A 56561-nucleotide genomic window follows, 5' to 3' on the forward strand; every position below is an offset into this window, starting at 1 on the left:
ACCAGATGTCGCGGTTGCTGGCATGTAGCACATTCATCGCCCTAGCGATCCCAGCAACCGCCGAGACGCTGGCGATGCACTGCGTGTTGCCGTTGCGGCCGGAGTTGGCGGCCTCGCCTGCGCTCCTGAACGAGTATGGCGACGACATCAGAGCCGAGTTCAACACCTACTTCAATGAGGCACAAACCTATCTGAATTGCCTCGCCGCAGCATCAGCGTCTGCGCAGGCCGAAGTCCGTCTTGTGCTTGACGCTTACCAGGAGATGTTCCAATGAAACGACGCGCAAAATATGTCAGTAATTATGATACAATTAACATAAGTCTTATTATACGCCAACGGGTTAGCGGTGGCGCTCTGTCATGAGGCGGCTTGTGTCAACTGCCGTGATCATCGCGATCGGGCTTACACCGCTTGCTGCCAAACCTGCCGCCGCACAGGGCTACCAGATCGATTGTGCGATCCTCCTGTGCCTCGCAGGCGGTTGGCCTCCTTCGGTCCCATGTGCCCGCGCGCGCGCGGAGTTTATCCGCCGGATCACGCCCTGGCCGGTCGAACCACCGCTGCAGATTTGGCGTTGTCCAATGCGTGCTGAGTTCGAAGCGCCGAACCCGGTTGAGCGCCTCTACAGGTTGGCGGGGTTCAATCCGGGTCCAGCAGTCTCCCTGCCCCGAGAGCGAGAAACGCTCCGGCTCGCCCAAGCTGTCGGGCGTGCCGCCGATATCGATGTGACGAACCCCGCTTTTGATTTCATCCGCTCCATAGATGTCTTCCAGGTTACGGCACGTCAGGACGAGGGCCGTGAGAATTGCAACAGACATGCTTCTGTGCGGCGTGGCACGTACGATCAAGGCGGCCAATTTCGGTGGCAAAACAGCTCGGTAAGCGCGCTTCCTCCGGCATTCCGAGGAGCCGAGCGATACGGTCAGAACTGCCCCGATATCTGGGTCCGTGCTGTGTTCGTCGATTGGGAGGATTTCGAGGGCACCTATGGCTTCGAACAGGTCAACTACTGATCTCAAACAATCACAGGGTAACGATAGAAAAGAAGAAACCCCCGCAAGGCGGCAACCAAGCGAGGGGCTCAAAGAACATCGGAATTGGCGTTCCGACAGGTCAAATCAAACTGTGATCTCGTTCTAGCAGTCCCGACAGTCAAGGCAACGAAAAAACGTGTCTCTCGCTGGGACACGGATGCCCTGTTGCAGCCTTGTCCCAATTCACAAGGACAAGACAATGAACGTGATCCAAACCCATCCCACCCTGCCGGAAGGCTGGACCAAAGGGGCTGTCATGGCGCTAATCTCAGAGGTTGCCCCGCATATAGGCCTGCGCCCGGCGCGCCTCGCAGTTCTGAACTACATCATCGGGCGCACCCGCGCATCCGACTGGACCTCTCCCCATCGTGAACCGGTGTTTTTTGGCGCGCAGGATCTCGCAGCGGTCGAACTTGGCAAGACGTCGCGCCAGTTGCGAACGGATGAGGCCGCGCTGTGCAAGCTTGGGCTGATCGTGAAACGTGTCGCGGCGAATGGTGCCCGCTATGGGCGTGCTGGCTTAGGCTTGATACTGACTCCGCTGATCGCGCGACTGGAAGAATTCATAGCCCTTCGCGATCGGCTCCGTGCGGAACGGAGGCATTTGCGCGCTTTGAAGGATCTTCGGTCCCTTCGTTTGCGTCACATGAGGCGGTGCATCGCCGCCCTGCCCTCCTTGGCTATCAAAGATCCTGAGATCGCCAGGATTCTGGCCAGTTTTGCGGAATGGCCACGCAGCGATGCGTTAGGCCGTCTTGGTCTGGAGCGGCTTACCGCCCATTTGAAGGCCAGTTCCGATCTGTGCAACAGCCTTGAAGATTGGCTTGAAAACCATGGGCTTTCTTCCGACCAGCCAGTGGAAAACTTCCGGCCCTTTACACAAAACACCAGAGAAGAAACTCAAACTGTAGAGACGCCGCCCGCTGTGGATAACTCTGAAAGACACGCGGAAATCGCACAGAGTGAACCGCCATCATCAATTCCCTGCCCCGCGCCACCCGCTCTGACGCCAGAGAATCTATATCGCATTGCCGGCGATGGCTTACGCATGATGCTTGACGCGAGCCGAGATCAGAACCGACCTCTCAAAGAGCGCGACATCATCGAGGCTGCCTGGGCGTTGCTGCCGATGCTCGATATCCATGCTTCAGTTTGGCACGAGGGCCAGAGCACCTTGGGCGACCACGGGTTGGCTTTCTGCCTACTATTGGTTGATGCGCAGCGAGATCACCCGAGCTACCCTGTTCGCAATCCTGGCGGTTTGATGCGCGAACTGATCCGTCGAGCCAAGGCAGGAAGGCTGGACTTCGATGCAAGCGTTGCGGCTCTGCAAAAACGGCGCAATGGGGTGAGGTAGAGTTTCCAACCCGCAACTGAACTTGCCCAAAAACGCGCTGAAAATCTCGTAATGAAGTTTATGTAAAATACGACTGTAATTTATATTAAGTGCTCGAATAATCGCCATCGACCACGCGACAAGATGTAGAAGCCGAGCAATCAATCTGTGTCAGAAGAAACTCCTTGAAGCTCTAGTTGGTAGAGGTTCTATGGTACATCAAACGCCGTTTCTCGTGTCACGGCATTCGCCAGACAAAGCTGGAAGAGTATAGTATGCTGACTAGACGACATTTCGTGATGACCACCGCCGCCCTCTTTTCTGCTCCGGTTGCCAGCCCGGTGCTGGCAAATACCTGGCCGACCGAATCGCAGAAGGTTGCCTGGGACGCACAGGTGACGCCGCCCGGCTTTGACCCGGCAACCTCGAACCCCTGGGGCTTACATCCGCGGTTTCTCCCGACCCGGGTGGCCGCGAAAGACCGGCTGACACCGGGCGACATTCATGTCGATGCGGTTGCGCGCTACCTTTATCAGATCGAGGAGGGCGGGACTGCCATGCGCTATGGCGTCGCCATTGCTCGTGGTGATCTGTACGAACCAGGTACATACACGATCAAGCGTAAAGTCAGATGGCCGCATTGGCAGCCGACGCAGAACATGATCGACCGCGACCCAGAACTCTACGCTGATATCGCCGACGGTATGGAGCCCGGACCTAAGAATGCGCTTGGGTCGCGAGCTCTCTATCTCTTTCTCGGCGACCGGGACACTTATCTCCGCATTCACGGTACGCCACAGCCGAGAAGCATTGGCGGTCGTGCAAGTTCCGGCTGCGTCAGAATGGTCATGGCGCACATAAACGAGCTTTATCCCAACGTCGATATTGGTTCGACGGCTTTCCTCTACTCGGCCGAGGACAGTGTCACTGCGGGAAGCTGAGGCCGTGTACCAAAGCACCATCGGTCAGGGAAAGTGACGGGAGTTTATCCTAGCCGGGGAGCACTTCGGATTACTGAACCCCGCTAGGCCGCCGGCGCGGTACAAATCGGATTTCCGCGAGGGGTTCGGAGCGGCACCAGGGTAACTTCCACGGGACCGTTGTGCAGATACCAGTAGCAGCCGTCTTCCGGCAAAAGGCGCGCGGACTGAAGATCCTGACCCGTTGCGGCCATAGCGACGACTGCATCCGGCAGTGGTCTGTTTTGTGCAGTGTCGGGCCCGCCAGGAATAGAAGCGGAACACGCTCCCAACAAAAACGCTGCTGGGAGAAGTAAGCCAAGATGAATTCGCATATTTAAAATTTCCGCCCTTAGAACAACTTAACCTGAGTACCAACCTCGGCTAATCCAAACAACTCTTCGATATGTTCGTTGTAGAGGCCGATGCAGCCGTTCGACGATTGTCGACCGATCTTGCGCGTGTCACCTGTGCCGTGAACGCGGTAGTACTGCCATGACAGATAAAGGGCGTGTGTTCCAAGGGGATTGTCGGGGCCAGGGCCAACGAAATCCGGCCATTCGGGATTGCGCTCCTTCATCGACGGCGTAGGTCGCCAGCTCGGGCCATCCACCTTGCGAACGATTTCGGTGTAACCGCGCCGCGTCAACTCCTCCGTAAGAGGGACGCTGGAGGGGTAAAGCTTGTAGACGTTTTCGTCTTCCGACCAGAACTGCACCGCGCGGGAGTCAATGTCGCAGAGAATCGCGCCATTCCGCAGGTTGTCAAAATGATCTTGCCAGGACGCAACCCTAAACCCGGAAATATTGCTTCGCACCGCCGGTGTCGCCAGACCCTCGTTTGTCTGTGCCACTCCCCTGCCGGTTCCGAGAACCAAGCCGCTTGCGGCGGCCCCCAGGAGCGCAGCCCTGCGCGTGACTGACATGTCGTTCGCTCGTTTCATCATGAAAACCTCAAATTTTATCTGTTTGGACTATTCTCGGACCTCCACCCACTAGAGCTTCAACAGGCTGCCACTCACAAAGCCGTGAGATCAGCTGTCCTTATGCTGTCAGAGAAACCTGCGGGTTGTGCGGAGGTAGCCTCGGTAAGCTTCCCCGTAGCGATCAATCAACCAGCGCTCTTCAGCGAAGGGCGCGAGTGCCAATGCAGTAGCGCCGGTGATAATCACTGGCCACGCGAGGATCGAGGCGGAGAGCAGTCCGATCCCGATGAGGATCGCCATGTCAGCCACATACTGAGGATTGCGGGAGAACCGGTAAAGGCCACGGGTCCGCAGAACGCCTTCATCACCACTCGTCGCCGCCATCCCAAGTTGCATCACACCGGACCAGACAACGGCATTGCCCAGAACGATCAGACAAAGCCCTAGACCCCAACGTATGATCCATGGGAAGTCGAGCTCACCCCATTCTAGCAGGGCCAAAACGATGGCAGATCCGAAGCCGACGCACGTAAGTCCCCAGACGACAATCTTGTGGGCTCCTGTAGAGTGAATCGGCGGCCAGACTCGTCGCTCCGGTTGGAACATGGACCAGAGTATACCCGCGACCAGCAACAGATTGGCCGCACAACCCAGCACGAGAACCACGGTTTTGAGGTCACCCATGACCATACCTGTGTGCGTCCCGATGTTTGGTCGCTGAGCGTTCAAACTCCAGCGTTGAGTGGTCGATCCCGAATTCCTCGTCGAGGCGGGTCTTGATTGCCGTCTTGATGTTTTCGAGGTCATCCCAGCGGTCCTCGGCGATTACGACGTGGGTATCGAGCGCCGCACGATGCTCCTGCATCTGCCAGAAATGTGCGTGATGAACTTCCTCGACTCCGTCCACGTCCTCCACGGCCGCGATAACCTTGTCCGTGTCGATATCGGGCGGGCTTCCCAACATCAGGGTGCGGATCGGGCCACCGATCTCGCTGAAGGCGAGCCAGAGGATATAGGCGGCAATCCCGATGGTGATCGCCGGATCAACTCAGCGGACATCGTAGAGAAGGATGAGAACGCCACCGACGATCACGGCCACAGACGCCAGCGCATCGCTGAGGTTGTGGAGGAACAGCGCCCGGATGTTCACGCTGCCTTTCTGCATCGAATAGGTCAGCCACGCGGTGAGGGTATCGATGAACAGCGCCACACTGCCCAGGATGACCACGGTCCAACCCGCGACTTCGGGCGGATCAACAAACCGCATCGCGCCCTCATAGACCAGATAAAGGCCGATGATGATCAGCGAGGTATAATTGATAAGCGCGGCGACGATCTCGACCCTGCCATATCCGAAGGTCATTTTCGCATCGGCCGGGCGGCGCGCGATCTTGCGCGCGCCGAATGCGATGACGAGCGACGCCATGTCGGAGAAGTTGTGGATGGCATCCGCGATCAGCGCGAGGCTGCCGGATAGTATCCCGCCGACAATCTGCGCGACCGTCAGGAGGCCGTTTGCCCAGATGGCAATGGCAACCCGCCGGTCGCCTTCTTTAGGCTCCATATGGGCATGATCATGCGGCACGAGAAGCCTCCTCATGGCCGTGGTTTGGCCGGCTGAGCCCTGGAACGCTTGGCAAACGACCAGCGCGGATCGCCCTGACGCGGGCATTCATCCAATGGCGAATGAGGTGCCGATAGATCCAGTCGCGCAGGGGGCCAAACGCCTGACGATGGTGCTCATAAAACATGTCAGGATTATCGAATGTTCCAAAATCGCGGGCGATGCCGGTCTTCTGGATATATGTACTCTCCCCCGTCCATCCGACTGGCGGTGCGCTCAAGCAGTCGGTCCCGGCACCGTAGCCGCATAGGGACCGTGTCTCGGGAAACGACCGCTGCAGGGCCAACAGGAAGGGTGTGTCGAGGATGAAGCCCTCAAGATCGACCCATCCTGCCTCGGTCTCGACCTCGATCCATGAGTGGAGGATTTCTGCGGGTGCGATCGGATAGATCAGTTCAGGCACGACGCCCCGTTGCAACGCTTTGTGGATTGTGAAGCCGTGCAAGCGGCATCTTACGCCGACAGCGCGTAGAAGCGCCATCAGCAGCGTTCCCTTCGTGTTGCATTGTCCATACCTGTCGTCGAGTACTTCAGAGGCAGGAATGTCGTCGGCGCGGTTATAGCCAAAGTCGATCTCGTTTCGCACGAAGTCGTAGATTGCACCAATTCGATCATGCAACGGCAAGGTTCCCCACCCCCGGTCGGCGATCAGAGCGGCAAGTGAAGGATGCCTGAAATCCAAGAGTGGCGTCGACGAAAGCAGCGGGTCAACAGGGGTCATGAGCGTTTCCTAGAATCAACTATACAGAGATGATAGTTTCTACAGTCACTGTAGCTTCAACCTTTATCTTGTCGCGACGCGAGAGACTATTCTGGTTGGTGATTGTGAACTGCCTTGTGATGCTCGTCATGCGCGTCCCGCAGGATGCCTATGCCGCCCCACGCCGCGATGCCAGCCACCGCGACCCCGACAACGAGGTCGGGCCAGTTGCTGCCCAACCACCAAACGAGACCGCCCGCGATCAGGATGCCGCCGTTCGATGCGAAATCGTTGAGGCTGAAGGTGTTGGCGGCCCGGATGTTCACGTCCGGTTCCTTCAGTCGCCCGAGCAGCCAGATGCAGGCGAGGTTGACGACCGCAGCGATCAGCGACATTGCGATCATCAGAGTTCCGAGCGGTTCGGAACCGCCGACATAGCGCCGCCAAGCGTCAATCAGAATGCCAACCGCAAAGATCAGAAGCAATCCGCCGGATACGTTCGCGGCACCCCGCTTCCACTTCGACGACCGGGACAAGGCCAGTAGGCTGATGCCATAGACGAGGCTGTCGGATGTGTTGTCGAGACCATTGGCGATCAGGGCGCTGGAATCGCCGATAGCTCCCGTGGCGAAGAACCCCGCAACGATTGCGAGATTGAGACCGAGAACAATCCAGAGCGTCTGGCGCTCTTTTTCATTCTTCCCGCTGAATTCGCTTTCGACCATCGAACTGGCAAACCTTCCGATTTCTAAGAAAGGGGGCAGAAACGCCCTCTTCGGATGCCGCTATCAAAAAGATATATAGAACCTCTAGCGACTGTAGATCCAAGAGAATTTATCTACGTCTCTCTCGGCACCGAAAGAATAATCGCGGCACCGATCAAACAGATAGACGTCCCTATGAAGTCCCATCTGTCAGGTCGCTGGCCCTCGACGAACCACATCCAGAGCATGGAGGCCCCGATGTAGATGCCGCCGTAGGCTGCGAAAGCGCAGCCCGCTGCGCTGGTTTCGACCTGCGCCAGCAACCAGCCGAAAAGCGCGAGCGCGAATATGCCGGGTGCGAGCCAGAGCGGTGATGCCCCAAGACGCCACCACGCCCAGATAGCGAAACACCCGCTGATCTCTGCGACAGCAGCTAGCGGATAGGCAATTGCGACGTTCAAGCCCCAATCTCGTCGTGCTCGGTCAGACATTCCGCATGGTCTCGAAGGACCTCCAGAACCTTGCACTCCGCAACGCTGTCACCGTCGCATTCGGCGACCATGCGTTTCAATTCCTTCTTAAGCGCTTGCAGACGCTTGATCCGCTGTTCGACTTGGTGGAGTTGCCGACGCGCGATCGAATCCGCCTCCGCGCAGGATTGGGACGGGTTGTCCGAGAGGTCCAGCAGCTCCCGGATGGAGTCGAGCGAAAATCCGAGCTGGCGTGAGTGCCGGATGAAAGCCAGCCGGTCGAGGTCCTTTTCAAAGTAACGGCGCTGGCCGCCTGCGGTCCTTCCGGCCTCGTTCATCAAACCGATTTCTTCGTAGTAGCGGATCGTCTGAACCTTGGTTCCGGTTCTCCGCGAGAGTGTTCCAATTGCCAGCATGTGCGATCCTTCAATCTACAAAGACTGTAGCTTACTGAAGAGACAACTCCATTGAAAAGACAAAGGTTTCACTTTGGCGTGACTTCGGACAACAAAAAGTAACTTTTCGCTTGAACCTCTATCTGCTGTAGCTTGTATCCCGCGCACAGACAAACTGAACAGGTGGGTAGCGCAAGCAATGAAGAAGGTCCGGATAGTTCTCTGGTCGGCAGTGGTTGTCGCTGCGGCGGTGTCAGCCACGCTTTGGATGACTGAACGCAATCAGGGACCGGTCGCCGCGCGTGTTGATCCTGAGGCCGAGAGTTTCACTGCGGATTTTGAGCTGACGGACCATACCGGTATGGTGCAGACCGACGAGGATTTCCGAGGGCGCTGGATGCTCGTCTTTTTCGGATTTGCGAACTGCCCCGACGTGTGTCCCATGGGGCTCGCAACCATCGCGCAGGTCATGGACGAGCTCGGCACCCAAAATTCCGCCGTCCAGCCCCTGTTCATCACGGTTGACCCGGAAAGGGATACGCCAAGTGCTCTGGCCAACTACGTTCCCCAGTTTGGTCAGGGGATCCTTGGGTTGAGCGGACCGCCGGACCAAATCGAACGCACTGCCGAGACCTTCAAGATCTACTACCAGAAGATCGAGGAAGCCTCGGCGCCCGACGGCTATACGATGGGGCATACGTCGTCCTTCCTTCTCTTCGATCCGGAAAGCGAATTTGTCCGCATCTACGAATACGACGAGGAACCCGGACTGATCGTTACTGATCTTCGCGAAAGGATCGGCGCGTGACAGCTAGCCCAGACGCAACGCCAAGCGCCGCGAGCCCGGTGGCTTTCCTCTTCGCGGCATGGTTCGTCGCCTTGTCCGCGTCGCTTGCCGTGCTCTTCATCGGAGAGGTTCTGGGGCAGACCCCCTGCAATCTGTGCTGGTTCCAGCGTGCCTTCATGTTTCCGCTCGCGATCATCCTCGGGGTGGCGGCGTGGCGCGCCGACCTCTCGATCTGGCGCTATGCCGCGCCGCTCGCGGTTCTGGGTGGTGCCGTCGCCCTTTACCATTCCCTGCTTTACGCAGGGATCGTGCCGGCGCCGATCGTCCCCTGCACGGCGTCCGGGCCATCCTGCACCGATGACGCGATGCTGATCCTTGGCCTGCCAATCCCTCTGCTCTCCCTGCTGACGTTCGGGGCAATCCTTGTCCTTCTCATTCAACTTCGACGGATATCAATATGAACCGAAAGACACTTCTGCTCGCGACACTCACTCTGGTACTGGCCGTTTTCGTGGCTGGTGTCTGGTTCGTATCGCGCCCCGATCCGACCCCGGTGGCGACAGCCGCTCCGCTGGAACAACAGGATCGTCTTGTTCGGTCCTATTCTCCCATACTCGGGCGTGAGGATGCGCCAGTGACCATCGTGGAGTTCTTCGACCCGGCCTGCGAGGCCTGCCGCGCCTTCCATCCCATCGTGAAGCAGATACTGACGCAATACCCCGACGATGTGCGCGTCGTCATGCGCTACACTCCGTTCCACGGCGAGGGGTCCGAGCTGGCAATCAAGGTGCTGGAAGCGGCCCGGTTGCAGGACGTTTTTGTTCCCGTGCTGGAAGCGCTGCTTGAAAATCAGCCCGCCTGGGCCTCTCACGGCGCTCCGGCAGCGGAGCGCATCATGGAGATCGCCGGAGCGGCGGGCTTGGACACAGAAGCCGCCGCAAATCAGATCATGTCACCCAGCATCGTCGGCGTCCTCAATCAGGACCGGGCCGACGTCGAAGCTGTCGGAATTCAGGGCACACCGACGTTCTTCGTCAACGGTAAGCCTTTGCCAGAGTTCAGTGCGGAGCAGCTCTTGTCGCTCGTCCAAGCCGAAGTCGAGGCTGCGGCAACAAACTAGAACGAACAGGAGACCCAACGTGTTCAAAACCTTCGCAAAGGCAATCCAGAGCCTGTCTGTCGCCCTTCTGATGGGCTTGCCAATGGCATCCTCAGCGCAGCAGTTGTCAGAGAACGCATCGATTGTGGTCGAGAGCCCCTGGGCGCGCGCGAGCCTTGGAATGTCGCGGCCCGGCGGGGCCTATCTGACCGTTCGGAACGAGGGCAGCGATCCGATCTCCCTTATCGGTCTTCGCGCGGAGATCTCCGGCATGGCTTCGATCCACGAAACCAGAACCAATTCTGACGGCGTCAGCAGCATGGCTCCGGCGGACGATATCGTGATCCCGCCCGGGGGTATGTTCGCCCTTGAACCCGGCGGATATCACGCCATGCTCATGCAACTGCAATCTCCGCTCGTCGAGGGGGAGACCTTTCCGCTGACCCTGCTCTTTTCCGATGGAACAGAGCTTGAAATCACCGTCCCGGTCCTTGGCATCGGCGCACGCGGCCCCGAAGGCTGATCCGGCTGATGATGAGGGTGGCCAAAATCGCAGCGATCGGGGCGGCGGCGGTCTTTGCCGCCCTGTTTGTCGGCTGGTGGCAGGTGGATGGGCCTGGCGCTGACGCCGCGCCGGGCAAGCGGTCTCTACCGCTGACTGCTATGGAATTCAGCCTGACGGATCAGGATGGTCGGGATGTCGGCCCGGAAACCCTCATCGGCGAGCCGAGTCTGGTCTTCTTCGGATTCACCTATTGCCCCGACGTTTGCCCGACGACCCTCTCGGACATTTCCGGATGGCTCGACGAGATTGGGCCGGACGCCGAAGACCTGAATACCGTTTTCATCACCGTAGATCCGGACCGCGACACGGTCGAGACCATGGCCGAGTATGTCTCGTATTTCCATCCGCAGATTCAGGGATGGACGGGCCCGCCCAACCAGATCGCCGCCATCGCCGACTGTTTCCGTGTCACCTATGAGAAGGTTGAGGGGGAAAACGGCGAATATACGATGAACCACACGGCGGGTGTTTTCTTGTTCGATGCAACAGGTCGCTTCGTCACCACCATCGACTATCACGAACCACGCGAATTCGCCGTGCCGAAGATAAGGCGCGCGATGCAGAACAGAACCGAGAGGGCAGAATCTTGAAACTGAGACATATCGTTCTGGGAACGACAATGGCCGCGGCAGCGGTCAGCACGATAGCGAGCCGGGCTTTGATCCTGGAGGCGCCGCCCGAGTACATCTTTTCCGAGGCTCCGGAAGCCTTGGACAGTCCACCCGAACCTCTCGATGGACCAGGCGTCAACGCATCTGGCGAGACGATGCCGAATATGCTTCCGGCCGCTTTTCAGCCGCCTGAGTTTCCCGCACTGGAACGGGCCGAGCCAGATAATCTGATGGCGCTTGTTCAGGCCCTCGCCACGCCGCCTTGGGAGGCGACGGTCGAGGCGGGTGACACATTGGACGTGCTTCTCTCTCTCGCGGACATGGATGCGCAAACACGGACCGAAGTCGCACTGGCACTGACGGTTGAATACGACCTGCGCCGCCTTCGACCGGGCCATCGTCCGAGCGTCGACTTTCGCCCGGACGGCACGCCATCCGTTGTGACGTTGGCTGTCGTTGACGGTGTGCGGATCGAAGTCACCCTGGACGACACCATTGCGAGTCGGACGGTAACGCCGAGCGCGTTGACAGTCGAGCGTGCGAGCCAGCTGCTGGTAAACGGGTCGATCTACGCTTCGCTGGATCGAGCAGGCGTCCCGGCCCGTTTTGCCGTCGATCTCGCACAAATCCTCGGGGAAACGGTCGACTTTCGCAGGGATCTTCAAGGCGGAGAGACCCTGAATATTCTTTGGGGTCAGACCGTCCTTCGCGATGGTTCAGAGGTCGGTCAACCGTCAATCTCCTATGCGGCCCTCGATCTGGCCGACGACCGCTTCGAAATCCTCTGGTCAGCCGAAGACAGCGGGCGGGCAACGGTCTATTTGAATGATGAAATCCTGCGGACGGTCGCGCCGCCGGTGGAAGGCGCACGACTGTCGTCGGTCTTCGGGCAGCGCAAGCATCCGATCTACGGCAATCTGCGGATGCACACAGGTGTCGATTATGCCGCCGCTGCGGGGACACCGATTGCAGCGACCGCACCCGGACGGGTCTCCTTCATCGGATGGCGGAGCGGGTATGGCCGGGTGGTCGAGATCGCGCACGGGTCAGACACAATGACCCGCTATGCGCACCTCAGCGCTGTGCCGGAGGGTCTGGCCGTCGGAAACCGCGTGGTCGCGGGCGAAACGATTGGCCAGGTCGGTGAGACAGGCACGGCGACAGCTCCGAACCTTCACTACGAAGTGCGCGTGGACGGCCGACCTATCGATCCGCTCGGGGAGGAATTGCTCGCCTCTGTCGAAAATTTCGACACTGCGGACGCCACTGAAATCCTTGAAGCGACGCGCACACGGTTCGTGACCGTTCTTCGCGAAGACACATGACTAATTTGACAGGAATTACGATGAAAAACAGGTTTCAAACCTTGGCGGCTGCGACCCTCATGATTGTTGCCGCGACGGCCGTGACCGCCCAGACCGCTATCCACGTCGGAAAGACGCGCGGCTGCGGTTGTTGCCTTGCCTGGATGGAAAAGCTGTCCGAGGCCGATTTTGCCCCTGAAGGTGAGAATATGGGCGGGGCGTTGATCCGTCTGAAGATGGATCGCGGTATTCCCGTCGATATGTTCTCCTGTCACACGGCGACCGTCGAAGGCTACACCATCGAGGGTCACGTTCCGCCAGCCGATATTACTCGACTGCTTGAAGAACGTCCCGATGCCATAGGCCTGGCCGTGCCCGGCATGCCCATCGGCTCGCCCGGCATGGATTTCGGCGACGCTGCCGAAGCCTACGATGTCTTTCTGGTGAAATCCGACGGCTCCACTGAGATCTTTTCGTCCTATCCGGCGAGTTAAAGTGGAGCAAATCACAACACTCTCACCAGTCGCACTGGGCTTTCTAGGCAGCCTGGCCGCCGGTCTCATGACCGCCGTCGGGGCGACGCCCGTGCTTCTCGGCAAGACCCCTTCACGCAAATGGCGCGATATTTCGCTCGGCTTTGCCGCCGGGGTCATGCTTGCCGCGTCTTTCTTTTCTCTCATTATACCGGCACTCGACGCAGCGGAGGGCCGATACGGGGATGGCGCGATACCGGCGCTGATCGTCTGTGCTGCGATCCTGATGGGCATGGGCGCGGTCGCCATGATGAACGAAATGATCCCGCATGAGCATTTCAGCAGCGGGCGCGAAGGCCCGGAGGCGGTCTCGCTGCGCCGTGTCTGGCTCTTCATCATCGCCATCACGATCCACAATGCGCCGGAGGGTTTGGCCGTCGGCGTTGCGTTCGGAGCTGATGGTTTTACAGGCGGATTTCCCGTCGCTCTCGGGATCGGATTGCAGAATGCGCCTGAAGGGCTGGCTGTTGCAGTCGCCCTACTGGGCGAGCGATACTCGGCGGGCCGCGCCTTTGGCATTGCGGCACTGACCGGTCTGGTCGAACCCGTCACAGGTTTTCTCGGTGCCGCGGTGATCGTCGTGGCGCAGCCTCTCCTGCCCTGGGGTCTGGCTTTTGCGGCGGGTGCGATGCTTTACGTCATCAGTCACGAGATCATCCCGGAAACCCATCGCAGCGGCCACCAGAAGCAGGCGACGACCGGGCTCGCGATCGGGCTCGTCGTCATGCTGTTCCTCGATGTCTGGTTGGGGTGATCCATGGCAACTCGTTCCATCGGCATTTGTACAGCTGTCGCGGCGCTCGCCGCCGATCAGGCATCGAAGGCGTTCGTGCTTGCGAACGCAGAAGCGCTCGCCACCGGCGTCGCTGTATTCCCCGGCTTTAACCTGATCTTCCACCGCAACTACGGCGTGACCTTTGGGTTCTTTCAAAATGTGCCGTGGTGGGTCCTTGCATTGGTCGCCACCGCCGTCGTTCTGTTCCTCGTCGTTTCACTGATCCGGGCAACGCAGGCAGCCGAGGCGGTTGCCTACGGCATGGTGATCGGCGGCGCTCTTGGGAATATCGTGGACCGTCTTCGCTTTGGAGGGGTGACCGATTTTCTGGATTTCTATCTCGGAACGGCGCATTGGCCAGCGTTCAACCTTGCGGATGTCTTCGTGGTCTGCGGCGTCGGGATTTTGCTGATCTTCTCGGGGCGCGAAAAGGTCGCTGCGTCCGAAACCTCAAGATAGATCTCGGTGATTTCAATCGGCATCACTGTTCTCCGCATTTCCGGAATGTCAGGTATCATCCTCACATTCTGTGCATTCGGCCTCGGCGCTTTGGCGGTTCTCGCTCTGCCACCATTCTCGATGCCGGTGCTTTTGCCCGTCGCGTTTGGCGCGCTGTATCTCCTCACGGTCGGAGAGAGCCGCATGCGGGCCGGACTTGCCGGATGGGCGTTCGGCGTTGGCTACTTCCTGTTCGGATTGTCCTGGATCGCGGAGAGCTTTTTCGTCGACCCGGAGCGGCTCGCCTGGATGGCCGTTCCTGCGGTGGCTGGACTGGCCGCCGGCCTTGCGCTGTTCCCAGCGGCGGCAATGGCAGCGTTCGCATGGAGCAGGACGAAAGGTGTCTCCGGCGCATTGATCTTCGCGGTCTGCTGGTCGGTTTCGGAATGGCTGCGCGGCACCATGCTGACAGGCTTCCCCTGGAACCTTATTGCCTACACGTGGGCCGACTACGATATTCCACGCCAAATGGCCGCATGGGTTGGCAGCTACGGACTTGGCCTCCTCACAGTTCTGCTGTCGGTCCTGCCCGTAACGCTCCTCATGCGGAATCGTCGGCAAAATGCGTTCGCCGCATTTGTTTTCATGTCGGTGGTGGGGGGTGCCGGAACCCTCGGTACGGTTCGCCTTATGGCCACCACACCGCCAACAGACACAACCGTCAGGACCGTTCAGGGAAACATTCTTCAGACGGAGAAATGGGACCCCGCGTTCCGCGACCGGAACATATCCCGCTATCTGGACCTGTCCGCGCAGTCTGGCAGCTTCGACGTCCTTCTCTGGCCTGAAAGTGCATTTCCCGGTTATCTTGATGAGAATCCTGAAATGTTGGATCAAATTGCCGAACGTCTGCCTGAGGGCCGTGTTCTTCTGACCGGTGCGCAGACGCGCGAGTCGGCCGGCACTGGCACACGCTATAGAAATTCGATCCTCGCGGTCGATCAGACCGGACGGATCGTCACGAGATACGCCAAGCATCATCTCGTGCCGTTCGGGGAATACGTTCCCCTGCGGGGTTTTCTTCCGCTCCAGCGACTGACAATTGGGCTTGGGGACTTCACTCCCGGTCCCGGCCCTCAGACCGTTGAGCTACCCGGTTTATCTCCGGTCGGCCTTTCGATCTGCTACGAGGCGATTTTTCCGGGACGTGTCGTAGACGCCGCTTCGCGTCCGGACTGGATATTCAACGCCACCAATGACGCTTGGTTCGGTGCGTCTCTCGGTCCCCGGCAACATCTGGCCTCTGCCAGGATGCGCGCGGTCGAAGAGGGGCTGCCGATGGTTCGCGCGGCCAACACGGGCATTTCAGCAGTTATCGATGGGTACGGCCGCATCGTCGCCCGCCTTGGGCTGGATGAGACCGGCTTCTTGGACGCCCGCTTGCCAGCTGCGCTCCCGGCCACGTCATTCGCGAAATACGGGCAGATGATGTTCCTGCTCGTTTTGGCAGCGTGCATCGCGGGTGCCATTGGGTTGACTATTGGAAAGGAAAAGGCACCGTGATCGTGATCTTCGGAGCATTGGCCGGCGCCGCATGGGGCGGATATCTCGCCAAGAAGCGTGGCGGCAACAGGCTGGACATCGCCCAGTACGCGGCAAGTTCCGCGATCGCATTCGGACTCCTGGCGTTGTTCGCCTCGATCGTTCTTGCACGGGTTCTATGAACCGCCGTCCAAGGCCGGATAGGCGCTAGGCGAATATGTCGATTGGCGTCCCGTCCCGCACCATCGCGTAGATATCCTCAATTTCGCGGTCCGACACCGCGATGCAACCCGCCGTCCAGTCTGGCTTGATCGCGTCGATCCCGGGTCGTGGCCCGCCATGGATGAAAATGTCGCCGCCTGGCTCACGTCCCTGTGCAGCGGCGAAGGCGATATCGGCCTCGTTCGGATAAGAGATTCCGATGGAGAGATGGAACAGACTGTCGGGATTGCGTCGGTCGACGGTATAAGCCCCTTCGGGCGTTTTCCCGTCACCCTCGAACCGCTTGGGCCCCTCGGGCGCGAAACCGAGGTCTATCCTGTAGGCTTTCAGGACCGAGGTATTGTCGAACAGGAACAGGTTCCGGTCACCTTTGAACATCTGCAACCGGGTGACCTCGGGCCCCTCGTAGGTTCGGAATTTGCTGGCGCACCCTGCAAGGCCAAGTGCAAGTCCGCCCAAGAGTGCCGTTCGTCGTGTCGTTTTCATCATGTCGTCCGCTCGATCTTTTTACCTGTCCACTCATATCGGTATCGGTATGCCTGATCAATCAATGGCCGTGGGCTAGGGCTCCCTGCGCCATCTTCTCTCCCACTTGCTCTCCCCCGGACCCGTCCGGCCGGTCCTTCTTGGCCCGGAGCAGCCTGAGCGCGTTGGCGACTACCAGTAGCGAAACGCCGACATCCGCAGCGATGGCACCCCACATTGTTGCCATGCCGAACGCTGTCAGCCCGACGAACAGCGCCTTCGTCGCAAGCGCAATTGCGATGTTCTGATGGATGACGTTCATGGTGCGGCGCGAATGCCCGATCAGCCATGGCACCTTGGCGATGTCGTCCGTCATCAGCGCGATATCGGCGGTCTCAATGGCGGCATCCGATCCGACCGCACCCATGGCGATGGCGAAATGCGCCCGCGCCATGGCAGGTGCATCGTTCACACCGTCGCCAATCATTGCCACGACATCATAGTTGGCAACGAGTTCCTCGATTGCCGTCACTTTGTCTTCGGGCAGCAGTTCCGCGCGCACCTCGTCAATGCCGACTTCCGCCGCCACGGCGCGCGCCGTGCGTTCATTGTCGCCGGTCAGCATGATGATCTTTTTTACGCCCTGGGCATGCAGGCGTGCCACGACCACCTTCGCATCCGGGCGGATGCGGTCGCGCAGTTCGATCAGGCCCAGCAGGCGGTCCGCGGAGCCTACGGCAACGAGTGTGCTGCCAGCCCCTTCGATCCGTTCCAGCAGGTCGCGGGGGATCGCTTCGCCAAGCCCCTTCTCGGTCGCAAATCGATCCGAGCCGAGCCAGACGGGCTGACCCTCCCAGGTTCCCTCGACACCGCGGCCCGGCACCGTTTTGGTGTCGGTAGCCGCCGACTGCTTCAACCCGTCGCGTTCGCCGCGCGCCAGGATGGCCCGCGCCAGAGGATGCGAAGAGCGGGCTTCCAACGCGACAGCGGCGCTCAGAAGGTCGCGTTCGACCGTGCCGCCTAAAGGATGCAGGCCCGCGACCTCCGGTTCTCCCATGGTGATCGTCCCGGTCTTGTCCATTGCCAGAGCTGTCAGGCGTGACGGAGCCTCCACATAGGCACCGCCCTTGATCAGCACGCCATTGCGTGCCGAGGCCGCGAGCGAAGCGACGATGGAGACCGGCGTAGAAATCACGAGCGCACAGGGGCAAGCGATTACCAGAAGAACCAGCGCATTGTAGAACCAGTAATTCCATGCCCCCGCGAACAGCAGCGGCGGAACGACGGCGATTAGAATCGCCAGCGCCATCACGATGGGCGTGTAGATGCGGGCGAATTTCGTGACCCATTGCTCCACCTCGGCCCGGCGCGAATGCGCATCGCCTACCATGCGGATGATTTTCGATAGCACGGTATCGCCTGCGGCCTTGGTGGCCCTGACCGTCAGCGTGCCATCACCGTTGATCGTCCCTGCATAGACTTCGTCGCCAGTTTCCTTGGCGACCAGTGCGCTTTCCCCTGTAATCGGAGCCTGATCGACATCGCCGCGACCCTCGGTCACCTCTCCGTCGAGCGGGATGCGGTCTCCGCCGCGCACTACGAAGCGGTCACCGATCGCAACCTGAGCCGCAGGAACATCGGTCTCCGATCCGTCGGCGCGAATGACGCGCGCCGTGGGTGGTGCCAGGTCCAACAGGGCCGAGACCGCGTTGCGCGCACGCCCCACGCTCCAGGATTCGAGAGCGAGGGACAGAGCAAAGAAGAATGCGACCGTCGCCGCCTCGAAAAACTCGCCCAGCCCGATCGCACCGGCTACGGCAACGATCATCAGGAGGTTCATGTCAGGCGACAATCTACGCGCGGCGGACCATGCTTTGGGGGCGACCAGCCAGGCTCCGAACACCACCGCCAGCATGAACAGCCCCATCTCGACCAGAGGCATAGACGTCTCGCCATGACCGGAGAAGAGCCGCAGCGCGCCGCCCGCCCCCGTCTCGACGATGTGGTAAAGGAACCCGGCGGCCCAGAAGCCGCCGCTGAGTCCGGTGAAGAGGCGTTGACGTGCGAAATGCGCCGCCTGATCCGCTTCGGCGCTTTCGGCATCCCACATCTTCGCGCTCATACCGGTCGAGCCGACGATCTTGATGATCTTATCGTCGCTGAGCGGTTTGGCGCTTTTGAGGATGGTCATGCGCCCGTTGATCACATCGAAGGCCAGATGCTCGCTGCCGCCGACTTCCGGCCCGACGACCTTGTTCAGGATCGCGACCTCTTCCGCACAATCCAGCCCGTTAACGCGAAAACTGCGTCCGGAGGATGGTGGAGGTGCTGCCACCTGCGCGGTGTCTTCGGCCGTCTGGCCACAGCAAGCCTTTGTGTCTTTGCGATCATCCTGATGACCGTGCGGATGCGTGTCTGGACCGTCGTGGGACATGGGAAACCTCTGAGAATAAGCGTTGAGCCAAAGATAGGAGCTTCAGTTGCTAGAGGTTCAAGAAGTTTCTTGGGATGTTCTGTGATTAAGGCCATCACAATCAGCACTGTACCTCCTCTGAACTGTTCGGGCGCGACAGCGAGGCGATTGGACTTGACCTTCCATCTACGGGAAGCACTATTTGCGGTCCCAGTGTAGTTTTTGAAAGGCTGGGAAATGGATCAGATAGTAGGCAAGGATGCGTCAGAGCGGTCGTCGGATCATGCCGTGGATCCGGTGTGCGGCATGTCCGTCACAATTTCTCCGGACGCACGCCGTGCAGATTATGACGGTGAAATTTTCTATTTCTGCTCCGACAAGTGCCATACCAAGTTCAAGGCTGATCCAGTTTACTACGCCCCTGGCAAGGCATCGGATCGTCGCATGACGTCACAAGCAGGCGCGCAGTATACATGCCCGATGCACCCTGATATCGTACGTGATGAACCCGGATCTTGCCCGATCTGTGGCATGGCGCTGGAACCGATGTTACCGTCGGATGAACCCAGTCAGGAACTGACCGACTTCACCCGCCGCATGTGGATCAGTGCCGCCGCGGCCGTTCCCCTGGTCATCCTAACCATGGGGGAGTTGGTCGGTCTGCCCGTCCGAGACTGGATCGGGCATCAACTGGCGACCTATGTCGAGTTCGCGTTGGCGACACCAATCGTCCTATGGGCGGCGAAACCCTTCTTCGAGCGGGGATGGGCGTCGATCATGAACCGCTCGCCCAACATGTGGACACTGATCGCCATCGGTGTCGGTGCGGCCTACATCTATTCGCTGGTGGCTACGTTCCTTCCGGGCGTGTTTCCGGAGGTCTACCGGATGGGCGCGGGCGTCGGCACCTACTTTGAGGCCGCCGTTGTCATCATCACCCTGATTTTTGTCGGGCAGGTTCTGGAGCTGAGGGCGCGGGAACGGACCGGCGATGCCATTCGGGCACTACTCGACCTGGCCCCGAAAACCGCGCGACGTATCCTGCCCGACGGCACAGAGTATGACGCGCCGCTGGAAAACATCGTTGAGGGGGATCGTCTGCGGGTCCGCCCAGGCGACGCGATCCCCGTCGACGCCACGGTCATGGACGGTACGTCGTCCATCGACGAGAGCATGATCACCGGCGAACCCCTGCCGGTCGAAAAAGGTCCCGGCGATACCGTCACCGGCGGCACGATCAACAAGAACGGATCCCTTGTCATCGAGGCCGCGCGCGTGGGTGCCGACACGATGCTGAGCCAGATCGTCGAGATGGTTTCGAACGCGCGTAGGTCCCGCGCGCCGATTCAGGGTCTTGCCGACAAGGTCTCATCCTACTTCGTGCCGACCGTTGTCCTGATCGCGCTGCTCGCATTCGTCGCGTGGCTGAGCTTCGGACCCGAACCTGCTCTGGTCTTTGCCATTGCCTCGGCGGTGTCGGTGCTGATCATCGCCTGCCCCTGTGCTCTGGGTCTGGCGACCCCGATTTCGATCACGACGGCCGCGGGGCGCGGTGCACAGGCGGGTGTGCTGATCAAGGACGCCGAAGCTCTGGAACGCATGGCCAAGGTCGATACGCTGATCGTGGACAAGACGGGTACCCTGACCGAGGGGAAGCCGAAGCTGACCGATGTGGCCGCTCTGGGCGACGAAAGCGAGGAAACCATTCTAACCCTAGCTGCCGCCCTGGAAAAAGGCTCGGAGCACCCGTTGGCGGAGGCCATCGTGGAGGGTGCGAAGGAGAAGGGTATTAAGGTCGGCAATGCCGAAAACTTCGAGGCGGTGACCGGAAAAGGCGTGCGCGGAACTGTCTTGGGGCGGGCTGTCGCACTTGGAAATACCGCAATGATGCGCGACATGTCTCTCGACACATCTGCGGCGGAGGAAGCGGCAGATGTTCTACGGGCCGAGGGTAAGACTGCCATGTTCGTAGCCATTGAAGGTAAGCTGTCCGGCATCGTCGCAGTGGCCGACCCGATCAAGGAGTCGACTGCCGAAGCCATCAAGGTGCTGCACGAGGCAGGTCTGCGGATCATCATGGCGACAGGTGACAACGAACGCACCGCCAGGGCCGTGGCGCAGCGGCTTGGAATCGACGAGGTTCGGGCCGGCGTTCTGCCGGAAGATAAGAAGGCGCTGGTGGACGAGCTGCACGCCGAAGGCAGAAAGGTCGCGATGGCGGGTGATGGTGTCAACGACGCGCCAGCCCTGGCCGCAGCGGACGTCGGCCTTGCCATGGGTACGGGCGCGGACGTGGCGGTTGAAAGTGCGGGCATCACGCTGTTGCGCGGGGATCTGAACGGCATCGTCAAGGCGCGGACACTGGCGGTGGCGACGATCCGCAACATTCGCCAGAACCTGTTCTGGGCGTTTGCCTATAACACGCTCGGTGTTCCAATCGCGGCAGGGGTCCTCTACCCGGTCTTCGGCCTATTAATGTCACCAATGATCGCCGCAGCCGCGATGAGCCTTTCTTCAGTCTCGGTCATCGCAAACGCTCTCAGGCTGAGGCGATTGAAGCTTTAGCGGGTCCGCGATTTGAACGTGAAGTCGGTCAATTATCCATTTCAGCAAAACGTGTATTGCTGGTCTGTCAGAAATCCAACATAGCTGACCGATGATACTCAAAACGCGCCTTTTTCTGCTTACTCTTTTGATTGGCGTTGTTCTGGCGCAAATCGGCCATGCGTCCATTTCAAGCGTGGATTCAGGGTCTTCGATGGTCATGCAAAGCGATTGCTGTCCAGATGACTGCCCGGACATGCCGGAATGCGATGCTGCTTGCATTTCGACGATGCAATGTCGGGTAGCCCCGATTGTGCTGGGGCTGGAACGAGCAACTCTAGCGAGCTTGCGGGGCCCCGGAAGCGCAGAGTTCTCACGGGCCGAGGCGGCAGCCCACCGACAACATGCGGACATTGGGCTTCAAAGACCGCCCAAGGCATGACGGGTCAGGTGCCTTTCGCACCAAAATCCACGCGCCGATGTAACGTATAGACTCAGGGTCGATACGATGGCTGGCGTTCCTGTTGCCCGTCAAAATAGGCGTATCATGCTCCGCTATATCCCCACCTTTCTTGCGACCCTCGTGGTCGCGACCCAGCTCTCCGTGCCGATGGCACAGGCGGCTGCATCTGATTACAACCTCGTTCTCATCGAAACGACCTATCCCTTCGGAGACGGCGCGGTTCTGGAGCTTCGTCTGATTGATACCCGGACCAATGCGCCCGTCGAAGGCGCCGTCATCTTTGCTACAAGGCTGGATATGGAGCCGGACGGCATGGAGACGATGACTTCGACAGTCGTGGCGCTGCCTGGCAAAGAGCCGGGTCTATATCGTTTTTCCGCCGATCTGACGATGGACGGAAACTGGCGGTTTTCCGTTGCGGCCAAGGTGCAGGGTGAACCTGAAACTGTTCAGGCGCAAATCGTGCTCGAGGTGCTGCCATGAGCGTCTTTGGCAAATTAGTGCTTATCGGCGTGGTTGGCGGCGCGGCTGGATGGGCGGGCCTCGCGGCAGGCGTCAAGGGTTGGACGCCTGCTATGCTGGCAAATGTGGCGCAGACGAAATTCACCGCGCTGATGGGACGGCAAGCTGAAGCAATGCCAGCCGCAACCCGAACGCCGACAGGCCCGGTCATCTACTACCGACACCCTGACGGTCTCGCCGAATGGTCCGCTACGCCGACCGAGACTGCCGATGGAAAGTCCTTTTTACCGGTCCTGGCGAGCGAAGACGTATCGTTTGATCCAGAGGCGATCACGCCCCTAGAGGCAGAGAGTGTCGAACGAACCCTACTCTACTACCGCCACCCGATGGGCCTGCCTGATACGTCGCCGGTGCCAAAGCTGGATTCCATGGGGATGGACTACCTGCCCGTCTATGCCGACGAGGCAAGCGATGCCGGATCAGTGACCGTATCTCCCGGCAAGCTGCAACGCACGGGCGTGCGTACGTCAATTGCGGTGTTTGATCCCATGGCAACAACGGTGCGTGCGCCGGGGATCGTCGCGCTGGACGACCGTCGAGTCAGCGTCATTTCATTGCGTGCGGATGCGTTCATCGAAGAAGTTGAGGATGTAACGACCGGATCAATCGTTGAAGCAGGCGAACCGCTGGCGATGCTCTATTCTCCGGATATCGTCTCGGCGGCCGCACAGTATGTTTCGGACCTGCGAAGTGGTGAAGGGCGCGTGGAAGGCAGCCGTCAAAGGCTGGCAAACCTGGGTGTTCCCGTGTCAGTGATCGACAAGATCGCGGCGGAAAGGCGTACGCCGGTGCAAATCAGCCTGATGGCACCGCGGTCGGGCGTGGTTCTGGAACGAATGGCCGTCGAAGGCATGATGTCCGAGGCTGGAGAAACGCTGTTTCGTATTGCCGATACATCGGTTGTCTGGGTCATCGCGGACGTGCCGGAATCTGCGCTCGCGGGTCTTTCGGATGGAAACGCTGCGACGATCACCTTTCCAGGCCTGCCGGGCGAGACCTTCAGCGGCGTTATCGACAAGATCTACCCTGAGGTCGATATGCAGACCCGGACGGCACGCGTCCGCGTCGACCTGTCCAACCCTGAGGGTCGCTTGCTTGTCAACATGTTCGCTGATGTGGCTTTGGCGACGGGCGACGGTGCGCCCGTGGTGCAGGTGCCGGAAACGGCGGTGATCGACACCGGCGACCGTCAGGTGGTGATCAGAGATCTGGGGGAGGGGAAATTCGCTCCGCAGGATGTGGTGCTGGGGCGGCAGGCAGCTGGGATGGTGGAAATCCTTGAAGGCATTGTGGAGGGCGACCGCATTGTCACCACCTCTACCTTTTTGATCGACGCGGAAAGCAACCTGAACGCAGCCCTGGCTGCGCTGACTGCCCCGGAGGCAGGCGAATGATCTCGCGTGTCATTGAATGGTCCGCCCGCAACCTTGTTCTCGTGTTCTTCGCCACGGCCCTGATCATCGCCGCAGGGGTCTGGTCACTGCGCAACTTGCCGATCGACGCTATTCCCGATTTGTCAGACGTGCAGGTGATCGTGCTGACCGATTATCCGGGCCAGGCTCCGCAGGTCGTCGAGGATCAGGTCACCTATCCGCTGACTTCGGCGATGCTTACGGTGCCGCGATCCCGCGTCGTGCGCGGGTTTTCGTTCTTCGGCATTTCCTTTGTCTACATTATCTTCGAGGACGGTGTGGACCCCTATTGGGCACGGTCCCGCGTTCTGGAATACCTCAACGCCGCCGCCGCTCGGCTGCCCGACGGCGTGACGCCCACGCTTGGGCCTGATGCGACCGGGGTTGGCTGGGTTTACCAATACGCGATCACCGGGGAAAATCTGTCGCTGGCGGAATTGCGGTCGTTGCAGGATTGGGTCGTCCGATATGGTGCAAGCCGCGCCGAGGGCGTGTCCGAAGTGGCCAGCGTCGGCGGCTTCGTCAAGCAATACTCGGTCACTCTGGATCCGGTGCGGATGCGGGCGCAGGGGATCACTCTGTCCGATATCGGCAAGGCGATCTCTGAAAGCAACATGGACACCGGCGGGCGCACGGTCGAACTGTCCGAGTTTGAATTCATGGTGCGCGGGCGGGGCTATCTGGCGGGAACCGAGGATATCGGCAACATCACCCTGCGCAGTATCGGCGGGGTGCCGATCAACCTGAAAGATGTCGCGCGGGTCGAAATCGTCCCCAATGAACGCCGCGGCATCGCCGAGTTGAACGGTGAGGGCGAGGTCGCCAGTGGCATCGTGCTGCAACGGGTGGGTGCCAATGCACTGGATGTGATCGAAAACGCCAAATCAGAACTGGGCGTGGTGGCTCAAAGCCTGCCTGACGGGGTCGACATCGTACCGGTCTATGACAGGTCCAACCTGATCCTGTCGGCGATCAAGACGCTGAAAACCACGCTTCTCGAAGAAAGTCTCGTCGTGGCCGGAGTCACGATCATTTTTCTGCTGCACGTCCGCTCTGCCCTTGTGGCTATTATCATGCTGCCGGTGGGTCTGCTGATGGCGTTCACCGCAATGAAATTTCTCGGGATCGGTGCCAACATCATGAGCCTTGGCGGCATTGCGATTGCCATCGGCGCGATGATCGACGCCGCCATCGTGATGATCGAGAACGCGCACAAGCATCTGGAACGTGCCGCCCCCGACAAGCCCCGCATCGAGGTGCTGATCGAAGCCGCAAGCGAGGTCGGCCCGGCGCTGTTCTTTAGTCTGCTGATCATTACCGTGTCTTTCCTGCCGATCTTTGCATTGGAAGGACAGGAGGGACGCATGTTCGGCCCCCTGGCCTATACCAAGACATTTTCGATGACGGCGGCTGCTTTCCTGTCGGTGACGCTGGTGCCTGCGCTGATGGTGGTCTTCGTGCGCGGCCGGATCATCCCTGAACACAGGAATCCGGTGAATCGCGCGCTGATCGCCGTCTACCGCCCGATCATCCGCGCGGTGCTGAAGGCCAAAAGCCTCACCATCATCGTGGCGCTGTTCGCCTTGATCGTTACGATCTGGCCCGCGCGGCAGCTGGGGTCGGAGTTCATGCCTGTCCTGAACGAGGGCACCTTGATGTATATGCCGACGACTTTGCCCGGCTTGTCTGTGACGAAGGCGGCAGAGTTGATGCAAACACAGGACCGCATCATCAAGACCTTCCCCGAGGTGCTGTCGGTGTTCGGCAAGGCGGGACGTGCATTGACTGCCACAGACCCCGCGCCAACTGAAATGTTCGAAACCATCATCCAGCTACGACCCGAGGCAGAGTGGCGCCCCGGTGTCACCACCGAAAGCCTGCGGCAGGAAATGGACGCCGCGCTGCAATTTCCCGGCGTATCGAACGCCTGGACCATGCCGATCCGCGCCCGGATCGACATGCTATCCACCGGTATCCGCACGCCGGTGGGCATCAAGGTTTATGGCACGAGTCTGACCGAGATGGAAAAGGTCGCCCGCGAGGTCGAAGCCGTGGTACGCACGGTGCCCGGAACGACCAGCGCCTATGCCGAACGGGTGATCGGCGGCTATTACCTCGACATCACCCCGGACCGTACGGCGCTTGGCCGCTACGGCCTGTCGGTGCAGGATGTGCAAGAGGTGATCGGCATGGCCCTGGGAGCCAAGGCGATCACGCAGACCGTCGAGGGCCGCGAGCGCTACGACGTCGCTGTGCGTTATCCGGCGACCCTGAGGTCAGATCCGGAGGCCATCGGGCGTGAGGTTCAGGTTGCACTGCCGGACGGAGGCACCATTCCGCTGGGAGATGTGGCCACCATCGAACGCACCCGTGGCGCCACTTCGATCCGGACCGAAAACGGACAGCTTGCCGTCTATATCTTCGTCGATATCATCGGACGCGATCTAGGCGGCTACGTGGCGGAAGCTCAAGCGGCAGTCGCGACCTCCGTCACCCTGCCACCTGGCTATTCCCTGGGCTGGAGCGGCCAGTTCGAATATCTTGAACGTGCGAAACAGCGGCTGGCCACCGTTGTGCCGCTGACACTGGCGCTGATCTTCCTGCTGCTTTACCTAAACTTCCGCCGCCTGACGGAAACCTTGATCGTGATGCTGTCGCTGCCCTTCGCTTTGGTAGGTGGCATCTGGCTCATGTGGTTCATGGGCTTCAATATGTCAGTTGCGGTGGCCGTCGGGTTTATCGCGCTGGCCGGGGTGGCGGCTGAAACCGGGGTGATCATGTTGATCTATCTCGATCAGGCGTTGAATGAAGCGCGTGACCGCGCGGACGGTCGGGACCTGACCCGCGACGAACATTACGCCGCGATCATGGTGGGTGCAGTAGATCGAGTGCGCCCCAAGATGATGACGGTTGTAGCGATCATGGCGGGCCTGATGCCGATCCTTTGGGCGCACGGCACAGGCTCTGAAATCATGCAGCGCATCGCCGTCCCGATGATCGGCGGGATGGTGTCGTCCACCTTACTGACCCTGATCGTGATTCCGGCGGTCTACGGTATCATCAAGGGCTGGAGCCTGAAGAAAACTGTCGCCGCGGATCATTGGCCTCTCGACCGGGCCGCAGAGCAGGTGTAGCGGAATTAAGGAAGAACGGGCACATTCAAATGGTCGCTGCAATTCATGGCGCCAGCGCAACTTCGACCACGCGGACTGTGGTGCTTCTGTCTGAAGCTCCTGTCGGTTGGGTCCAGGCCACAAATGCACCGGCTTCTCCGCGTGTCATTCGCGGAAAGCCGACCGATCCAGCACCCCGATTGACGTAGAGAGCCTGGGGCGCGGCGCATCCGGTACCACGGGATACATGGCACAGAACGATCGCCTCACCGCCACTCACATATTCCATCCAGAGTGCCAAAACGCTTCCATCCAGCATTTGCAGAACATCGACCCGACCCGAGGCCGCGCCGAGGTCGAGGCGGAGCGGTTCGTCGAACTGCATTCCTCCATCGTCCGAAAAGGCAATACGAACCCTCGGTTCGTCTGATGCTGCAGTAAACCAGATGACGGTTGCCTTGTCGCCGATCGCATCAATGGCTGGGCCATTTACGGGGCAGCCGGCAATTTCCCATCCGTCGTTGTGAACAGTGAGGGGTTGCGTCCATTCCCCTCCGATAGATCGGACAATCGAAATATCGCGGATTTCCTCGGCGGTTCGATCACGATAGACCGCCACGAAATCGCCCGAGGCGGTCCGCGCTGCGGACGTCTGACAACAAGTACAAGCGCGCGCGTCCAACAGGCTTTCTGGCTTCATCGCTCCGTCAGAGTCGACCTGTCGCGCGCGCAGCTGCATCGCATTCTCGAAGCTTTCGCCTTCTGTCTGATTGTCATACTCCCGGCCATCCAGCCACAGCGCCGTCAACCCGCCAAACTGATCGGGAATTAACGAAACAAAACCGTGCTCGCGTTGAGATCTGTCATCGTGCGGAATAAGCGGTTCCGTCCAGCTTCTGCCCTCATCCATGGAAAAAGCGATATTGACGTCATACTGGTAGTCACCTTCCCCATTCAGTTTCAGCCATTGTGCCGCCAGTCCACCATCGGCCAGTACCGCTACCGATGGGAAATCGGCCCAGTTGATGTAAATCTTTGACGATTTATGAATTGTGCGAGCGTCCGACCACTCACTGCCATCGAGTATGGCCATGCGAACTTCCGCTTCGGCTCCGTTTTCTTCTGTCCAGCTCAATATGATCCGGCCATCCGGCAAGGTTGCAAGTGATGGTTCACGGGCACTGATGCCGACCGGTGCTGCACGGTCGGTCAATCTGAAGAGGGCGGTTTCCTCGGCATGAGTTGCAGGGAAAGAACTGAAAAATGCAGCAAGGATCAGGATCGATGCAGCGAGACACTTACTCATACAGAGAATTATCCCCACTAGTCGTGGCCATGTTGCGGCGAACCCATTGGTAGTTGATCGGGAACCAAATCCCACCCTTTTGTCCGTCGAAACGGCTCAGTTTATCCCGTTGGCACGCTGCAATACACGAATGTAAGCCACGATATCGAGAATATCTGATCGCGTCACGCCTTCAACCGCTGGCATGTTACCAAACTTCCAATGGTGCGCCCGAACACCATTCTGTGCTGCGAGGACAAACGCCATGTCACCGTGGTGGCCCGGCTCATAAATCTTGTGCACCAGCGGTGGAGCAACGCCGTCCTGACCCTGCCCATTGACGCCGTGGCAGGTCGCGCAGGCCGCACCATAGGCACGCTTGCCGATTTGCTCTTGCTCGGTGAAACTTGGGGGCAGCCTGACAGTTGCAAGCGCACCTGCGGGAAGTGCCATTCTTTCGTCCGTCTGAGTACTCGTCTGGGAGTGGGTCGGCTGCAGGATGTACCATCCTGCCGCAGCAACGGCGATCAGAGCAAAAAATATTGCTGCCCATTTCATGCTATCAAACTCCTTCATTGTGAAGCGAGGTCTCCATGCCCCTCGAAAGGCAAAGTCGTTTTTCTGAGCGGCGATTGCTCGAATTGGCTGACCTTTTCCAGCGTACTGTCATCTGCCTGGGCCACTTCGGACGAGTGGCCTGACCCGGCAAAAAAAGCCGTGATTTCGTGATACCGGATTCGGGTGTCTTCCAAGGTCTGATAGTAGCGGAAAAGTTCCTTCAGCGGTGCCGAGAAGTCCTTGTGCGCTGCCAGGACGGCCACCAGCGCGCCGAGTGTGATCCGCCCTTCGATGACGAAATATCCACCCAGAGAGTAGAACAGGAATGGCGTCAGCGCGGTCAGAAAATTGTTGAGGGCCTTGATGAAGAACTTCAGACGGAAAATCTTCCTGCGCACGTGCTCAAGCTCTCTAAAACTTGCGCTTACTGGCAGCAGCCCGGCCGGATTGACCTGCCGTTCGCGCAATTGATCGCTGAGCTGCCTGCCAAGCTGTCGGACCTCCTTGATCCTGGTGCGTGAAAGCGCGTTGACCCGCCGTTGCAGCTTGGGCAGCAGCACGAGCTGAATTGGCAGTACCGTCAGTGCGGCGGCACCCAAGACAGGGTCCTGAACGAACATGAAAAACAGGATCGTCAGAAGCGTACCGCCTTGCAGGATTGGCAGCGTAAGGACATCTGCCGCGAAGCCACCGATGGGCTCGACTTCCTGTGCGAGAATAGGGACGATCTCGCTTTGGTTTCCGGAGTCTGGATCGCTGCGCCATTGCCGATAGACCAGCAGGCGGAAGCGCCGCAGAAAACGCTCCGCGACATACCCTTTGAAGACGTTTAGGCCATATTTGTTTAACCCATTCAGGATGATCGCCAGAAGATAGAGACCGCAAAGAAGTATGAGGAAAACGACCTGATCGAGGTCTCGTCCCAGAACGACGATCGGGAAACGGTCGGAATCCAGAGCGTTGTTCACGATCTGTTTTGGCAGTTCCAGGGTCAGATAGAGAATAGGCATCGCGATGAGGCTAACCACGATCATCAACGCCTGCTGCCTTCTTGAATAGCGCAAGACGGTGCTGAAAAGACTTCCTTCGAGCCCTCGTATGGGCTCTGGGTGGATCGCAGGCGTGCTGCGGTACTTCCAAAGCTTCAGAATGCCGCGAATAGCAAGATATGAGCCAACGGTGATCAGCAGCGCAGGCGCCAAGACCAGTATGAGATGAATGAACGGGTGCACCCAGTCTGGCGTGACATCGTTGTAGTCGTACCCAAAGGCGGCAGCTACGTCGTGTACAAGCAGGTGATACCTGTCCAAGAGTGACATGGAAAAGTCTAACCCTTGGATTTCGGCGCGAGGTGATCGTGGACGATGATGACGCCCCACATGCCCGCCTCCCGGTGGCCGGGTATCAAGCATGCAAACTCCAGGCTGGTCACATCGGAGAACTCCCAGATCAAATCGGCATTTTGTCCACTTGGGATCGAAACCGAGTTGGCGCTGTCATGCTGCATATCGGGATGTTCGCGCATCCATTGCTGATGTTTTGCGACCTCGTCAAAGGAACCGAGAAAGAACTCGTGATCCAATGCGCCGGTATTTCTGATTGAAAACTGGACAACCGAGCCGCTTTCAATCTGGATCGCGTCCGGCTCGAAAAGCATGTAGCCGCTTTCCGTCTCCCGTATGGATATTTCAATCGTCCTGTCGATCGAGGAGCCATCACCGGGTTTCCCGATCGGATCATGGCCAGGCACTTCGAAGGCTCGCGCGTGAGGCTGCTGGCCCTTGCCACTGGAAGCGCCCACTGAAAAAGCCGGAAGGACAAGCGCAAGGGCGATGGTGCAGGTTCTCAGGAAATTCTTCATGCTCGGCTACCTCCGTAGCGCTTGATTTTATGGGATCTTCTTGCTTGCTTGGGCTAAGCGATCAAGGCGATGGGGCCGGAGTGTTTACCCCCGGCCCCATTGTTAGTAGTTACTTCATCTGCGTGACGGTCAGTTTACCCTTGACCCGGTCGGCAACGAACTCGATGTCCTGACCTTCCGCCATCTTGGCCACCATCGCCTCGTCGGCGCGGAACACCATGGTCATTGCCGGCATATCCAGGTTGACGAGAGGGCCGTGGATAATTGTGACCTTGCCGGCCTTTGCGTCGATTTTCTTGATGGTGCCGCTTGTGTATTCCACGTCAGCCTGAGCCATCTGGTCACCGACTGCGACCTCACGGTGCATTCCCGATTCGTAGTGGCCCGGGATCAGGCACGCTGCTTCGAATGTGCCAGAATTTGCGAAAGTCCAGACAACCTCGCCCGAGGCGCCCGCATCGAGACGGATACGGTTCGGATCGTCATGTTCCATGTCCATCTTGGCCATTTCGATCTTGTGCTCGGCATTACGCTCTACCGTGTCGAGGACGAATTCATGCTCCAGCTCACCCTTGTTGGTGATGTTGAAGCGGATGGTTTCGCCCTCCTTGATATCCATCGGCTCACTCTCGATCAGCATCTGGCCCTCATCGTTTTCAAGCAAAGTGACGTCGATTGTACGATCCACCTTGGCGGCGTCACCCGGCATGCCGACCATCATTGCGGCCGGCTTGTTCTCCCCATGCCCACCGTCGTGTGTACCTGCAGCAAAGGCCGGTGCTGATAACGCGATCGCAAAGCTTGTCGTCAAAAGAAGATTTCTCATTTTATTGTCCTGTAGGTTGGTTTGGTTGGAGATGACGAAGGGCCGCTCAGCCCTTCGAGGTTGGTTTCGGTGTGAGAATGGTCTTGGGGCTGTTGTTGGAGGCAAATTCGGGTAATTCGCCGGTCCATTCGTAGGCCATCTCGCCCGGAGGATTTTCGTACCAGCCGGGATCGGAGTAATCGTCCGCGTCGATGCCGTCTCGCACCTTCACGACCGAAAACATGCCGCCCATCTCGATGGGTCCGTACGGGCCCCAACCCGTCATCATCGGGATGGTATTGTCGGGTAGCGGCATTTCCATTTTTGCCATGTCCCCCATGCCGGACATGCCCATCGGCATGTATTCCGGCTGGAATTGACGGATCTTCTGGGTCAGCGGCTTCTTGTTCACCCCGATGAACGTCGGCACGTCATGGCCCATGGCGTTCATCGTATGGTGCGATTTGTGGCAATGGATCGCCCAATCTCCCAGATGATCAGCTGTGAATTCGTAGGCCCGCATCGCACCTACGGGAATGTCGATGCTGACCTCCGGCCACTGTGCTTCAGGCGGCACCCAGCCGCCATCCGTGCAGGTGACCTTGAAGTCATAGCCGTGCATATGGATCGGGTGGTTCGTCATCGTAAGATTCCCAACCCGCACTCGCACCCGGTCGCCCTTGTTCACGACCAGCGGATCGATGTCGGGGAAGATCCGGCTGTTCCAGGTCCAAAGGTTGAAATCCGTCATCGTCATGATGCGGGGTACATAGGTCCCCGGATCGATGTCGAAAGCGTTCAGCATGATCAGGAAATCACGATCTACCGGCATGAATGTGGGATCCTTGGGGTGGACCACGAACATGCCCATCATCCCCATCGCCATCTGGGTCATTTCATCGCCGTGGGGGTGGTACATGAACGTTCCGGACTTCACCAAGTCGAATTCATAGACGAAGGTTTTGCCTGGTGGGATGCTGGGATGGCTCAACCCGGAGACCCCATCCATGCCCGACGGAAGAATCAGCCCGTGCCAGTGTACCGTTGTGCCTTCCGGCAGCTTATTGGTGACGTAGATGCGCACCCGGTCGCCTTCGACAGCTTCAATTGTCGGGCCGGTGGATTGGCCGTTGTAGCCCCACAAATGCGCGATCATGCCGTCGGCAAGCTCGCGTTCTACCGGTTCGGCCACGAGGTGAAATTCCTTCACGCCGTTGTTCATCCGGTGTGGCAGGGTCCACCCGTTCAATGTGACCACAGGTGTGTAGTCCGGCCCGGAATTGGGACGCGCCGTGATCGCCGTTGCCGCACTGTCCATTTGCGCGGCTTCGGGCAATCCCATGTTCAAGGTTTGACCCCAGGCTTTCGAAGAGACCAGCGTTGCACCTGCCGCACCGGCTCCGAGTAATTGACGTCTGTTCAACATGTCAGTTCCTTTCAGTGTCCTGCGCCGCCACCGGCGGCAAGTGTTGCGTCTTCTCCACCAGCACCGCCGCCGTCTCCGCCGCCATAGATCGCAGCAGTCAGGTCAGCCTGCGCCATGTAGAATTCGCGTTTTGCGTTTGCCGCTTCCAGCGATGCGCCAAGTTTTTCGCGCACATCTGTCAGCAGCTCGAAAGTGTTGGTGATCATGCCGTTATAAGACAGCAGCCCCTCTTCTTCGACGGTCGTGCGTAGCGGCACCAGAACGTCGCGATAGTGGCGGGCAATCTTATACGCGGCGTGATAGGAGGCTTCAGCACCACGCGCTTCGGACCGGACGTTGACGGCTCTCTCTGCCAGCACGTTGGCTGCTTGCAGGTACGACAATTCCGCCTTTCGCATCCGTGCCTTCCCGGTGTCGTAGATCGGGATTGCGAACTCCACCTCCACCTGAGGGGTGGTCACGGTCTCCGTTTCTCCGTCCTCGATTTCCCGCTCAGCCTCGAAACCGGCGATGAATTCGAGATCGCTGAGAATGCGAGTCTGATCAGTCAGACCAAACGCCTTGGCCTGTGCTTCCAGGCCAAGTTTGGCAACGCGCAGATCAACCCGATTTCGCAATGCTTTCGCTTCGATGTCAGTCACACGGCCGACGGAACGCGGCAGCGCAGGAAGGGCATCGGGCACATAATAGTCGACTTCGGTGCCCCACAGCCCCATGAGCCTGGTCAGCTGCTCTTTGGACCGGGTAGCATTCAAGCGTGCCTGGGCAAGTTGTCCGGCGAGTTCGGCATTGAATGCCTGTTCACGGGCCTGCCCGGCTGTGTTGAGCGCGCCGGTCTCACCCAGCCTCATAGCCAATTCCGATCCGGCGTCAGAAGTCGCTTTCGCGCGGCGCAGATAGCTCACGGCCTCGAAGGCAGCTACGGCATCGACCCATGCCTTCCGCGTCTGATTGGCCAGTGCGAGTGTGTCGTTCACGGCGCTCAGTTGAGCCTGCCGGAAGTTTGCGTCTGCAATGGCCGTACGCTGCTTGCGAGTGGTGGCATCGAGCACGTTCGACCGTATCAGTCCCTCGATCGCCCTGTAGGCACCTAGTTCGGGCGCACCGATGCCCAGTATACCGATCGCGACGATCGGATTTTCCGGGGTCGATTGCTGCCAGGCCTCAGCGGCGGATAGGCCGACATTCGCATATGACGCCTGCAAACCCTTGTTGTTCAGAAGCGCGACCTGAACGGCGGTGTCCGCCGAAATGGTCTTGCGGTGCACCATTGCGTGCACCTGCTTCTTCAAGGCCTCGTTTTCGGCCTGGGTTTCGGCGAAGGCTGTCCGTTTGCCAATGGCTGGTGTGACCTGGCTGGAAATATTGGCGAAGCCAGCTTTTGGTTCCGTGTAGATGCCCGGCACAGCTGTAGCACAGGCACCCAAGATTAGCGGAAAGCCGAAAACCAGCGGAAACTTCGATACCCGCATCAGTTGCCCTCCGTCTGTTCTTGATTGACGGAACGCCAGTCGCGGGGACCTGTAGGGCCGCGATAGGTGTAGCCCGCCAAGGGGTCCTGATAGCTGATCGGCGATGAAACTACCGTGTTGACGACGGCCTGTTGGGTCGCGACGGACGGCAACGGGGTGGGCTCATAGGCGCATGCGCCAAGCCCGAGGGCCGAAGCCCCCATAAGTAGATGAATTTTCATGAAAGTAACCTGATTGGTGAACGTTGTCTCACGCAGAATCTGCGCAAGGCTCACACCCGATTTGGGCGCCGGTTCAGATCAGGAATCGAGGGGGCCGAAAAAACCCTGCTGTTTCTACCGAATACGTTTGACCGTCCAGAATGACATATTCACTTGTACCAACCGGCTCTGCTCTGATCTTGGTGTCTTCGATGAAGACGACAGAAATACAGATGCCGTTGCAACACTCTTGGGATTGTTGCTCTTTGCCATCCTTGTCGGACGCTGCGATGTCGCTTGCGACCCTAAGCTTCTCATGCGCGTGATGCGCATCGCTTCCGGTGTCATGAGTCATGGCGGCACCAACGACAACAATAGACTTGGCTTGATGTCCGTCATGCATGCCGGACGCCGCGTGAGCGGCAGAAGGTGGTGAAAATACCAAGGCTAACGCAAACGCAATGCACGTAAACGTCTTGAACCAGCATGATATGAAAACTCGAAAGCTCATGCTCTAGATATCGGATACCGAAGCAATCCAGTCAATCCGTCCTGCGCAGGAAGGTTTGTCGCTTTTTTGTGAAAAAGGCGAGATTCGGCCGCTGCCGTCAGAAAATGTTGCATATCAGAAACATATAAAGAGCCAATATCCCCCTCCGGTCAGCGGAGCGATGCTGACGCGTCTTGTGCTACCGAACTTCAGCCAGCTTCTCAGACCTGTAGCCCGCGTCGCTGATCGCTACCGCCAATGCAGTTTCATCCAGAGTGCTGTCGACGCCGACGATAGGTGCAGTCAGATCGCACGAAACTTTTGCATCTGGGTCGGCAGCCATGATGGGCTTTTGCATGGAAGCGGCACGATGGCCGCGATCTCCGCGCAGATTGCAATAGACCCTGAAAGGAGTCCGCCCACTCGGATAGGAATATTCCGTTCTGAAAATTACCGCCAGCGTAAGACATGCAGAAAAGCTACTTTCCAATGCTATCAACATTTCCGCAACTAGGTCCGGCAGTAACCTACCATTTGTTATGTCGCTCGGCCTGCAGTCGAGACATGGAACGCGGTTCAGGAGATTTCGAAACTTAAATTTCATTCGTCCCGAAGACCTGGAGCGAATGCTTGGTTCCCAAACGCAGGTTCAACATCCTCGATCTCAAGCCGTATATGTGCCAACGTTCTAACATGCAGAGGTTTTTCTCCGTCGACATGCCCGGTGTTCAGTTTGTGAGCATTGTCTTGGCATTCAGCCTCGCAGCGTTACTGGCGGTCCTCTGCCTTTATATCTTGCTTTCGCCGGGCTTTGCAGCGGCTCTTGCCGCCGGCGGGCCATCGCTGGCCCGCTTTCTGAGGCAAGTTACGACCAACGGTCTGCCCGTAGTTTTTGCCATAAACTATGTCAGTTTTTTTCTTTTCGCGGTGATACAGAAACCAAAGGTCGCCCGCCGAGATACGGCGTTTTTCGTGCTGGTGGATATCTTGCTCAGAGCCATTCTCTTTCCAAGCCTCCACGCACTGATCTACGTTTTGTCTGCCGACTGGTTCGAGTCATTCGGGGGCAGTCGTGCAACCGCGTTGTCGGTCGTTGCCCCAACCCTTGCGCGTTCGGCGTTTTTTGAGAACATCTCCGGAGTTTATCTTTATGCGACAATGATCAGCGCGCTGCCGCTATATGTTTCAGCTTTCGGGCAGTCGGAATTTCTTGGACCGACCGTTCGTCGCTTGCCAATAAAAGCGGGCTTGATGCTGCTCGCCTTGTTTGCGTTTGCCCTGTCGGTCGGATTGATCGCAATCGGTGCACAAGGCATCGCATTCCTTCAGGGCTAGATGATGGCTGGCTATTCACCGTGGGAATGCGCGGCCTGAGGTGCCAACCATCGCGACAAGTAAACGCGCTCGAAAGCGAAGACAGCGATCGTTCCGACAGCCGCATACAGAACGATCATTGGATCACTTTGAAGCTTCATTACGGTGAAAGCTGCCAATACAATTGCATCGAGAGAGAGCGCAGACAAAAGCACGATACTGGAGGCGCCAACTTCGGTTCGACGATAGCGGAACACGCCCCAATGTATGATCATGTCCATGACGAGGTAAAAGAAGGCACCAAGGGATGCGATCCGTCCCAAATCAAAGAGCACGGCCAGCGTCGAGGCGATAACGACTGTATAGACCAGCATATGCCGCTGGACAGCCCCGGACATGCCAAAATGGCTGTGCGGGATCATTTTCATCTCCGTCAGCATGGTCAGCATCCGCGACACTGCGAAAACGCTGGCCAGCACGCCGGATGCTGTGGCCACGGCCGCCAACACGACCGTCAAGTAAAAGCCGACCTGCCCGAGTGCGGGCTCAGCCGCCTGGGCCAGCGAATAGTCGCGCGCGGCGATGATTTCGTCGATTGTCAGGCTCGCGCCCACGCCAAAGGCCACAAGCAGGTAGACCACCACGCAGATCGCGATGGACAGCATGATAGTGCGGCCCACATTGCGGTGGGGATCGGTGATTTCGCCGCCGCTGTTGGTGATCGTGGTAAAGCCCTTGAAGGCAAGGATCGCCAGCGCAACGGACGCGATGAAGCCTGTCACTCCAAAGGTCTCGGCCGTTTCTGACGCGGCGGCGAACTGAAACCCGCTTGACCAGAGTGCTGCGATACCGAACAGCGCGATGCCCCCGATCTTGATCGCCGCCATGACTAGAGAGAATAGCCCGACGGAGCGGTTTCCTGCGATGTTGACCAAGAATGCGAACACGATCACGGCAACCGCCAGAACGGGCACAAGTGGCCCGCCCGTGATATCCAAAGGCCGCAAGACATAAGTGGCGAATGTCCGTGCGACGAGGCTTTCCGCGATCACCATGCTGAGCGCCATCAAGAGCGCCGCTCCCGCCGCGACCGCCCCCGATCCATAGCATTTCTGAAGGATCATCGCGATGCCCCCTGCCGAGGGCCAGGCGTTCGACATCTTGATGTAGCTGTAAGCGCTGAAGCTGGTCACGATGGCACCAGCGATGAACGCGAGTGGAAATAGTGGTCCAGCCAGCTGGGCGATTTGTCCGGTCAGGGCAAAGATGCCCGCACCGATCATCACGCCCGTGCCCATGGCAACAGCTCCGCCAAGGCTGATCGAGCCTTCACGGTAGCCGTCGTTCCCATCGTGGTTTTTATCGTGTTTCTGCATTTCGATCTGCCTTGGTTGCTTTTTAGGTCGTTACGCCTCTGCGCATGCCCACCCGATCGGTTTCAGGCCGCCAGAAGTCCCGACCCTGGGCGTCTGATGAAATCGCGACTACTCCCGTTGCGAGGATGCGCCGTAGATCCGCCGGGAAGTTTGCGAACGCCATGTGACTACAACGGCGGCCCCTTGCAGAGCGATAACTGACGCCACAAGGGCAACGAACGGCCATCGCGCCCAGTTTGGCTCAGGCATTTGGCGGTGGAAATCAAGAAAATGAAAGAACAAGAAATAGGCCGTGTGCAGCACTGCCAGCCACCACAGAACATAAGCGCCCTGCTGGATGTATTTCCACACGGACGTGCCAAGTACCCTTTGGCTGAAATTATTCGACGTACCGGCAAGCACAAAGCCGTAGAGCAGTGCCGCGATCCCAACCACATTGGCCAGCGCAAACCCGTGCTGAAGCATCACGTAGCGTTGCAGTTGGGGGTGATACTCAAAACCGAACAGCCGTGCAAAATCAAGCTCGACCCAGCCGATCAGTATTATGATGGTATGCACCGTCGCCGCCAGAACCGCATAAATACCGAGCTCGCGTCGGTACGGCATAAGCTTCCGTAAAAAGGGCGTAGACGACAAGCGTGCGAGCGGCCCAATCGCCATTGCAGCAACGATGAGCAGCAGTGAAAGATCCCCCAGCGCTCGGTTGTAGCGGTGCATCTCCGACCACTCGGCACACGAAGCAAGCAGCAGGTATCCCGTCAGCACGGACGTTCCTATGATTAGTACGTGCCGCAGAAGGGCGGGTTTTTTCATCATGGTTTCAGATACCGTATGTTTGCAGTCTTCCAAAGATGTTTTAGGCACGCAAATAGCACATCAGATCGGCTTTCGCTTCCAATCAGCGTTCAACATTCTGCAGAGTGTTGACGTTTGGTATGAAAGCCGGAACCCGGCTGGCATACCTGTCCCAGCTTTCGCCAAAACGGGCGCGACTGTCCCCCTCCTCGCCGCGGGCAAGCCGTGCGTACATCCAGACCAGCACCGGGAACATCGCGAGCGTCAGGAGGGTCGGCCATTGCACGAGAAAGCCCAGCATGATCAGCACGAACCCCACATACTGGGGATGGCGAATGCGGGCATAGGGGCCTGTCGTCGCAAGCAACCCCTGACGCTGCGCGTTCCACAGATGGTACCATGCCACGGATATGAGCCAGAAGCCGCCGCCGATAAAGACGAAGCTCAGGAGGTGGAACGGCCCGAAATGCGGGTTCGATTGCCAGCCGAACATCATTTCGGGGAGATGTCCGCTGTCGTGGGCAAACCAGTCTACCTCCGGCCAGGTCGATTGCAGCCAGCCGGAAAGAAAGAAGATGGTCAACGGGAACCCATACATCTCGGTGAAGAGAGCTACGACAAAGGCGCTGAACGCTCCAAAACTGCGCCAGTCGCGTTTTGTCTGCGGCTTGAAGAAACTGAAGGCGAAAATGATGAACACCGCCGAATTGATAAATACTAGCAGCCAGAGTCCATAGGAAGCACCTGCATCGGTCATTACTGGTCGTCTCCCTTACCGTGCCCGCCGTGGCCTCCATGACCGCCGTGCATGAAGAAGTGCATTCCAACGCAAAGCAGCAATGGCAGCCAGATCAGCAATCCGCTGCTCAGGATGTGCACCCGGTGCTCGTAACCCAGGAGAAAGCCGCCAACTGCCAGCGCAACGATCAGATAGATGCCGGCGCGTGATCGCCAGAATGAGGGCGGGCGGGGGGCATGCTCCGATTGACTTTGATTAACATGTGATGGATCAGGTTGATGGGTCACGTTGTGGCTTCCTTTCTAGATCTTTGCGCCGCGAAGGCGCAGCGAATTGAGCACCACCGAGATCGACGAGGCGCTCATGGCGAAGGCGGCAAACATCGGGCTGATGAGGATGCCGAAGAACGGAAACAGCACCCCCGCCGCGACAGGCACGCCAGAGGCGTTGTAGATCAGCGCGAAGAACAGGTTCTGCCGGATATTACGCATGGTGGCCCGTGCGAGCCGCCGTGCGCGCACGATACCGTCGAGGTTGCCCTTGACCAGTGTGATGCCCGCGCTTTCGATGGCCACATCGGCCCCGGTGCCCATGGCAATGCCGACATCGGCCTGTGCCAAGGCCGGTGCGTCATTGACGCCATCGCCGGCCATCGCGACCTTGCGGCCCTGCTGCTGCAATTCCTTGATGATCCGTGCCTTGTCCTCCGGCAGCACATCGGCCCGGATCTCGTCTATGCCCAGACGCGCGCCGATGGCCTTGGCCGTGCGTTCGTTGTCTCCGGTCGCCATGATAACGCGGAACCCCAATTCATGCAGATCCTTGATGGCGGCGGGTGTGGTTTCCTTCACCGGGTCAGCGACCCCGACAAGACCGGCGATCTTGCCATCCAGCACCACGAACATTACTGTCTCGCCCTCGTCGCGACGGGCATTTGCCTTGGCGGTCAGGTCGCCCGCCTCAAGGCCAAGGTCCCGGATCATCGCCAGATTGCCGAGCGCGACCGCTTTGCCGTCGACGACCCCCTTGACGCCCTTGCCGGTGACCGCCTCGAAATCGTCGGCATTAGCCATCTTCACATCGCGCTCTTCCGCGCCGCGCACGATGGCCTCGGCAAGCGGGTGTTCCGATCCGCGCTCCAGCGATGCGGCGAGACGCAGGACCTCGGCCTCGTCGTGACCGGGTTGCGGCAGGACGGCGACAAGCTGCGGCTTGCCCATCGTCAACGTGCCGGTCTTGTCGACGATCAGGGTATCGACCTTCTCGAACCGCTCCAGCGCCTCGGCGTTCTTGATAAGTACCCCGGCCTGGGCCCCCCGCCCCGTCGCCGTCATGATCGACATCGGCGTGGCGAGGCCGAGCGCACAGGGACAGGCGATGATCAACACGGCGACAGCCGAGATCAATGCGTAGGACAGCGCAGGCGCGGGCCCCCAGATCGCCCATGCGATGAAGGACAGGAGCGCGATACCGATCACGGCCGGAACGAAATATCCCGCCACTTTGTCGGCATACTTCTGGATCGGTGCGCGCGACCGTTGCGCGTTGGAGACCATCTCGACGATCTGCGCCAGCATCGTGTCGGATCCGACCCGCGTCGCCTCCATCACGAGGCTGCCGGTGCCGTTGATGGTGGCACCGGTCAACGGGTCGCCCTCGGTCTTCTCGACTGGCACGGGTTCTCCGGAGATCATGCTTTCGTCGACTGAGGACCGGCCTTCCAGAACCACGCCATCTACCGGCACCTTGTCTCCGGGACGCACGCGCAGCCGGTCGCCGACCTGCACATCCTCCAGCGGAATCTCCTCTTCGGATCCGTCGTCCCGGATGACCCGCGCGGTCTTTGCCGCCATGTCGAGAAGCGCGCGGATCGCCTTGCCAGTGCCTTCACGGGCGCGCAATTCCATCACCTGGCCAAGCAGCACAAGCGTCACGATCACCGCCGCCGCCTCGAAATAGACGCCGACATGACCTTCGGCGTCGCGAAATCCGTCCGGGAATATGCCGGGTGCCAGAACGGCGACGACGCTGAAGAGCCAGGCCGCGATTACCCCCATACCGATCAGGGAGAACATGTTGAGATTCATCGTCCGGAACGAATTCCAGCCCCGAACCAGAAACGGCCAGCCGCACCAAAGAACAACCGGGGTTCCGAGAACCAACTCGATCCAGAGGGTTGCGCGCTCGCCGAAAATCTCTCGCACTTCCGGGAAGCCGAGATAGGGACCCATGGTGAGGATCAGAAGCGGAATGGTCAGTACCGTGCCAACCCAGAAACGCCGGGTGAAATCCACCAGTTCGGGGTTCGGGCCGTCGTCCATCGGGACCCCGGACTCAAGCTCCAGCCCCATTCCGCAGATCGGGCAGGAGCCGTGCTCGACCTGGCGAACCTGCGGGTGCATCGGACAGGTGTAGACGGCGCCGTCATAGCCCTCCGGGACGGTATCGTATCTGCCGTCCGCCGGGGCGGCACCAGCGTTATGGTCATGACCGTGGTGATCATGCCCGGCATGGCTGTCGAGCTCCGCCTCGGGCACAAGATGCATCCCGCATTTCGGGCAATCGCCCGGACCGTTCTGCCGTACCTCAGGGTGCATCGGGCAGGCGTAAATGTTGGATTCGGTTTCATGTGAAGCATGGCTTACTTGGTCGTTCATTCGGTTGTCCTCTCGGCGGGATTCGGGTCCAGCCTAATTGTTCCGGCAACTGGAAGGTCAAGGGCTGTCACCACAGAAAGGATCGCTTCGGCCAATAAACCGGCAATTCCGATCGCATTCGTTGGATGGGGTATGGTGTCGGTGGTGATGATCCTTGCCGCACCAGCCGACAGAATGGCGTCCTGAGCGCCGTGCGCAAAGACCGCATGGATAGCCAGGCAGACAGGCGCGGCGGTTCCGGCCGCAAGCAACCTTTCGACGGCACGAGCCATCGTGGACCCCGAAGACGCGATGTCGTCGAGGATCATCGGTGTGCCTTCGCGCAGCGCCGCGCTTTCGGGCACACTGACATCGACACTGCGGTCACCGGATCTCACCTTGCGCAAGACCTCATAGGGCCGTCCGGCCAGCCGGGCCACCTCAGCCACCCATTGTTGGCTTTCGCTGTCAGGGCCCAGAAGAACGGCGTCTGACAGGTTCGTGCTGATCCAGGTCGCAAGCAGCGGGGCGGATACGGCGCGAATGGCAGGCATCGGGAAGACATTTTGCAGCCGCGCGATGCGGTGCAGATGCGGATCCACGGTCACCAGCCAGTCGAAACTTTCCCCCAGGAATTGCGCGAACAGCGGTGCGCTTACCGCCTGCCCGCGCTCGAAGCGATGGTCCTGCCGCATGTAGCCAAGATAAGGCGCGATCAATCCGACGCGACGCGCGCCCATCTCGCGCGCCGTCGCCGCGGCGAAGCGCAAGGGCAGGGCAAGGCGATCGGGATCGCGCAAAGTCGCCAGAAATGCCACATCGGCCCCGTCCAGATCGCCGGGCAGCGAAATCAGGCTTTCGCCATCTGGGAAGTGGTGCCAGTCGAGAGCGAGCAGGTCCGCCCCAAGCGCGGGTGCCAGGTCTTCGGCAAGCGGCCTCATCTCGGGAAACGCGACAAGGATCATGACACTGCCTCGGACAGCGTCAGCACCCCGGTCTGGGACTCCGCGTAAGCCAGGGCATAGGCCAGTTCGCCTGGTGTCTCGGCATGAAGCTCATAAAGCGGCTGGCCCTTGTCCACCCAATCCCCGATCCGCACCAGAAGGCGGATGCCGGCGCTCTTCTGACGCGGGGCCCCGGCCAGCTTGGCGATGCGTGCGATGCGTCGGTTGTCGATGGCGGTCAACTGGCCCGCATGAGGGGCGCGTATTTCGATCTGCTGCGCTGCGGTTCCGGGTTTGCGGAAACCGCCCTGTGCCGCGCAAATTGCCATGAACTTTGCCTCCGCTGCACCACTATCGAGAAGCGCCTGCGCGCGGTCCCGCCCCCGCCCAGCAACGGCGTGCGGTGCGAGGTCCAGAAGATGTCCGGCCAGATCCAGCGCCCGCGCACGCAGGTCGCCAGGTGCATCCGGCGCGCGCCGCAAAACCGCGAGCACGTCGTGCGCCTCCAGCGCCGGGCCCATGCCACGTCCCACCGGGGCCACGCCATCGCTGATATGTAGCGCCAGGTTCAGACCCAACGCCTTGCCCACCGAAGACAGCCGTATCCCGAGTGCCTCCGCCGCTCCGGCAGACCGCACCTTGGCCGTTGGTCCGACCGGCATGTCGATCAGAACATGGGTGGCACCGGCGGCCGCCTTTTTCGACAGTACGCTCGCTACGAGTTGACCGGTGGAGTCGAAATCGAGGGGGCGTTCGACACGGATAAAATGATCGTCGGCAGGACTGAGGGCGAGCCCGCCACCCCAGACGAGGCAACCGCCCTCGGCTTCGACCACCCGGCGCAGCGCGGCGGCGTCAAGCGCGACGGGCGCCATCACCTCCATGGTGTCGGCGGTTCCGGCAGGCGATGTGATCGCACGGCTCGACGTCTTGGGGATCAGATGCCCCGCCGCCGCGACGATCGCGACGACGATGGGTGTCGTCCGGTTGCCCGGCAATCCGCCGACGCAATGCTTATCGAGGACAGTGTGCTGCCCCCAGTCGAGCGTCTGCCCTGCTTCCTTCATGGCGCGGGTCAGCGCCACGGTTTCGGCCTCGTTCAGCCTGTCGCCGGCGCAGGCGGTCACGAAGGCGGCAAGGTCGAGATCCGATAACCGGCTGTCGAGCGTGTCGCGCACGATCGTCGCGAACCCGGCCCGGTCCAGCCTCTCGCCATAGGCTTTCGCCCGGATCATAGACGCCGAAGCGGGCGGTTCAGGGTGCGAGAAAGCGGCTTCGTCTCCAATCTCAGCGCCAAGCGCGGCCCAGGCGGAAACGGACAATGCCGCCTGGTCCACGGCAAGCCATGCTCCGCGGCGGACGACATTCAGGGTCGCGATGATCCAGCGGTCCTTCAGGTCGATTCGTATGCGTGTCTGGGCAGCAAACCCCTCGGAACGGCAGACGTGACAGTCTTCATGCATGTAGACGACCGGCTGCCGGTAGGTGTCGATGCGGGAAGAGACCAGGGCAAGCGTTTCGGTCATCGCGGCCTGTCCAGGTAGACGGATTCGAGATGTTCGGGCACGCGCACGGATCGCCCTAGCTCGTGTTCGACGCGGAATCGCAGGGTGTCGGCGGTGACAGGTTCCCCATGGGTGAGATAGGTCATCTCGGGGGCGGGACCGGCGGACATCCAGCGCAGGATCTCATCGGCATCGGCATGTCCGGAAAAGGACTGGAGCTGAACCACTTCGGCCTCGATCGGGAACTCCCGTCCGAACATGCGCAATGTCCGCGCGCCCCCGGCCAGCGCCGCGCCACGCGTGCCGCCGGCCTGGAAACCGGAGAGCAAGATCGCGTTCCGCCGATCGCCGCCGAAGCTGGCCAGATGGTGCAGGATACGCCCGCCGGTCAGCATTCCGCTGGCGGAGACGATGATCATCGGGCCCTGGCGCGTGTTCAGCTCCTTGGATTGCTCGACCGTGTTTACCCTCTTGGCGATCTCGAACATCGCAATGCAGTCTTCGCGGCTGACGTGGTGCTCGGCGTGATGACGGTGATAGATCTCGGTCGCATTCACCGCCATCGGGCTGTTGAGGAACACCGGGACATAGGGAATATCGCCGCGCTCCATCAATCGCGCAATGTGCAGCATCAGCCCCTGCGCCCGTCCGACGGCAAAGGACGGGATCAGCACCGTGCCGCCGCGGGCAAAGGTGCGTTTGAGGATCGGGGCCAGTTCGGCTTCTGGGTCCACGTCGGGATGGGACCGGTTGCCATAGGTGGACTCGCAGACCAGAACATCTGCTCCGCCGAATGGCTGGGGCGGTCGCATCAGCGGATCGGGATCATGGCCCAGATCGCCGCTGAAATGGACAACCCTGCCGCCGACCTCAAGCCGGATCTGCGCCGCCCCGAGCAGATGCCCCGCCGGAATGAAACGGGCCGCGATGCCGTCGCCTAAATCTATTCGCCGGTCGAACGGTTGAAGATCAAAGCGGTCCAGCGCGGCCTTTGCATCCTTGAGCGTATAGAGCGGTTTTGGCTTCTTGTGTTTGGAATATCCCCTCCGCGCGGCAAAGCGCGCCTCTTCTTCCTGGATATGGCCGCTGTCGGGCAGAATAAGCCCGCACAGATCTGCCGTTGCTTCTGTGCAAAGAACCCGCCCGCGAAACCCCGCCCGGATCAGTGTCGGCAGATATCCCGAATGGTCCAGATGAGCATGGGTGAGCAGCACAGTGTCGATGGTGTTGACACGCACAGGGAAAGGTTTGCGATTGCGCGCCCGCAACTGCTTGAAGCCCTGGAACAGCCCGCAATCGACCAGAATGCGCCGCCCCAGGGCCTCGACCAGATAGCGCGATCCCGTCACCGTCCCGGCGGCGCCAAGAAAGCGCAGTTTCGGACGTGCGGTCGGGATCATGTCGCTGTTCCCCTTGCCGCGATGGCGTTGTAAAGGCCGCCGAAGATCAGCGCGGCGTACCAACCGTAGAGAAAGCTCTCGACCAGCCCGATGATGAAGCCCACCGGGGTCAGCCAGACGAAACCGGGCAGCAGACCGGACCAGGTTTCATACATTGCATAGGCGGGAAAGATCAGATCGAATGCGATGCACACAAAGTAGGTCAGCGCCAGGAACAGGCTCAGCGCCCAACCAAGCGGCACAACCGGCAGACGCACGCGCCCTGCCCCGGCAGGCCCGCCCATGACGCAGGCCCCGCACGTCATGCGCAGGGCCAGGAAAAGGATCACCGCGACTGCGGTGAAATAGAAAATGGGCATCATGGCTTTCTCCCTTCTTGTCGTGGATTCGGACGGAGCGCGAACACATCCGCTGGACGGCGCCGGTTCAGGATGGGCGCACCAAGCGCCAGACGCCCATCCTGCGGTGGCTTTGCCTCGGCCCTAGCCGCAGCAGCAGCCGGATTTGGCCGGTTTTGCCTTTGCGGGTTCCGCGACCTGCGGTTCGACATTTGCTTTCGGCTGCGCATCGGTCTTGCCACCGCAACATCCGCCCTGTTTTTGCTGTGCTGTGTCTTGCGTCTGAGAAGTTGATCGGTCGTCCATCTGGACCTCCTTTTGTTTGGTTTCGTTCTATAGACGCGCCCCGACCGGAAGCATTACAGAAATTGGCAACCTGTCGGTCTTCGTTAGTACAGGAGCAAGTGTATCGCTCTGCCGTAGGAAGGCGTCGATATTGCAGACAGAGTTACTGCATCCCGGCAGGCTGTCGGCTGACCGGTGCTATAGGTTACAGCAGCCGCCGCGCGGCCCATCCGATCACCTCGAAACCTCGCGCGCGCCAGCTGCGGGAATGCCAAGCCCGAAGAGGGACTTCGCGGGCATCCGAAAGATCTTGCAGATATTGCGCCTGCAACTGCCCTGCCAGGACGCGGTCATGTGCGACCAGAACCAGCTCCTGATTGACGAACAGGCTTCGGTAGTCGAGGTTAGCTGACCCGATGATCGACCAGCCTGTATCGACGACCGACGTCTTGGCATGCAATGGACGGGGCAGATACTCGTAGACCCTCACGCCCGCCGAGAGAAGCTGCGCATATGCCGCCCGCGTCGCCCAGCCAGCGACCATAGGATCGCTCGTGCGAGGCACCAGCAGACGGACGTCCACGCGGCGACGCGCGGCATCCTGAAGCGCCCGGTCGACCACGGTGCCCGGACCGAAATAGGGCGACGTCAGATAAACGCAGGTCTGTGCCATCCCGATCAGTCCCGCGTGCAGACAGGCAAGCCTCTTTTGACACTTGCGCGAATAGCTCGGTACCAGCAGTCCTTCGATTGCGTCGGCCTCTTCGGGAATGGCGTTTGATGGAAGCGGGCGGGCGTCCTGCCAGGCCGGGTTTATCTGCGCAATGTGAGTCAGATCCCGTAAGCCCAGACCGGCAGTCGTCCCATATGGACCTCAACCATCCTGACACCGGGCACGTTTTCGACGGCAACCCGGATCGCATTCTCCTCGAAATCGCTGTCGGCGACACCCCAGACGGCGACATTCCCCTTGTCCACCGTGTAGTTGATGAGGTTGACCGCTGCACCGGGCACTTCTTTCAGAGCCTCTTCAATCTTCGCACGCAGCACGCGGTCGTCCTCCGACGGCTCCGGCAGCGCCCCATCCTGAAGCGCCGACAAGGCGTGGAGCAGGTTCGCACGGCTGACGATGCCGACCACTTTGTCGGATCTCACCACCGGCACGCGCTTGATCCGGTGCTTTTCCAGAAGACGCGCGATTTCCGCGACATTCGTATCCTCTTCTACCGAAACTACATCCCTTGTCATCACGTCTTCGACCCGGTGGCTTTTGAGCTTCACGAAATCCTGTGCGGATTCGCTTGCCCCGCCAAGCACCTCGAGCCACCATGACCGGCGTGGTCCGTCTGTTTCGCGGACACGCCGCATGAGGTCGCCTTCGCTGACAAGTCCCTTGAGGTCGCCCTCGGCGTCAACGACGGGCAGCGCGCTGATATTGTGGTCGAGCATCAAGCGTACCGCGTCCTCGATTTGTCCCTCCAGCGGGACCGAGATCACCGATGTTGTCATGATATCCTTGGCGAGCATGTCATAGTCTCCTTCTTGAGTTTTGGCTTGTTCAGCACGTCAGGTGCCGATAACGAGTTGCAGGTCGTCGCCCAAATCGTAAGGTGGGATGTCGAGGTTGCGTGGGGCCGGTCCCTTCCGGATCCGGCCCGAGGTGTCGTAATGCGATCCGTGGCACGGGCAGAACCAACCGCCGAATTCGCCGACCGCCGACCCATCCTGGCCCAAGGGGATACAGCCGAGATGGGTACAGACACCGATAACGACCAGCCATTCGCCATCCTCGCCCGCCGCGCGGTTCTCATCCAGCGCTGGCTCCTCGCCACTTGTGTTCGGATTCTCGCCCGCTTCGTCAACAGGATCGGGAAGCTGGTCGAGATCGACGGCCCGTGCAGCCTGGATCGCTGCCTCAGACCTGCGCCAGACAAAGACCGGGTGGCCCTGCCACTTCACGGTAATACGTTGGCCCGGTTCGACGCCGGAAAGATCAACCCTGACCGTGCCGGACGCGGTCACGTCGGCCGAGGGGTTCATCGAATTGATCAACGGCCAGACCGCCGCGCCTGCGGCAATCGCGCCGGTTGAGGCCGTTGCATAATAAAGGAAATCGCGGCGCTCTGTTGCGGGCAATTGATTGGTTTCGTCAATGGTCTGGCGCATCATGATTCCTCCGATTTGACGTTCATTTTGGCTGCGGCGACAGGGCTTTCGACGTGAACACCCGCATCGACATGCAGCACCTCGCCCGTGATGCCGCCGGTATAGTCGCTGGCGAACAGCAGGGCGGCGCGGCCCACCTCGTCGGCCGTGACGTTGCGCCGCAATGGGGCAACTCGCGCGGTCGCGTCCAGAAGACCCGCAAAGCCGGTCAACCCGGACGCCGCGCGGGTCATCACGGGTCCCGCCGAAATGGCGTTGACGCGGATGTTCGACGGCCCGAGTTCGTGAGCCAGATAGCGCACGGTGGCCTCAAGCGCCGCCTTGACCGGCCCCATCACGTTGTAATTCTCCACCACACGTTCGCCACCCAGATAGCTCAGAGTGATCAGGCTGCCGCCGCTTTTCATCAGGGGCTCGGCAAGATGCGCCATGCGGATCAGCGAATGGACGGACACATGCATCGCTTGGGAAAACCCTGCAGCCGAACAGTCAGTCAGGCGGCCATGAAGGTCGCCGGGCGGCACGCTGCCCACGGCATGAAGGATGAAATCCAATTTTCCCCAGCGGTCCGTGATGGCGTCGAAGACAGCGTCGAGTTCGTGCGGCGCATTCACGTCACAGGGCAGCAGGATCGGCGCTTCGAGACGTGCAGCTAATGGCACCACATGAGGTTTGGTGCGCTCATCGACATAGGTGATGGCGAGCTCGGCACCCGCTTGACGGAAATGCAGGGCAGCAGGCCACGCCAGACTGCGATCATTGGCGATGCCGACAACCAGACCCTTCCGGCCGGACAGATCAAGCAGTTCCGCAGGATCGCAGCATGCGTCGAATTCAGGCATCCTCCGACACTGCCTCGGTATCGGCGGAAGCTTCGGACTTCTTGTCGTGCGCACCATGACGCTTGGCCGACTTGCCATGTTTGTGTCCGCCATGTCCGTGCCCGAAAAGGTGCATTGCGGCCATTCCGCCGAAGACGAGAACCAAAACCCAGTTTTCAAAAAGCCATTCCATAATTGTTCATTCCTTTTTTTGATGAGGCCGACGGTTTTTCCGCCTGTGTGGTTGCTGCGGCGAACGGGAAATTGCCGAACATCGCGCCAAAGACATGGGTGATCCAGGCATCGCGTCCCTTGCGCCATGCGCCTATACCCTCGCCGGTGCGCGCCGACAGCGCACGCTCGGCCACGATCGCGGGGTGGTCGTCCGGCAATGGTGAGCGCGTCTCGCGCAGCGTTTCGGCGGTGGACTTGATCAGGGCCATCCACGGGTTCACCTGTTCGGAGAACATCGTTCTGGTCCAGCGCATGGGGTGCAGCGCACGGAGCGCCTCAGCGCTGGCCGGGGTCGTCGCGGCGCGGATCCAAGGACTGACGAAAGTCGAATAGACCGCCTCGTTGATCCGCGATATCTGCGCCACTTGTTTCAAGGCCGCATCGTCCGATGCAATGCCCAGATCATCGACCTCGCGCGGTTCGAATCGCACCTCAAAATCGCCGGTCTCGCAGTCCGGGTCACCCGACGGGTTGTCGATCACCATCTCGTAGAGACCCGGGGAAAGGGCCTCGACATCGTCCAGGCTTTCCAGAATCGCACGATGCTGGAGCCGCGCGACGGAGCCGGAGACGAAGATGCCCAGATGCCCGACACGCGGATGCGTCATATAGACGATGCGCTGCCCGGCTGCCTTGAGCGCATCGGTATCGGGATAAAGCTTGCCAATCCACCCCATTGCCTGTTCGGGCGGCGTGATGTTGTCACCGTCCGAGGCGAAGATGATCAGCGGATTGCTGATGCGCTTAAGATCGACGGTGCAATGCGCATCCAGCTGCATCTCGCCCTGTTCCAGCCGGTTGCCGATGAACAGGTTCTGCGTGATGCCGAGGATTTCCTCGCGGCTGAGCGTGTAGTAGCCATTCCACCAGCGTTCGAACTCAAGGAACCGCTCGCGTTCGGTGTCGGCATGGGCAAAGAGGTTCGCGTATTTGTCCCAGATCGCCTTTTCGGGTTGCAAGGTCTCAAAATTCTGTGCCAGCCAGGCACCGTCGAACCGCCCGTCCCCCAGATCGGAGATCATATGGGCGGCCCATGCCCCGCCCGACAGTGCGCCCATCATCCGCATCGGGCTGCTTGCCGCCTCGCCCGACCAGTAGCTGAGCGGCGAGCCGTTCAGTACAATCGGACCGGTCAGACCGTCGCAATCCGCCGCCAGCAGCGTGGCCGCCCAACCGGCCTGGCAATTGCCGTAGAGCACGGGGCCTGTGTCCGGGTGACGGCGAGCGACCTCGGAGACGAAGTCGCGCAAGGCATAATGCACATCCGACAGCGTCTGACCTGGCATGGGCTCGGGGTAGAAGATCACGAAATAGACCGGATGGCCCTCGTGCATCGCCATGCCGACCTCGCTGTCGCGCTTGAAGCCGCCGATACCGGGCCCGTGCCCGGCGCGCGGATCAATGACGATCACGGGCGGCTTGGCCTCGTCCACGCAATCGTCCCAGCAATCGTCGCCGACCCGCGTGATCCTGAGCAGCGCGTAGTTGGCCGACCGCTCAAAGGTGCGTGCGTCCAGCAGCAGTTCGTAATCGAAATCCAGAAGCGGCGGCATGCCCTGCCGCTCATGCGCGATCATATTGTCGGCGCGTTCACGCAGCGTGTCGAGAAGCAGCACCCAGCGTTCAAAGGCGTCTTGGACGTAAGGCACGTTACTAGCGGTCGTTGCGTTACCGGAAACGGGTGCAAGAAATTGTTCCGGGGTCACTGTCGCAAGGCGCAGGCTCTTATTCATCATCAGCTTCCTCTTGATTGGTAGTGTCTATGGAGGGTCGTCCAGCGAGCATCACACGCACGAAATCCTTCGCCACATCCTCGCGCAGACCGGAAAGGAGATAGGTCGCATCGCGAGACGCAATACCCAGCGCGCGTGCCGCAAGCGTCGGGGGTTGTTTCATCACTTCCACACGGTTGAACAACGCGCGTGCCATCGGGGCATCTGCGTACGCGGAAGTCTCGGCACATGCGCAGGTCATCCGGGATAAAAAGACGCGAAGATCGTCATCGGATGATGGTTGACGGGGTACTCCCGAGTTCCAATCCGACGTGATACGTGGCATGTTCAATTTCTCCTGCGGTTGTGCCTTCGGGCACACTCACAGAAGAAGACGCTGGATCATGGAAATCGTTACAGACCCGACTTCGCTGCGATCAGGATAGTTGTCCCTCTTCTTCGCAATCAGTCTCGTGTTTGTCGTTCTCGCAGCCCTCTTGCGGTTAAGCCGCAGATCGGCTGCCACGCTTTCGCGATCTTCTTCGCCGAAATCGATGCGCCGGATCAGTTCGGCATCCGCCGGGCGCAGTTCGGAAATCAACCCGCCATGGCAGGTGCACAGCCGCGCCATCTGTGAGGGCGCATCGGCAATCCATTCCTCTGGTTCGCGCGCCGCCGCCGCCGCCAGCCGGCTACGCCGGGTCCCTTTGCGGTAGTGATCGTTCAAAGTGGACCGCAGGATTGTGTAGAGCCACGCATCCATTCGTTCGACCTCTCGGAGCTGATCCTTGCGTGACAGCACGCGGATGCAGAAGTCTTGCAGGACATCCTCTGCATCTGCGCGGTTGCCAAGCCGTTTGACCAGAAATCCCATAAACGCTCCGCGCCCGTCCAACAGGGCGCGTTCCGGCGAAGCGTCGGGCACATCGGGCTTGCCACTGTCTTGCGATGCCATGATGTCTCTGCCCTTTCCAAGAGGTTTGCGAAGGTGCGATCAGCGCTGATTCGAGCATTGTCTCTCTAACGTACAATGCGCGCAGTCATTCTAAGAACAATTTGCCCCTCCGCGCGTCACTCTGAATAAGCAACACACATTCGTATCGAAGCAAACAGGCTTTCGACGAAGACAATAGCCAAAACGACCGTTTGAAAACAGGTTAACAGGTTGTTCTGTATTATCGACCTTGAGACCGCCGTGCTCCCTTAAGATTGACGAACACGATCCCCAAAATGACCAGCGCAATACCGGAAAATTGAATCCCGGACAGGCGTTCCCCGAAAAACAAGGCACCAATTGAAAGACCGAAGATTGGAACAAGAAAGCTGAACACAATCGCCCGGTTCAGCTCAACTGCCTCCAGCACGGAAAACCAGAGCCAATACACCAGCGCTGAGCCGAACAGGGCCAGCCCCAAAAGCGATGCCGTGAAGACCGCGTTCCATTGAATGGCGTTTTGATCTTCCAGCGCGAGGGCTGCGAACGCGAGCGGCGCGCTGCCGATGAGCAACTGTAACCCCATTGCAAAAAGCCCGTCCACTTTGCCGGCGATGGACTTGATGGCCACGTTGCTGATGGTCACCCCAACCGCGGCCAAAACGATATAGGCGAAACCGATGGCCGACCCCTCTTGCCCTCCATCAAGCAATTGCGGCAGCGCGATCACGAGGATTCCCATGAATCCGATCGAAAGGCCGACCCAACCGACCTTCGGCAGCCTTTCGCCAAGCCATACAACACCCAGTATTGCGGCCAGCAGCGGCTGCGCGTTTGCGATGACCGTGGCGAGGCCCGGAGACACGAATTCTGCTGCATGAAACATGCCCAGAAATCCCAAACTTGTCGCACCAATCCCGACGATCCCCAAGGTCAACCACGTGCGCCAACCGCGCGGGAATGGTCTGCGCAAAATCATGGCCAGACCCACCAAAGTTGCTCCGGCCAGAACTGCGCGCATTGTCGCAAAAGTCAGATGCGGCGAGTATTGCAGCCCTGCCGTGATCAACGGAAAGCACGCCGCCCACAGGAACATGGCCAAAACGATTTTGGTTATGACAGTCGGCGACATCGAGATTTCCTTTCCAACTCAGAAGTGGCAGGAATTGCAGAAATTTTCCGATGTGCCAACTCAGGGGCGAAGTAAGAAGACGCTGCGGCAGCCGAAACCTTACGCATTCCTGGGCATACGCCCGTTGGCCCGGGTTCCAAAAGACCGCGCCTGTGCATACCCAACAGCAAAACCACCAACAATCAGGTCACCCGAAGCACCCGAAAAAGTGTAACGTTCTCGATGGTTCGGCGTCTTACTTTTCAGAGGTGTATCATGAATCACGACCCGAATGATCGGTTATCCACAGCAGATCAGCCCAACACAGCCGCCAAGGATGCGGACATCGCTGTCCGTCGCTCGCTGGTGGAAGGTCGGCAGCATATCCTGAATTTCCTGCGTCGGCGACTGGGAGATCCGGAGGCAGCCGAGGATGTCCTGCAAACGTTCATGCTGCGCGCCATTGACCGCTCCGAGCAACTTCGCGATGTGCGCGCCGTTCGTGGCTGGCTCGGCCAGATTCTGGCGTCGTCCATCGCCGACTACGGTCGCAAGGTTTCGCGAAGGCGCCAGAGGGAGGTAGTCATGGCCCCAACCGACCTGGACAGCGTCCAAAACGGGTTCGACGAAGAACTCGACGAGGCGATATGCAATTGTCTGTACAAGCTGTTGCCGACGCTCAGACCGGAATATGCCGAAGTAATCTGGCGCGTCGATCTTCAGGAGCAGCCGCGCGATGCTGTCGCCAAAGACCTTGGCATCACCTTGAACAACATCACGGTCCGCCTTCACCGGGGTCGGCAGGCGTTGAAGACAAGGTTGGAACAGATGTGCCTGACCTGCCCGGTTCATGGCTTTCTCGATTGCGATTGCGACGCAGCGGAAAAGGCCCGCGCTCGTTTTCAAGCGATGAAGGACGACGCCGGAGCGAAAACGACGGACTGAGCCCCGATGTGCTGGCCCTCTCTCACCGGCGTGTCTGCAATTCACGGATCGCGTTCTATTGTCCGCCAGCGAGGACACGCCGATCCGTTTTCCAAGGGTTCCGCCTACGCACGCCTGTGCACCGCGGGCACCGTGTCGGCAGGCCGCTGCGCTGTAATGAACCTTGTCATCTTTCGTCTGTTTTATCAGAAAGCGGCGGTTGACGCCGCCTGCCGACAAAAAACAAGACGGAGCAAGCGATCATGTCCAATAGCGAAACCTCTCCCGACGAACGCTTTGAACAAGAAGGTAGCCGGATTGAAACCGGACGTCTCGCACCGGGACGGGCGGCCATGTGGTTGCTCGCCAAATCGCTGCGACGCCTCGTTCAAAACGGACGCCTCACCATCTACGATCCCTGCGGCCAGACGTGGCATTTCGGCCCCGGCGGCGAACCCGCCGTTTCCGTCCGTTTGACCGAAAAGGTGCTGCCTGTGCAACTTCTGGTGAACCCCAGCATTGCACTTGGCGAGGCTTATATGGACGGGACGCTGCGCATTGAAACTGGCAGCCTGCGCGACCTCCTCTCGATCTGCATGACCGACATAGATACTATCGACGCATTGCCTGGCAGACGATTGACCCGCTGGCTGGACGCATTCCTGAGCCGCAGGCTGCATCATAATCCGATCAGCCGGTCTCACGCGAACGTGGCGCATCACTACGACATCTCGACCGAACTCTACGACCTTTTTCTGGATGCGGATCGACAATATTCCTGCGCCTACTTCCCGATCGGGACCGAAACGTTGGACGAGGCCCAGGCCTTCAAGAAAAAGCACATCGCAGCAAAGCTCTTGATGCGACCCGGTCTGGAGGTTCTCGACATCGGCTCGGGCTGGGGCGGGCTGGCGATGGAGCTTGCCCAGCAACACGAGGCGCGCGTGACCGGGCTCAGCCTCTCGACCGAACAGATTGCCGCTGCCCGCGAACGTGCCCAGCAAACCGGCCTGTTTGATCAGGTGGCCTTTGAACGGCGCGATTACCGCGAAGAGCATGGGCTATACGATCGCGTCGTGTCCGTAGGTATGTTCGAGCATGTGGGCCGCAGCGGATTCGATGCGTTTTTTACCACCCTTCAGCGCGTTCTCAGGCCCGATGGCGTCGCACTTTTGCATGCGATCGGCAGGATGGCGCCCAAAGGCGGCAGCGATCCGTGGATCCGCAAATACGTCTTCCCCGGGGGCTATCTGCCCACGCTGTCCGAAACCATCGCGGCAGCAGAGCGTGCGGGAATGTGGGTCACGGATGTCGAGGTCCTGCGGTTGCATTATGCCGAGACTCTGCGCCACTGGTCCGAACGATTTGCCCAGGAACGCGAAACAGCGCGCATGCTTTACGACGAGCGGTTCTGCCGTATGTGGGAATTCTATCTGGCTGTCTGCGAAATGGCGTTCCGGAATGGGCGGTTGATGGTCTTCCAGATCCAGCTTGCCAAGCGCCGTGATGCGGTTCCGCTGACCCGTGACTATATCGCCAAGGTCAAGGCAGGCGAATCCGCCTGGGATATTTCGACCGGCACAGAATTCACGAGAGCGGGATGACTGACATGAGACCTATCAGAGTTGCCGTAAACGGATACGGCGTGATCGGCAAACGTGTGGCAGACGCAGTGGTCGCACAAGAGGACATGGACCTCGTTGGCGTGGCGGATGTCACCTCCGACTGGCGCGCCCGCATGGCGCGCGCGAAGGGTTTCGCGCTTTATGCCGCCGACCCGGATCGCACCCCGGCCATGCGAGAGGCCGGCCTTGACGTGGCCGGAGGGCTCGACGACCTGCTTGCTACCGCAGACATCGTGGTGGACAGCACGCCCAAGAAAGTGGCTGTGCGCAATGTGGAAACCTATCGCGAAAGAGGCATCCGGTTCATCGTTCATGGCGGCGAAAAACACGAGGTGACCGGCCATTCCTTTGTTGCCGAAGCAAACTATGCAAGCGCGATTGGGCGCGATCGCACCCGCGTGGTGTCCTGCAACACGACGTCGATCGTCCGCACCCTCACAGCGCTGAAAGTTGCAGGGCTTCTTGGCTCAGCGCGCGGAACGCTCCTGCGGCGCGCCACCGACCCGTGGGAAAGCCATCTGGGTGGAATCATGAACACGCTTGTGCCCGAACCCGATATTCCCAGCCATCAGGGCCCGGATGCACAAAGCGTCGATCCCGATCTCGACGTGATCACGATGGCCGTGAAGGTGCCGCAGACCCTTGCCCA

The 56561-nt window shown here is 59.7% G+C and carries 58 protein-coding genes and 1 pseudogene (1 of these 59 running past the window's edge); 23 read left to right on the forward strand and 36 right to left on the reverse strand.

Translation table 11 applies throughout. The annotated features are described in order from the left end of the window. The 4 genes from MF268_RS21725 to MF268_RS21740 form a co-directional block, all read left to right on the forward strand. Positions 1-275 (forward strand): hypothetical protein (locus MF268_RS21725; protein WP_337926830.1); only part of this gene is annotated, 275 nt, incomplete at its 5' end. 97 nt (positions 276-372) lie between these two features. After that, positions 373-1014, forward strand: coding sequence for a hypothetical protein (locus tag MF268_RS21730; RefSeq protein WP_328586507.1), 642 nt, complete (start codon positions 373-375; stop codon positions 1012-1014). Between the two features lie 220 nt (positions 1015-1234). After that, positions 1235-2392 (forward strand): replication initiation protein RepC, encoded by a 1158-nt coding sequence (gene repC / locus MF268_RS21735; RefSeq protein ID WP_067296140.1) that lies wholly within the window; start codon positions 1235-1237, stop codon positions 2390-2392. A 254-nt stretch (positions 2393-2646) separates the two neighbouring features. Further along, positions 2647-3312, forward strand: coding sequence for a L,D-transpeptidase (locus MF268_RS21740; RefSeq protein ID WP_067293124.1), 666 nt, complete (start codon positions 2647-2649; stop codon positions 3310-3312). A gap of 370 nt (positions 3313-3682) precedes the next feature. Here MF268_RS21740 and MF268_RS21750 read toward each other — a convergent pair whose 3' ends face one another. From MF268_RS21750 to MF268_RS21780, 7 genes and pseudogenes are all read right to left on the reverse strand, one after another. Continuing rightward, a complete protein-coding gene (locus MF268_RS21750) occupies positions 3683-4273 on the reverse strand; it encodes a L,D-transpeptidase (RefSeq protein ID WP_067293148.1) in 591 nt (196 codons plus the stop codon). A 108-nt stretch (positions 4274-4381) separates the two neighbouring features. After that, on the reverse strand, positions 4382-4939 hold the full coding sequence (locus MF268_RS21755) for a methyltransferase family protein (RefSeq protein ID WP_238372958.1): 558 nt from the start codon (positions 4937-4939) through the stop codon (positions 4382-4384). Next, a pseudogene (locus MF268_RS21760) lies at positions 4932-5840 on the reverse strand (cation diffusion facilitator family transporter). The gene MF268_RS21755 and the pseudogene MF268_RS21760 overlap by 8 nt, the downstream one beginning before the upstream one ends. Next, positions 5830-6600, reverse strand: coding sequence for a transglutaminase-like domain-containing protein (locus MF268_RS21765; RefSeq protein ID WP_067293121.1), 771 nt, complete (start codon positions 6598-6600; stop codon positions 5830-5832). Before MF268_RS21765 ends, MF268_RS21760 begins: the two are co-directional and overlap by 11 nt. A gap of 86 nt (positions 6601-6686) precedes the next feature. Next, positions 6687-7304, reverse strand: a complete 618-nt coding sequence (locus MF268_RS21770) for a cation efflux transmembrane domain-containing protein (protein WP_238372959.1) — start codon at positions 7302-7304, stop codon at positions 6687-6689. 113 nt (positions 7305-7417) lie between these two features. After that, entirely contained in the window at positions 7418-7774 is a 357-nt protein-coding gene (locus tag MF268_RS21775) for a YnfA family protein (protein WP_201120810.1), read from the reverse strand. After that, on the reverse strand, positions 7741-8169 hold the full coding sequence (locus MF268_RS21780) for a MerR family transcriptional regulator (protein WP_024099356.1): 429 nt from the start codon (positions 8167-8169) through the stop codon (positions 7741-7743). The genes MF268_RS21775 and MF268_RS21780 overlap by 34 nt, the downstream gene beginning before the upstream one ends. A 178-nt stretch (positions 8170-8347) precedes the next feature. Between MF268_RS21780 and MF268_RS21785 the strand changes: the two genes are divergently transcribed. The 11 genes from MF268_RS21785 (at position 8348) to MF268_RS21835 (ending at position 15984) form a co-directional block, all read left to right on the forward strand. Next, positions 8348-8956 (forward strand): SCO family protein, encoded by a 609-nt coding sequence (locus tag MF268_RS21785; RefSeq protein ID WP_067293115.1) that lies wholly within the window; start codon positions 8348-8350, stop codon positions 8954-8956. Beyond that, positions 8953-9396 (forward strand): disulfide bond formation protein B, encoded by a 444-nt coding sequence (locus tag MF268_RS21790; protein ID WP_007120864.1) that lies wholly within the window; start codon positions 8953-8955, stop codon positions 9394-9396. The genes MF268_RS21785 and MF268_RS21790 overlap by 4 nt, the downstream gene beginning before the upstream one ends. Continuing rightward, positions 9393-10055: a DsbA family protein gene (locus MF268_RS21795; RefSeq protein WP_067293112.1), complete on the forward strand. Its 663-nt coding sequence runs from the start codon at positions 9393-9395 to the stop codon at positions 10053-10055. The genes MF268_RS21790 and MF268_RS21795 overlap by 4 nt, the downstream gene beginning before the upstream one ends. Before the next feature lie 70 nt (positions 10056-10125). Continuing rightward, a complete protein-coding gene (locus MF268_RS21800) occupies positions 10126-10557 on the forward strand; it encodes a copper chaperone PCu(A)C (protein WP_067293146.1) in 432 nt (143 codons plus the stop codon). 8 nt (positions 10558-10565) lie between these two features. Beyond that, a complete protein-coding gene (locus MF268_RS21805; protein WP_111550079.1) occupies positions 10566-11189 on the forward strand; it encodes an SCO family protein in 624 nt (207 codons plus the stop codon). Beyond that, a complete protein-coding gene (locus MF268_RS21810) occupies positions 11186-12535 on the forward strand; it encodes a M23 family metallopeptidase (RefSeq protein WP_238372960.1) in 1350 nt (449 codons plus the stop codon). The genes MF268_RS21805 and MF268_RS21810 overlap by 4 nt, the downstream gene beginning before the upstream one ends. Before the next feature lie 20 nt (positions 12536-12555). Then, positions 12556-13008, forward strand: coding sequence for a DUF411 domain-containing protein (locus MF268_RS21815; protein ID WP_067293107.1), 453 nt, complete (start codon positions 12556-12558; stop codon positions 13006-13008). Between the two features lie 10 nt (positions 13009-13018). Continuing rightward, positions 13019-13801, forward strand: coding sequence for a ZIP family metal transporter (locus MF268_RS21820; RefSeq protein WP_090270173.1), 783 nt, complete (start codon positions 13019-13021; stop codon positions 13799-13801). Between the two features lie 3 nt (positions 13802-13804). Next, positions 13805-14281, forward strand: coding sequence for a signal peptidase II (lspA, locus tag MF268_RS21825; protein WP_067293102.1), 477 nt, complete (start codon positions 13805-13807; stop codon positions 14279-14281). A 45-nt stretch (positions 14282-14326) separates the two neighbouring features. Further along, the gene (gene lnt, locus MF268_RS21830; RefSeq protein ID WP_238372961.1) at positions 14327-15823 is read left to right on the forward strand and encodes an apolipoprotein N-acyltransferase; all 1497 of its coding nucleotides are present in this window, start codon (positions 14327-14329) and stop codon (positions 15821-15823) included. Then, positions 15820-15984, forward strand: a complete 165-nt coding sequence (locus MF268_RS21835) for a hypothetical protein (protein WP_170134538.1) — start codon at positions 15820-15822, stop codon at positions 15982-15984. The genes lnt and MF268_RS21835 overlap by 4 nt, the downstream gene beginning before the upstream one ends. Before the next feature lie 25 nt (positions 15985-16009). Here MF268_RS21835 and MF268_RS21840 read toward each other — a convergent pair whose 3' ends face one another. Then, complete coding sequence (locus MF268_RS21840; RefSeq protein WP_067293139.1) at positions 16010-16510, reverse strand: L,D-transpeptidase family protein; 501 nt, start codon at positions 16508-16510, stop codon at positions 16010-16012. Positions 16511-16571: 61 nt separating this feature from the next. Beyond that, on the reverse strand, positions 16572-18923 hold the full coding sequence (locus MF268_RS21845) for a heavy metal translocating P-type ATPase (RefSeq protein WP_190325599.1): 2352 nt from the start codon (positions 18921-18923) through the stop codon (positions 16572-16574). A gap of 216 nt (positions 18924-19139) precedes the next feature. On the opposite strand from MF268_RS21845, the gene MF268_RS21850 reads away from it, so the two are divergent. The 4 genes from MF268_RS21850 to MF268_RS21865 all read left to right on the forward strand — a co-directional run bounded on the left by MF268_RS21850 (position 19140) and on the right by MF268_RS21865 (position 26977). Continuing rightward, complete coding sequence (locus MF268_RS21850; RefSeq protein ID WP_238372962.1) at positions 19140-21467, forward strand: heavy metal translocating P-type ATPase; 2328 nt, start codon at positions 19140-19142, stop codon at positions 21465-21467. A 526-nt stretch (positions 21468-21993) separates the two neighbouring features. Further along, entirely contained in the window at positions 21994-22392 is a 399-nt protein-coding gene (locus tag MF268_RS21855; protein WP_067293094.1) for a FixH family protein, read from the forward strand. Beyond that, positions 22389-23825 (forward strand): efflux RND transporter periplasmic adaptor subunit, encoded by a 1437-nt coding sequence (locus MF268_RS21860; RefSeq protein ID WP_067293091.1) that lies wholly within the window; start codon positions 22389-22391, stop codon positions 23823-23825. Before MF268_RS21855 ends, MF268_RS21860 begins: the two co-directional genes overlap by 4 nt. Beyond that, positions 23822-26977 (forward strand): efflux RND transporter permease subunit, encoded by a 3156-nt coding sequence (locus MF268_RS21865; RefSeq protein WP_238372963.1) that lies wholly within the window; start codon positions 23822-23824, stop codon positions 26975-26977. Before MF268_RS21860 ends, MF268_RS21865 begins: the two co-directional genes overlap by 4 nt. A gap of 43 nt (positions 26978-27020) precedes the next feature. Here MF268_RS21865 and MF268_RS21870 read toward each other — a convergent pair whose 3' ends face one another. The 9 genes from MF268_RS21870 to MF268_RS21910 all read right to left on the reverse strand — a co-directional run bounded on the left by MF268_RS21870 (position 27021) and on the right by MF268_RS21910 (position 34966). Further along, positions 27021-28280 (reverse strand): sialidase family protein, encoded by a 1260-nt coding sequence (locus MF268_RS21870; protein ID WP_238372964.1) that lies wholly within the window; start codon positions 28278-28280, stop codon positions 27021-27023. A gap of 78 nt (positions 28281-28358) precedes the next feature. Continuing rightward, the gene (locus MF268_RS21875; RefSeq protein WP_238372965.1) at positions 28359-28799 is read right to left on the reverse strand and encodes a c-type cytochrome; all 441 of its coding nucleotides are present in this window, start codon (positions 28797-28799) and stop codon (positions 28359-28361) included. A 14-nt stretch (positions 28800-28813) separates the two neighbouring features. After that, positions 28814-30118, reverse strand: a complete 1305-nt coding sequence (locus MF268_RS21880) for an ABC transporter transmembrane domain-containing protein (protein WP_088636198.1) — start codon at positions 30116-30118, stop codon at positions 28814-28816. A gap of 8 nt (positions 30119-30126) precedes the next feature. Further along, positions 30127-30660, reverse strand: a complete 534-nt coding sequence (locus MF268_RS21885) for a cupredoxin domain-containing protein (protein WP_238372966.1) — start codon at positions 30658-30660, stop codon at positions 30127-30129. A gap of 109 nt (positions 30661-30769) precedes the next feature. After that, complete coding sequence (locus MF268_RS21890; protein ID WP_037929554.1) at positions 30770-31486, reverse strand: copper-binding protein; 717 nt, start codon at positions 31484-31486, stop codon at positions 30770-30772. Between the two features lie 46 nt (positions 31487-31532). Continuing rightward, a complete protein-coding gene (locus tag MF268_RS21895; protein ID WP_114276243.1) occupies positions 31533-32891 on the reverse strand; it encodes a multicopper oxidase family protein in 1359 nt (452 codons plus the stop codon). A gap of 11 nt (positions 32892-32902) precedes the next feature. Next, entirely contained in the window at positions 32903-34363 is a 1461-nt protein-coding gene (locus MF268_RS21900) for a TolC family protein (RefSeq protein WP_238372967.1), read from the reverse strand. Further along, positions 34363-34584, reverse strand: coding sequence for a putative periplasmic lipoprotein (locus tag MF268_RS21905; RefSeq protein ID WP_233145814.1), 222 nt, complete (start codon positions 34582-34584; stop codon positions 34363-34365). Before MF268_RS21905 ends, MF268_RS21900 begins: the two co-directional genes overlap by 1 nt. 73 nt (positions 34585-34657) lie before the next feature. After that, a complete protein-coding gene (locus tag MF268_RS21910) occupies positions 34658-34966 on the reverse strand; it encodes a hypothetical protein (protein WP_233145813.1) in 309 nt (102 codons plus the stop codon). Positions 34967-35683: 717 nt separating this feature from the next. On the opposite strand from MF268_RS21910, the gene MF268_RS21915 reads away from it, so the two are divergent. Further along, positions 35684-36388, forward strand: a complete 705-nt coding sequence (locus MF268_RS21915; protein ID WP_237455014.1) for a hypothetical protein — start codon at positions 35684-35686, stop codon at positions 36386-36388. 11 nt (positions 36389-36399) lie between these two features. Here the strand turns inward: MF268_RS21915 and MF268_RS21920 are convergent, their stop codons facing one another. From MF268_RS21920 to MF268_RS22005, 18 genes are all read right to left on the reverse strand, one after another. Beyond that, positions 36400-37743, reverse strand: a complete 1344-nt coding sequence (locus tag MF268_RS21920; RefSeq protein WP_238372968.1) for an APC family permease — start codon at positions 37741-37743, stop codon at positions 36400-36402. Between the two features lie 108 nt (positions 37744-37851). Then, positions 37852-38559 (reverse strand): ferric reductase-like transmembrane domain-containing protein, encoded by a 708-nt coding sequence (locus MF268_RS21925; RefSeq protein WP_088635795.1) that lies wholly within the window; start codon positions 38557-38559, stop codon positions 37852-37854. A gap of 82 nt (positions 38560-38641) precedes the next feature. Beyond that, positions 38642-39295, reverse strand: coding sequence for a methyltransferase family protein (locus MF268_RS21930; protein ID WP_018065789.1), 654 nt, complete (start codon positions 39293-39295; stop codon positions 38642-38644). Continuing rightward, positions 39295-39564 carry a DUF2933 domain-containing protein gene (locus MF268_RS25445; RefSeq protein WP_238372969.1) on the reverse strand — a complete coding sequence of 90 codons (270 nt, stop codon included), beginning with the start codon at positions 39562-39564 and terminating at the stop codon, positions 39295-39297. The genes MF268_RS21930 and MF268_RS25445 overlap by 1 nt, the downstream gene beginning before the upstream one ends. A 15-nt stretch (positions 39565-39579) precedes the next feature. Then, positions 39580-41934 carry a copper-transporting P-type ATPase gene (locus MF268_RS21940; RefSeq protein WP_238372970.1) on the reverse strand — a complete coding sequence of 785 codons (2355 nt, stop codon included), beginning with the start codon at positions 41932-41934 and terminating at the stop codon, positions 39580-39582. Then, positions 41931-42878, reverse strand: a complete 948-nt coding sequence (locus MF268_RS21945) for a ribose-phosphate diphosphokinase (RefSeq protein ID WP_238372971.1) — start codon at positions 42876-42878, stop codon at positions 41931-41933. The genes MF268_RS21940 and MF268_RS21945 overlap by 4 nt, the downstream gene beginning before the upstream one ends. Continuing rightward, a complete protein-coding gene (locus MF268_RS21950) occupies positions 42875-44383 on the reverse strand; it encodes a thymidine phosphorylase family protein (protein ID WP_008282885.1) in 1509 nt (502 codons plus the stop codon). The genes MF268_RS21945 and MF268_RS21950 overlap by 4 nt, the downstream gene beginning before the upstream one ends. Continuing rightward, positions 44380-45762, reverse strand: coding sequence for an MBL fold metallo-hydrolase RNA specificity domain-containing protein (locus tag MF268_RS21955; protein WP_008282886.1), 1383 nt, complete (start codon positions 45760-45762; stop codon positions 44380-44382). Before MF268_RS21955 ends, MF268_RS21950 begins: the two co-directional genes overlap by 4 nt. Next, positions 45759-46124: a DUF5676 family membrane protein gene (locus MF268_RS21960; RefSeq protein ID WP_238372972.1), complete on the reverse strand. Its 366-nt coding sequence runs from the start codon at positions 46122-46124 to the stop codon at positions 45759-45761. Before MF268_RS21960 ends, MF268_RS21955 begins: the two co-directional genes overlap by 4 nt. 466 nt (positions 46125-46590) lie before the next feature. Then, positions 46591-47058 (reverse strand): phospholipase D-like domain-containing protein, encoded by a 468-nt coding sequence (locus MF268_RS21965; RefSeq protein WP_008282888.1) that lies wholly within the window; start codon positions 47056-47058, stop codon positions 46591-46593. Between the two features lie 158 nt (positions 47059-47216). Then, a complete protein-coding gene (locus MF268_RS21970; protein WP_238372973.1) occupies positions 47217-47912 on the reverse strand; it encodes a CBS domain-containing protein in 696 nt (231 codons plus the stop codon). A 39-nt stretch (positions 47913-47951) separates the two neighbouring features. Then, positions 47952-48554, reverse strand: coding sequence for a ubiquinol-cytochrome c reductase iron-sulfur subunit (petA, locus tag MF268_RS21975; protein ID WP_088635791.1), 603 nt, complete (start codon positions 48552-48554; stop codon positions 47952-47954). Then, entirely contained in the window at positions 48551-49393 is an 843-nt protein-coding gene (gene fabI / locus MF268_RS21980) for an enoyl-ACP reductase FabI (protein WP_008282891.1), read from the reverse strand. The genes petA and fabI overlap by 4 nt, the downstream gene beginning before the upstream one ends. Then, positions 49386-49565 carry a hypothetical protein gene (locus MF268_RS21985; RefSeq protein WP_008282892.1) on the reverse strand — a complete coding sequence of 60 codons (180 nt, stop codon included), beginning with the start codon at positions 49563-49565 and terminating at the stop codon, positions 49386-49388. The genes fabI and MF268_RS21985 overlap by 8 nt, the downstream gene beginning before the upstream one ends. Next, positions 49549-51342: a DUF3141 domain-containing protein gene (locus MF268_RS21990; RefSeq protein WP_233145761.1), complete on the reverse strand. Its 1794-nt coding sequence runs from the start codon at positions 51340-51342 to the stop codon at positions 49549-49551. Before MF268_RS21990 ends, MF268_RS21985 begins: the two co-directional genes overlap by 17 nt. Then, positions 51332-51664, reverse strand: coding sequence for a hypothetical protein (locus tag MF268_RS21995; RefSeq protein WP_180287451.1), 333 nt, complete (start codon positions 51662-51664; stop codon positions 51332-51334). Before MF268_RS21995 ends, MF268_RS21990 begins: the two co-directional genes overlap by 11 nt. 36 nt (positions 51665-51700) lie before the next feature. After that, positions 51701-52273, reverse strand: a complete 573-nt coding sequence (locus tag MF268_RS22000; RefSeq protein WP_233145760.1) for a sigma factor — start codon at positions 52271-52273, stop codon at positions 51701-51703. A gap of 220 nt (positions 52274-52493) precedes the next feature. Further along, positions 52494-53384, reverse strand: a complete 891-nt coding sequence (locus tag MF268_RS22005; RefSeq protein WP_088635788.1) for a DMT family transporter — start codon at positions 53382-53384, stop codon at positions 52494-52496. A 255-nt stretch (positions 53385-53639) separates the two neighbouring features. On the opposite strand from MF268_RS22005, the gene MF268_RS22010 reads away from it, so the two are divergent. The 3 genes from MF268_RS22010 to MF268_RS22020 all read left to right on the forward strand — a co-directional run. Next, on the forward strand, positions 53640-54308 hold the full coding sequence (locus MF268_RS22010) for an RNA polymerase sigma factor (RefSeq protein ID WP_008282897.1): 669 nt from the start codon (positions 53640-53642) through the stop codon (positions 54306-54308). Between the two features lie 242 nt (positions 54309-54550). Next, a complete protein-coding gene (locus tag MF268_RS22015) occupies positions 54551-55891 on the forward strand; it encodes an SAM-dependent methyltransferase (RefSeq protein WP_099911744.1) in 1341 nt (446 codons plus the stop codon). Positions 55892-55896: 5 nt separating this feature from the next. After that, a protein-coding gene (locus MF268_RS22020) for a type II glyceraldehyde-3-phosphate dehydrogenase (RefSeq protein ID WP_198133620.1) crosses the window boundary here: on the forward strand, positions 55897-56561 show its 5' portion. The gene runs 370 nt beyond the window's last position; the window shows 665 of its 1035 coding nt (coding positions 1-665); the start codon lies at positions 55897-55899; its stop codon lies off the right edge, out of view.

Source organism: Heliomarina baculiformis (assembly GCF_019966545.1).
Taxonomy (GTDB): Bacteria; Pseudomonadota; Alphaproteobacteria; order Rhodobacterales; family Rhodobacteraceae; genus Heliomarina; species Heliomarina baculiformis.

Bases quoted from the DNA above. Each gene is read 5' to 3' on its own strand.
- MF268_RS21840 (WP_067293139.1), bottom strand. From the start codon at position 16,510: ATGAAAACGACACGACGAACGGCACTCTTGGGCGGACTTGCACTTGGC.
- MF268_RS21950 (WP_008282885.1), bottom strand. From the start codon at position 44,383: ATGACCGAAACGCTTGCCCTGGTCTCTTCCCGCATCGACACCTACCGG.
- MF268_RS21855 (WP_067293094.1), top strand. From the start codon at position 21,994: ATGCTCCGCTATATCCCCACCTTTCTTGCGACCCTCGTGGTCGCGACC.
- MF268_RS21875 (WP_238372965.1), bottom strand. From the start codon at position 28,799: ATGAAATGGGCAGCAATATTTTTTGCTCTGATCGCCGTTGCTGCGGCA.
- MF268_RS21865 (WP_238372963.1), top strand. From the start codon at position 23,822: ATGATCTCGCGTGTCATTGAATGGTCCGCCCGCAACCTTGTTCTCGTG.
- MF268_RS21775 (WP_201120810.1), bottom strand. From the start codon at position 7,774: ATGTCTGACCGAGCACGACGAGATTGGGGCTTGAACGTCGCAATTGCC.
- MF268_RS21965 (WP_008282888.1), bottom strand. From the start codon at position 47,058: ATGGCACAGACCTGCGTTTATCTGACGTCGCCCTATTTCGGTCCGGGC.
- MF268_RS21750 (WP_067293148.1), bottom strand. From the start codon at position 4,273: ATGAAACGAGCGAACGACATGTCAGTCACGCGCAGGGCTGCGCTCCTG.
- MF268_RS21880 (WP_088636198.1), bottom strand. From the start codon at position 30,118: ATGTCACTCTTGGACAGGTATCACCTGCTTGTACACGACGTAGCTGCC.
- MF268_RS21900 (WP_238372967.1), bottom strand. From the start codon at position 34,363: ATGCGGGTATCGAAGTTTCCGCTGGTTTTCGGCTTTCCGCTAATCTTG.
- MF268_RS21785 (WP_067293115.1), top strand. From the start codon at position 8,348: ATGAAGAAGGTCCGGATAGTTCTCTGGTCGGCAGTGGTTGTCGCTGCG.
- MF268_RS21860 (WP_067293091.1), top strand. From the start codon at position 22,389: ATGAGCGTCTTTGGCAAATTAGTGCTTATCGGCGTGGTTGGCGGCGCG.
- MF268_RS21910 (WP_233145813.1), bottom strand. From the start codon at position 34,966: ATGCATGACGGACATCAAGCCAAGTCTATTGTTGTCGTTGGTGCCGCC.
- MF268_RS21795 (WP_067293112.1), top strand. From the start codon at position 9,393: ATGAACCGAAAGACACTTCTGCTCGCGACACTCACTCTGGTACTGGCC.
- MF268_RS21740 (WP_067293124.1), top strand. From the start codon at position 2,647: ATGCTGACTAGACGACATTTCGTGATGACCACCGCCGCCCTCTTTTCT.
- repC (WP_067296140.1), top strand. From the start codon at position 1,235: ATGAACGTGATCCAAACCCATCCCACCCTGCCGGAAGGCTGGACCAAA.
- MF268_RS21805 (WP_111550079.1), top strand. From the start codon at position 10,566: ATGATGAGGGTGGCCAAAATCGCAGCGATCGGGGCGGCGGCGGTCTTT.
- MF268_RS21800 (WP_067293146.1), top strand. From the start codon at position 10,126: ATGGGCTTGCCAATGGCATCCTCAGCGCAGCAGTTGTCAGAGAACGCA.
- MF268_RS21955 (WP_008282886.1), bottom strand. From the start codon at position 45,762: ATGATCCCGACCGCACGTCCGAAACTGCGCTTTCTTGGCGCCGCCGGG.
- MF268_RS21765 (WP_067293121.1), bottom strand. From the start codon at position 6,600: ATGACCCCTGTTGACCCGCTGCTTTCGTCGACGCCACTCTTGGATTTC.
- lspA (WP_067293102.1), top strand. From the start codon at position 13,805: ATGGCAACTCGTTCCATCGGCATTTGTACAGCTGTCGCGGCGCTCGCC.
- MF268_RS21770 (WP_238372959.1), bottom strand. From the start codon at position 7,304: ATGGTCGAAAGCGAATTCAGCGGGAAGAATGAAAAAGAGCGCCAGACG.
- MF268_RS21755 (WP_238372958.1), bottom strand. From the start codon at position 4,939: ATGGGTGACCTCAAAACCGTGGTTCTCGTGCTGGGTTGTGCGGCCAAT.
- MF268_RS22005 (WP_088635788.1), bottom strand. From the start codon at position 53,384: ATGTCGCCGACTGTCATAACCAAAATCGTTTTGGCCATGTTCCTGTGG.
- MF268_RS21995 (WP_180287451.1), bottom strand. From the start codon at position 51,664: ATGCCACGTATCACGTCGGATTGGAACTCGGGAGTACCCCGTCAACCA.
- MF268_RS21940 (WP_238372970.1), bottom strand. From the start codon at position 41,934: ATGAACGACCAAGTAAGCCATGCTTCACATGAAACCGAATCCAACATT.
- lnt (WP_238372961.1), top strand. From the start codon at position 14,327: ATGTCAGGTATCATCCTCACATTCTGTGCATTCGGCCTCGGCGCTTTG.
- MF268_RS21930 (WP_018065789.1), bottom strand. From the start codon at position 39,295: ATGACCGATGCAGGTGCTTCCTATGGACTCTGGCTGCTAGTATTTATC.
- MF268_RS21925 (WP_088635795.1), bottom strand. From the start codon at position 38,559: ATGATGAAAAAACCCGCCCTTCTGCGGCACGTACTAATCATAGGAACG.
- MF268_RS21905 (WP_233145814.1), bottom strand. From the start codon at position 34,584: ATGAAAATTCATCTACTTATGGGGGCTTCGGCCCTCGGGCTTGGCGCA.
- MF268_RS21945 (WP_238372971.1), bottom strand. From the start codon at position 42,878: ATGATCCTTGTCGCGTTTCCCGAGATGAGGCCGCTTGCCGAAGACCTG.
- MF268_RS21990 (WP_233145761.1), bottom strand. From the start codon at position 51,342: ATGATGAATAAGAGCCTGCGCCTTGCGACAGTGACCCCGGAACAATTT.
- MF268_RS21970 (WP_238372973.1), bottom strand. From the start codon at position 47,912: ATGCTCGCCAAGGATATCATGACAACATCGGTGATCTCGGTCCCGCTG.
- MF268_RS21960 (WP_238372972.1), bottom strand. From the start codon at position 46,124: ATGATGCCCATTTTCTATTTCACCGCAGTCGCGGTGATCCTTTTCCTG.
- petA (WP_088635791.1), bottom strand. From the start codon at position 48,554: ATGATGCGCCAGACCATTGACGAAACCAATCAATTGCCCGCAACAGAG.
- MF268_RS21895 (WP_114276243.1), bottom strand. From the start codon at position 32,891: ATGTTGAACAGACGTCAATTACTCGGAGCCGGTGCGGCAGGTGCAACG.
- MF268_RS21850 (WP_238372962.1), top strand. From the start codon at position 19,140: ATGGATCAGATAGTAGGCAAGGATGCGTCAGAGCGGTCGTCGGATCAT.
- fabI (WP_008282891.1), bottom strand. From the start codon at position 49,393: ATGCCTGAATTCGACGCATGCTGCGATCCTGCGGAACTGCTTGATCTG.
- MF268_RS21885 (WP_238372966.1), bottom strand. From the start codon at position 30,660: ATGAAGAATTTCCTGAGAACCTGCACCATCGCCCTTGCGCTTGTCCTT.
- MF268_RS21890 (WP_037929554.1), bottom strand. From the start codon at position 31,486: ATGAGAAATCTTCTTTTGACGACAAGCTTTGCGATCGCGTTATCAGCA.
- MF268_RS22010 (WP_008282897.1), top strand. From the start codon at position 53,640: ATGAATCACGACCCGAATGATCGGTTATCCACAGCAGATCAGCCCAAC.
- MF268_RS21780 (WP_024099356.1), bottom strand. From the start codon at position 8,169: ATGCTGGCAATTGGAACACTCTCGCGGAGAACCGGAACCAAGGTTCAG.
- MF268_RS22015 (WP_099911744.1), top strand. From the start codon at position 54,551: ATGTCCAATAGCGAAACCTCTCCCGACGAACGCTTTGAACAAGAAGGT.
- MF268_RS21815 (WP_067293107.1), top strand. From the start codon at position 12,556: ATGAAAAACAGGTTTCAAACCTTGGCGGCTGCGACCCTCATGATTGTT.
- MF268_RS21845 (WP_190325599.1), bottom strand. From the start codon at position 18,923: ATGTCCCACGACGGTCCAGACACGCATCCGCACGGTCATCAGGATGAT.
- MF268_RS21920 (WP_238372968.1), bottom strand. From the start codon at position 37,743: ATGCAGAAACACGATAAAAACCACGATGGGAACGACGGCTACCGTGAA.
- MF268_RS21985 (WP_008282892.1), bottom strand. From the start codon at position 49,565: ATGGAATGGCTTTTTGAAAACTGGGTTTTGGTTCTCGTCTTCGGCGGA.
- MF268_RS22000 (WP_233145760.1), bottom strand. From the start codon at position 52,273: ATGGCATCGCAAGACAGTGGCAAGCCCGATGTGCCCGACGCTTCGCCG.